The 49,935-nt window shown below is 51.3% G+C and carries 56 protein-coding genes and 1 pseudogene (1 of these 57 cut by a window edge); 24 read left to right on the top strand and 33 right to left on the bottom strand.

From position 1 onward, the window contains the following. Positions 1 to 489: 489 nt before the first annotated feature. The 6 genes from QWY20_RS14405 to vapC all read left to right on the top strand — a co-directional run bounded on the left by QWY20_RS14405 (position 490) and on the right by vapC (position 3,352). Entirely contained in the window at positions 490 to 660 is a 171-nt protein-coding gene (locus QWY20_RS14405; RefSeq protein WP_330129705.1) for a hypothetical protein, read from the top strand. 247 nt (positions 661 to 907) lie between these two features. Then, positions 908 to 1,600 (top strand): hypothetical protein, encoded by a 693-nt coding sequence (locus QWY20_RS14400; protein WP_330129704.1) that lies wholly within the window; start codon positions 908 to 910, stop codon positions 1,598 to 1,600. 451 nt (positions 1,601 to 2,051) lie between these two features. Beyond that, complete coding sequence (locus QWY20_RS14395) at positions 2,052 to 2,309, top strand: type II toxin-antitoxin system ParD family antitoxin (RefSeq protein WP_330129703.1); 258 nt, start codon at positions 2,052 to 2,054, stop codon at positions 2,307 to 2,309. Positions 2,310 to 2,314: 5 nt separating this feature from the next. Further along, complete coding sequence (locus tag QWY20_RS14390; protein WP_330129702.1) at positions 2,315 to 2,614, top strand: type II toxin-antitoxin system RelE/ParE family toxin; 300 nt, start codon at positions 2,315 to 2,317, stop codon at positions 2,612 to 2,614. A 94-nt stretch (positions 2,615 to 2,708) separates the two neighbouring features. Continuing rightward, entirely contained in the window at positions 2,709 to 2,942 is a 234-nt protein-coding gene (vapB, locus tag QWY20_RS14385; RefSeq protein WP_228612955.1) for a type II toxin-antitoxin system VapB family antitoxin, read from the top strand. Beyond that, a complete protein-coding gene (gene vapC, locus QWY20_RS14380) occupies positions 2,942 to 3,352 on the top strand; it encodes a type II toxin-antitoxin system tRNA(fMet)-specific endonuclease VapC (RefSeq protein WP_330129701.1) in 411 nt (136 codons plus the stop codon). Before vapB ends, vapC begins: the two co-directional genes overlap by 1 nt. A 54-nt stretch (positions 3,353 to 3,406) precedes the next feature. Here the strand turns inward: vapC and QWY20_RS14375 are convergent, their stop codons facing one another. The 3 genes from QWY20_RS14375 to QWY20_RS14365 form a co-directional block, all read right to left on the bottom strand. After that, on the bottom strand, positions 3,407 to 3,814 hold the full coding sequence (locus QWY20_RS14375; RefSeq protein ID WP_330129700.1) for a YccF domain-containing protein: 408 nt from the start codon (positions 3,812 to 3,814) through the stop codon (positions 3,407 to 3,409). 208 nt (positions 3,815 to 4,022) lie between these two features. Next, the gene (locus tag QWY20_RS14370; RefSeq protein ID WP_330129699.1) at positions 4,023 to 4,598 is read right to left on the bottom strand and encodes a hypothetical protein; all 576 of its coding nucleotides are present in this window, start codon (positions 4,596 to 4,598) and stop codon (positions 4,023 to 4,025) included. 130 nt (positions 4,599 to 4,728) lie between these two features. Next, entirely contained in the window at positions 4,729 to 5,619 is an 891-nt protein-coding gene (locus QWY20_RS14365; protein ID WP_330129698.1) for a MaoC/PaaZ C-terminal domain-containing protein, read from the bottom strand. An 84-nt stretch (positions 5,620 to 5,703) separates the two neighbouring features. Between QWY20_RS14365 and QWY20_RS14360 the strand changes: the two genes are divergently transcribed. Beyond that, positions 5,704 to 6,573, top strand: a complete 870-nt coding sequence (locus QWY20_RS14360) for an MBL fold metallo-hydrolase (protein WP_330129697.1) — start codon at positions 5,704 to 5,706, stop codon at positions 6,571 to 6,573. Between the two features lie 62 nt (positions 6,574 to 6,635). Here the strand turns inward: QWY20_RS14360 and rluF are convergent. Further along, a pseudogene (gene rluF / locus QWY20_RS14355) lies at positions 6,636 to 7,412 on the bottom strand (23S rRNA pseudouridine(2604) synthase RluF); the annotation flags it as partial. Positions 7,413 to 7,435: 23 nt separating this feature from the next. Beyond that, positions 7,436 to 9,376, bottom strand: a complete 1,941-nt coding sequence (locus tag QWY20_RS14350) for a bifunctional 2',3'-cyclic-nucleotide 2'-phosphodiesterase/3'-nucleotidase (RefSeq protein WP_330129695.1) — start codon at positions 9,374 to 9,376, stop codon at positions 7,436 to 7,438. Positions 9,377 to 9,555: 179 nt separating this feature from the next. Here QWY20_RS14350 and QWY20_RS14345 point away from each other — a divergent pair, with 179 nt between their 5' ends. The 3 genes from QWY20_RS14345 (at position 9,556) to QWY20_RS14335 (ending at position 11,342) form a co-directional block, all read left to right on the top strand. Further along, on the top strand, positions 9,556 to 9,831 hold the full coding sequence (locus QWY20_RS14345; protein WP_330129694.1) for a Rossmann-fold NAD(P)-binding domain-containing protein: 276 nt from the start codon (positions 9,556 to 9,558) through the stop codon (positions 9,829 to 9,831). A 90-nt stretch (positions 9,832 to 9,921) separates the two neighbouring features. Continuing rightward, entirely contained in the window at positions 9,922 to 10,317 is a 396-nt protein-coding gene (locus tag QWY20_RS14340; protein WP_330129693.1) for a cupin domain-containing protein, read from the top strand. Then, positions 10,317 to 11,342 (top strand): metal-dependent hydrolase, encoded by a 1,026-nt coding sequence (locus QWY20_RS14335; RefSeq protein ID WP_330129692.1) that lies wholly within the window; start codon positions 10,317 to 10,319, stop codon positions 11,340 to 11,342. Before QWY20_RS14340 ends, QWY20_RS14335 begins: the two co-directional genes overlap by 1 nt. 20 nt (positions 11,343 to 11,362) lie before the next feature. Here QWY20_RS14335 and QWY20_RS14330 read toward each other — a convergent pair whose 3' ends face one another. Continuing rightward, on the bottom strand, positions 11,363 to 13,006 hold the full coding sequence (locus QWY20_RS14330) for a diguanylate cyclase domain-containing protein (RefSeq protein WP_330129691.1): 1,644 nt from the start codon (positions 13,004 to 13,006) through the stop codon (positions 11,363 to 11,365). 554 nt (positions 13,007 to 13,560) lie between these two features. Between QWY20_RS14330 and QWY20_RS14325 the strand changes: the two genes are divergently transcribed. The 4 genes from QWY20_RS14325 to QWY20_RS14310 all read left to right on the top strand — a co-directional run bounded on the left by QWY20_RS14325 (position 13,561) and on the right by QWY20_RS14310 (position 17,348). Beyond that, positions 13,561 to 14,274, top strand: coding sequence for a hypothetical protein (locus QWY20_RS14325; protein ID WP_330129690.1), 714 nt, complete (start codon positions 13,561 to 13,563; stop codon positions 14,272 to 14,274). Between the two features lie 15 nt (positions 14,275 to 14,289). After that, the gene (gene mgtE / locus QWY20_RS14320) at positions 14,290 to 15,642 is read left to right on the top strand and encodes a magnesium transporter (RefSeq protein ID WP_330129689.1); all 1,353 of its coding nucleotides are present in this window, start codon (positions 14,290 to 14,292) and stop codon (positions 15,640 to 15,642) included. Between the two features lie 141 nt (positions 15,643 to 15,783). Continuing rightward, positions 15,784 to 16,500, top strand: coding sequence for an MgtC/SapB family protein (locus tag QWY20_RS14315; protein ID WP_330129688.1), 717 nt, complete (start codon positions 15,784 to 15,786; stop codon positions 16,498 to 16,500). A gap of 92 nt (positions 16,501 to 16,592) precedes the next feature. Then, positions 16,593 to 17,348, top strand: a complete 756-nt coding sequence (locus QWY20_RS14310; RefSeq protein WP_330129687.1) for a substrate-binding periplasmic protein — start codon at positions 16,593 to 16,595, stop codon at positions 17,346 to 17,348. Here QWY20_RS14310 and QWY20_RS14305 read toward each other — a convergent pair. Continuing rightward, on the bottom strand, positions 17,332 to 18,588 hold the full coding sequence (locus QWY20_RS14305) for an ABC transporter permease (protein WP_330129686.1): 1,257 nt from the start codon (positions 18,586 to 18,588) through the stop codon (positions 17,332 to 17,334). The two genes, QWY20_RS14310 and QWY20_RS14305, sit on opposite strands and share 17 nt — an antisense overlap. Then, positions 18,582 to 19,295, bottom strand: a complete 714-nt coding sequence (locus tag QWY20_RS14300) for an ABC transporter ATP-binding protein (RefSeq protein WP_330129685.1) — start codon at positions 19,293 to 19,295, stop codon at positions 18,582 to 18,584. Before QWY20_RS14300 ends, QWY20_RS14305 begins: the two co-directional genes overlap by 7 nt. A gap of 48 nt (positions 19,296 to 19,343) precedes the next feature. Here QWY20_RS14300 and QWY20_RS14295 point away from each other — a divergent pair, with 48 nt between their 5' ends. Then, a complete protein-coding gene (locus QWY20_RS14295; protein ID WP_330129684.1) occupies positions 19,344 to 19,883 on the top strand; it encodes a DUF3299 domain-containing protein in 540 nt (179 codons plus the stop codon). A 74-nt stretch (positions 19,884 to 19,957) separates the two neighbouring features. Here the strand turns inward: QWY20_RS14295 and QWY20_RS14290 are convergent, their stop codons facing one another. Then, complete coding sequence (locus QWY20_RS14290; protein ID WP_330129683.1) at positions 19,958 to 20,644, bottom strand: ZrgA family zinc uptake protein; 687 nt, start codon at positions 20,642 to 20,644, stop codon at positions 19,958 to 19,960. A 69-nt stretch (positions 20,645 to 20,713) separates the two neighbouring features. Continuing rightward, complete coding sequence (locus tag QWY20_RS14285) at positions 20,714 to 21,127, bottom strand: TraR/DksA family transcriptional regulator (protein ID WP_330087967.1); 414 nt, start codon at positions 21,125 to 21,127, stop codon at positions 20,714 to 20,716. 139 nt (positions 21,128 to 21,266) lie between these two features. On the opposite strand from QWY20_RS14285, the gene QWY20_RS14280 reads away from it, so the two are divergent. Together QWY20_RS14280 and QWY20_RS14275 are read left to right on the top strand one after the other, a co-directional pair. Further along, positions 21,267 to 22,799 (top strand): cryptochrome/photolyase family protein, encoded by a 1,533-nt coding sequence (locus QWY20_RS14280; protein ID WP_330129682.1) that lies wholly within the window; start codon positions 21,267 to 21,269, stop codon positions 22,797 to 22,799. After that, a complete protein-coding gene (locus tag QWY20_RS14275) occupies positions 22,796 to 24,310 on the top strand; it encodes an FAD-binding domain-containing protein (RefSeq protein WP_330129681.1) in 1,515 nt (504 codons plus the stop codon). Before QWY20_RS14280 ends, QWY20_RS14275 begins: the two co-directional genes overlap by 4 nt. A 2-nt stretch (positions 24,311 to 24,312) precedes the next feature. Here the strand turns inward: QWY20_RS14275 and glnB are convergent, their stop codons facing one another. Beyond that, the gene (gene glnB, locus QWY20_RS14270; RefSeq protein WP_330129680.1) at positions 24,313 to 24,651 is read right to left on the bottom strand and encodes a nitrogen regulatory protein P-II; all 339 of its coding nucleotides are present in this window, start codon (positions 24,649 to 24,651) and stop codon (positions 24,313 to 24,315) included. 85 nt (positions 24,652 to 24,736) lie between these two features. On the opposite strand from glnB, the gene nadE reads away from it, so the two are divergent. Together nadE and QWY20_RS14260 are read left to right on the top strand one after the other, a co-directional pair. Next, a complete protein-coding gene (nadE, locus tag QWY20_RS14265; protein WP_330129679.1) occupies positions 24,737 to 25,573 on the top strand; it encodes an ammonia-dependent NAD(+) synthetase in 837 nt (278 codons plus the stop codon). Between the two features lie 85 nt (positions 25,574 to 25,658). Beyond that, positions 25,659 to 26,150, top strand: a complete 492-nt coding sequence (locus QWY20_RS14260; protein ID WP_330129678.1) for a GspH/FimT family pseudopilin — start codon at positions 25,659 to 25,661, stop codon at positions 26,148 to 26,150. A 15-nt stretch (positions 26,151 to 26,165) separates the two neighbouring features. On the opposite strand, the gene QWY20_RS14255 is transcribed toward QWY20_RS14260, so the two are convergent. The 19 genes from QWY20_RS14255 to murJ all read right to left on the bottom strand — a co-directional run bounded on the left by QWY20_RS14255 (position 26,166) and on the right by murJ (position 44,964). Further along, entirely contained in the window at positions 26,166 to 26,582 is a 417-nt protein-coding gene (locus QWY20_RS14255) for a type IV pilin protein (RefSeq protein ID WP_330129677.1), read from the bottom strand. Then, complete coding sequence (locus QWY20_RS14250) at positions 26,582 to 27,418, bottom strand: hypothetical protein (protein ID WP_330129676.1); 837 nt, start codon at positions 27,416 to 27,418, stop codon at positions 26,582 to 26,584. The genes QWY20_RS14255 and QWY20_RS14250 overlap by 1 nt, the downstream gene beginning before the upstream one ends. Then, positions 27,411 to 27,773, bottom strand: a complete 363-nt coding sequence (locus QWY20_RS14245; protein ID WP_330129675.1) for a PilX N-terminal domain-containing pilus assembly protein — start codon at positions 27,771 to 27,773, stop codon at positions 27,411 to 27,413. Before QWY20_RS14245 ends, QWY20_RS14250 begins: the two co-directional genes overlap by 8 nt. Before the next feature lie 3 nt (positions 27,774 to 27,776). Continuing rightward, positions 27,777 to 28,742 (bottom strand): PilW family protein, encoded by a 966-nt coding sequence (locus tag QWY20_RS14240; protein ID WP_330129674.1) that lies wholly within the window; start codon positions 28,740 to 28,742, stop codon positions 27,777 to 27,779. Then, positions 28,739 to 29,200 carry a hypothetical protein gene (locus QWY20_RS14235; RefSeq protein WP_330129673.1) on the bottom strand — a complete coding sequence of 154 codons (462 nt, stop codon included), beginning with the start codon at positions 29,198 to 29,200 and terminating at the stop codon, positions 28,739 to 28,741. The genes QWY20_RS14240 and QWY20_RS14235 overlap by 4 nt, the downstream gene beginning before the upstream one ends. An 82-nt stretch (positions 29,201 to 29,282) precedes the next feature. Continuing rightward, positions 29,283 to 29,702, bottom strand: a complete 420-nt coding sequence (locus QWY20_RS14230) for a type IV pilin protein (RefSeq protein WP_330129672.1) — start codon at positions 29,700 to 29,702, stop codon at positions 29,283 to 29,285. Continuing rightward, the gene (locus QWY20_RS14225; protein ID WP_330129671.1) at positions 29,699 to 33,139 is read right to left on the bottom strand and encodes a pilus assembly protein; all 3,441 of its coding nucleotides are present in this window, start codon (positions 33,137 to 33,139) and stop codon (positions 29,699 to 29,701) included. The genes QWY20_RS14230 and QWY20_RS14225 overlap by 4 nt, the downstream gene beginning before the upstream one ends. A gap of 18 nt (positions 33,140 to 33,157) precedes the next feature. Beyond that, a complete protein-coding gene (locus QWY20_RS14220) occupies positions 33,158 to 33,661 on the bottom strand; it encodes a pilus assembly PilX family protein (protein WP_330129670.1) in 504 nt (167 codons plus the stop codon). Then, entirely contained in the window at positions 33,658 to 34,695 is a 1,038-nt protein-coding gene (locus QWY20_RS14215) for a prepilin-type N-terminal cleavage/methylation domain-containing protein (RefSeq protein ID WP_330129669.1), read from the bottom strand. Before QWY20_RS14215 ends, QWY20_RS14220 begins: the two co-directional genes overlap by 4 nt. Further along, entirely contained in the window at positions 34,692 to 35,111 is a 420-nt protein-coding gene (gene pilV, locus QWY20_RS14210) for a type IV pilus modification protein PilV (protein WP_330129668.1), read from the bottom strand. Before pilV ends, QWY20_RS14215 begins: the two co-directional genes overlap by 4 nt. Positions 35,112 to 35,124: 13 nt before the next feature. Continuing rightward, positions 35,125 to 35,688 carry a GspH/FimT family pseudopilin gene (locus QWY20_RS14205; RefSeq protein WP_330129667.1) on the bottom strand — a complete coding sequence of 188 codons (564 nt, stop codon included), beginning with the start codon at positions 35,686 to 35,688 and terminating at the stop codon, positions 35,125 to 35,127. A 114-nt stretch (positions 35,689 to 35,802) separates the two neighbouring features. Continuing rightward, positions 35,803 to 36,513 carry a LytR/AlgR family response regulator transcription factor gene (locus QWY20_RS14200; RefSeq protein WP_330129666.1) on the bottom strand — a complete coding sequence of 237 codons (711 nt, stop codon included), beginning with the start codon at positions 36,511 to 36,513 and terminating at the stop codon, positions 35,803 to 35,805. After that, positions 36,510 to 37,553, bottom strand: a complete 1,044-nt coding sequence (locus tag QWY20_RS14195; RefSeq protein WP_330129665.1) for a sensor histidine kinase — start codon at positions 37,551 to 37,553, stop codon at positions 36,510 to 36,512. The genes QWY20_RS14200 and QWY20_RS14195 overlap by 4 nt, the downstream gene beginning before the upstream one ends. A 99-nt stretch (positions 37,554 to 37,652) precedes the next feature. Next, positions 37,653 to 38,582: a 4-hydroxy-3-methylbut-2-enyl diphosphate reductase gene (gene ispH / locus QWY20_RS14190; protein ID WP_330129664.1), complete on the bottom strand. Its 930-nt coding sequence runs from the start codon at positions 38,580 to 38,582 to the stop codon at positions 37,653 to 37,655. Beyond that, positions 38,582 to 39,034 carry an FKBP-type peptidyl-prolyl cis-trans isomerase gene (fkpB, locus tag QWY20_RS14185; RefSeq protein ID WP_330129663.1) on the bottom strand — a complete coding sequence of 151 codons (453 nt, stop codon included), beginning with the start codon at positions 39,032 to 39,034 and terminating at the stop codon, positions 38,582 to 38,584. The genes ispH and fkpB overlap by 1 nt, the downstream gene beginning before the upstream one ends. Further along, a complete protein-coding gene (gene lspA, locus QWY20_RS14180) occupies positions 39,012 to 39,518 on the bottom strand; it encodes a signal peptidase II (protein WP_407935434.1) in 507 nt (168 codons plus the stop codon). The genes fkpB and lspA overlap by 23 nt, the downstream gene beginning before the upstream one ends. Beyond that, positions 39,518 to 42,349, bottom strand: coding sequence for an isoleucine--tRNA ligase (ileS, locus tag QWY20_RS14175; RefSeq protein ID WP_330129662.1), 2,832 nt, complete (start codon positions 42,347 to 42,349; stop codon positions 39,518 to 39,520). The genes lspA and ileS overlap by 1 nt, the downstream gene beginning before the upstream one ends. Before the next feature lie 20 nt (positions 42,350 to 42,369). Beyond that, entirely contained in the window at positions 42,370 to 43,323 is a 954-nt protein-coding gene (ribF, locus tag QWY20_RS14170) for a bifunctional riboflavin kinase/FAD synthetase (RefSeq protein ID WP_330129661.1), read from the bottom strand. Between the two features lie 72 nt (positions 43,324 to 43,395). Next, positions 43,396 to 44,964 carry a murein biosynthesis integral membrane protein MurJ gene (gene murJ / locus QWY20_RS14165; RefSeq protein WP_330129660.1) on the bottom strand — a complete coding sequence of 523 codons (1,569 nt, stop codon included), beginning with the start codon at positions 44,962 to 44,964 and terminating at the stop codon, positions 43,396 to 43,398. 212 nt (positions 44,965 to 45,176) lie between these two features. Here murJ and rpsT point away from each other — a divergent pair, with 212 nt between their 5' ends. Beyond that, positions 45,177 to 45,446, top strand: a complete 270-nt coding sequence (gene rpsT, locus QWY20_RS14160; protein ID WP_091344958.1) for a 30S ribosomal protein S20 — start codon at positions 45,177 to 45,179, stop codon at positions 45,444 to 45,446. Positions 45,447 to 45,540: 94 nt separating this feature from the next. Here rpsT and QWY20_RS14155 read toward each other — a convergent pair whose 3' ends face one another. Together QWY20_RS14155 and QWY20_RS14150 are read right to left on the bottom strand one after the other, a co-directional pair. Beyond that, on the bottom strand, positions 45,541 to 45,834 hold the full coding sequence (locus QWY20_RS14155; protein ID WP_330129659.1) for an ArsR/SmtB family transcription factor: 294 nt from the start codon (positions 45,832 to 45,834) through the stop codon (positions 45,541 to 45,543). A gap of 124 nt (positions 45,835 to 45,958) precedes the next feature. Beyond that, the gene (locus QWY20_RS14150; RefSeq protein WP_330129658.1) at positions 45,959 to 46,330 is read right to left on the bottom strand and encodes a response regulator; all 372 of its coding nucleotides are present in this window, start codon (positions 46,328 to 46,330) and stop codon (positions 45,959 to 45,961) included. 223 nt (positions 46,331 to 46,553) lie between these two features. Between QWY20_RS14150 and QWY20_RS14145 the strand changes: the two genes are divergently transcribed. Next, positions 46,554 to 46,889, top strand: coding sequence for a hypothetical protein (locus QWY20_RS14145; protein ID WP_330129657.1), 336 nt, complete (start codon positions 46,554 to 46,556; stop codon positions 46,887 to 46,889). 59 nt (positions 46,890 to 46,948) lie between these two features. Then, positions 46,949 to 47,530: a DNA endonuclease SmrA gene (smrA, locus tag QWY20_RS14140; RefSeq protein WP_330129656.1), complete on the top strand. Its 582-nt coding sequence runs from the start codon at positions 46,949 to 46,951 to the stop codon at positions 47,528 to 47,530. A 315-nt stretch (positions 47,531 to 47,845) separates the two neighbouring features. On the opposite strand, the gene QWY20_RS14135 is transcribed toward smrA, so the two are convergent. Continuing rightward, positions 47,846 to 48,766, bottom strand: a complete 921-nt coding sequence (locus QWY20_RS14135; protein WP_330129655.1) for a 2-hydroxyacid dehydrogenase — start codon at positions 48,764 to 48,766, stop codon at positions 47,846 to 47,848. 99 nt (positions 48,767 to 48,865) lie between these two features. Here QWY20_RS14135 and QWY20_RS14130 point away from each other — a divergent pair, with 99 nt between their 5' ends. Continuing rightward, the gene (locus tag QWY20_RS14130) at positions 48,866 to 49,666 is read left to right on the top strand and encodes a UDP-2,3-diacylglucosamine diphosphatase (RefSeq protein WP_330129654.1); all 801 of its coding nucleotides are present in this window, start codon (positions 48,866 to 48,868) and stop codon (positions 49,664 to 49,666) included. An 85-nt stretch (positions 49,667 to 49,751) separates the two neighbouring features. Continuing rightward, on the top strand, positions 49,752 to 49,935 hold the beginning of the coding sequence (locus tag QWY20_RS14125; protein ID WP_330129653.1) for a lysophospholipid acyltransferase family protein. 1,523 nt of this gene lie beyond the right edge of the window; the window shows 184 of its 1,707 coding nt (coding positions 1-184); the start codon lies at positions 49,752 to 49,754; its stop codon lies off the right edge, out of view.

The raw sequence follows: 49,935 nt of genomic DNA, 5'->3' as shown, positions 1-49,935 counted from the left end.
AATCAAGTAGGGGGTGTTACTAAGCATCCAGTACCAGAGGATCGGCGCTGTACTGGTACTTATCCTGATTCGACTCTAACAGGTAAGCTGGCTTGGTAAGCTAAGATGAAAGTACCTAGGCTATGAGTATAAGCAGCACCAGAACTTCAACCCTATTGGATTTGAAATCCAGAATGGCATCAAAGGCATCAAAGGCATCATTCCGCCTTAGCTTTAAGTACTGATGATATGCGTATTTGCACATCGACAATAAGCGACACCACCTAAGCAGGAATCACTGCTTAGCCTGGTACATGAACACCAAAGCCAGAATTATGGCTTAGCACTTCACACGCAGCGCAACACCAACTACACGCAACGCATGAGCATACCGCATGGGTAGCATTTGAAATGCGCCCCTTAGCACACAGCAAGCAGCGCATGTACATGCCGCAGAGCGCAACGTGTAACGCATCAGAACGTGACACAGCACGACACAGCTATAACCACATGACTGACGATTACAGCAACGCATACAGCGCATCAGAACTACATCAACACAGCATGTTAACTACCGGCATGACGGCAGCAATGAATGTTGCTGCGGCAGGATGGCAAAAGATGATTAAAGTTGATCGCTGTGAAGTTAAAAATATTTGCTTAGCGGTTTGTTTGACATGACGGCAGTGTGTAGCAGTAGTACACGACATAGCGTCAGGTACATGTCATAACACAACCTAACTAAACCTGACCAACCAGATTAAACCAGACTTTTTGATGAACGGTCATCGCCGCACAGATGCTTGCCTGGTTGTAGGTTGAGTAAAGTTGAGCGCCATAGGTTGAAAGTGTTTGCTATGCTGCTGGCTTGACATAACGGATCGCCTTGGTAAATATGGCATCACTTACATCAAAACAAGGACGGTTAATGAACATCATCATAGGGTTGTGGACTGCCTGGGCAGTAATGTCTTTAGTTGTCTTGTCAAATCAAGGGAAAGTGGCCGCTGCCAACTTTTCAGCGCCATCATTCATTGCAATGCTGATTGTTACTGGCATTTATTTCAGCATTCGCGCTATTACTAAAAAAACAAAGAGAAGTTTAAGCAAGACCCAGCAGAGTCAGTTTAATTCAGGTATCAATGACGCACAGCTTGATGAAATTTATGAGCAGGTTGCCTTGGAAATGAAGGAAGGCAGGATCAAAGATGGTGTAATGACTAGGGCAATTGCGGACTCTGATGGCGATAAAAACAAAGCTGAAGCCACCTATATTAAGTTGAGAGTGCAAGCGTTGCGAGCTGACTTAGAAGCAATGCTTAAAGCGAAGTCCGAAAATAGCCAGCCCCCCGTCAGCGATCAATTGCACCAGAAGCCAAAAGAAAAAGATCTTAAATCCGCAATTGCTTATCTGTTTAGAGGTGCACTAATTGCCATACTTGGTTTGATTGCTGCATCTGTGAGCCTTGGCATTGCATCTGCAATGTATTTATTCGCAAGTGGTAGCTTAGTGATTTTCAGTGAGCAAGACACAAATGGCTCTGTAATTATCACATTAGTAGTAATGGCTTCGATACTGTGGTTTTGCTGGAAGGGTATGGTCTATTTGTACAAAAAGTAGCTCATGATTTATATATGTTTAATTCTGTATGTGGCCTTTGCAATAGCATGCGACAAGGTAACTTCAGGCAATAAGTGGAATTGAACCAAAACCCTTCGGATTTCTGAAAACTGAAACAGGGTAGCGCCAACCTCAAGTTACACAAAAAGTAACACAGAATGGATTCAAGGCGAAAAACCAGCATCAAGCCAATGTTTTTATTATTAAATAATTTACTGTTCAGATGCCCCCAGCTCCACCAAACCAGAAGGCCAGCTCAATTGAGCTGGCTTTTTTTATGGCTATTCATCTACTAAGCCACTAAGAAAGCACTTGTTTTACCCACGCCTCCCCAGATTCGCAGCTCTGATTGAAGCTCTCACTCCGAAAGCACAACCAACAAAGATTGGCAATCTTTGTTGGTTGTGCTAGATTTTTTAGAGTAACTGTCTGTACCTTTTTAGAGGCCATTATGCATATCTCACTGACCCCGGAATTGGAATCACGCGTTAAAGCAAAGGTTGAAAGTGGTATGTACAATAATGCCAGTGAAGTCATTCGGGAAGCTCTGCGCTTTATGGACACTCATGAGGACTGGATCCACCAAGTTAAGTTAGCACAGTTACGTCAGCAACTTCATGTGGGAACCGAACAACTTGCACGAGGCGAAGGAATTGCCGTTGAATCCAGAGCGGTACTTGATGCCTTGTTTGATGACATTAAAAGCTGATTCTGATGACCACTCATCAGCTGGTTATTGCACCAGCAGCAAAAGATGATCTGAAAGACATTTACCAATATGGTCTTTCTCGCTGGGGACAGCTTCAATCCGACAATTATCTGGAAAATATTAAAAGTCAGCTGTGGCTGTTGACCGAGCAACCACTCTTAGGTGTTGAACGACCAGAGTTATTCCCCGGCATCAGAAGCCTGCCAATCGAAAGTCATATCTTATTTTACTCGGTGAATGGCAACAAGATTGAGGTCATTCGTGTATTGCATGGCCGTCAAGACCCGAAAAAGCAACTGAAGTAAATAAGCTGCGGGAACCCACTCACTTCCCCCTAACTTTGCAGCTTTAAAAAACAGGTATATACTCAAACTATCTACCTGCATATTGGAGCTTGTGATGAGTACTGGTACTGTGTTTAAAAACAACAACACCCAAGCGGTGCGCTTACCGGTTGATGCGCGTTTTCCTGATGACGTAAAAAAAGTCGCAGTTCGTGTTGTTGGTCAGGATCGTATTCTAACGCCGGTTGCCAATAGCTGGGATTCATTTTTCCTGCATGGTACTGCAGTTACCGACGATTTTATGACAGAGCGAGCATCACAAGAACAGCAAGAGCGGGAAGCCTTTTAATGCTGAAATACATGTTGGATACCAATATCTGTATCTACGTGATAAAACGCCGCCCTATCGAAGTTGCTGCAACCTTTAACAAATATGCCGGCCTGATGTGCATCAGCTCCATCACCTATGCAGAGCTTTGCCATGGCGTTGAAAAAAGCACGAAGCCAGAGCAAAACCGCCAGGCAGTGGAAGACTTTGTTTCCAGGTTAGTGATTTTACCCTATGGCGAGAAAGCTGCTCAGCATTATGGGGATATTCGCTCGGAGCTGGAGCAGTGCGGCACGCCAATAGGTGTGAATGATCTGCATATCAGCGGTCACGCCAGAAGCGAAGGCCAAATTCTGGTAACAAACAACCTGCGGGAATTCGAGCGCATTGGGGGTTTACGACTAGAAAACTGGATCCAAAGCAGCGCTTGATGACTTATTTGATGACATCAAGTGCTGATTTATTGGCTGCTTACCTGTTGGCATTTAAGCCTTACTCACAATCGTCTGGCCAATAGGCGCGACGGTTAATGCGGCCAGCTTCAGGTGCTGCAGACCAAATGGAATGCCGATGATGGTGATAAAGCAGACCAGCGCATGAAACAGGTGCCCTATCGCCAGCCAAATGCCGATAAAGATAAACCAGATGATATTGCCCAGGCTGCCTAAAGCGCCGGTACCAATGTCTTCTGCCCGGTTGATGTAACGGCGGTTGATGCTTTCTTTGCCAAAAGGCCAAAATGCCATCTGGCCAATCACAAAGCAGGAGCGGCCAAAAGGAATACCGATGATGGTGATAAAGCAAATCAAACCAGTCAGCCACCAGGCCAGACCCATAACAAAACCACCCAATACAAACCAGAGCACATTAAAAATAAAGCGAAACAATCCCATGTTTTATCCTTTCAAACTTATTTGCCAAACAACTTCCGTGTAGATAGCAGCTAACGTGCCAACTTTAATATTAATATTTATCAATAACTTAAAATAGCAATACCACTTAAAATGGCTTGTCCTGCCAAAAGATTCGTCAATATCACCTGAATTTAGCGTCTTTGCAATAGCTCCTGTCCGCTTCAACTTCCCCCTGGACCAACCGGTGTTACGGCATCCATTCTGCTTTGGCGGGAATGAGGCCACCCGGCATCCGACCGGCCAGTGCCAGCAAGCGTCCACGATGTTGCTGCAGAGCCACTTTATCCGCGTCGGTCAGGCAAGGGCCTATCGCCTGGGTCATGTGATCGGTTTGGTCCAGCACCTGCACAGTCTGCTGACGCTGAGGCTCCGGCAAGAATGGTAGCGCACGCCGCGATACCTGTAGCATGGGCCGCATCGAGTCCAGTACCGGCCAACTGCCCTTGGCGGTTAACTCCATAAAAAGCGGTGCAGTCAGTTCATGCTCTGCCAGAATCAAATCCACCTCATCCAGGTAGCCTTGCCCTTCCTGCTGCGCCCGCACCTCTGCCGCATGACGCGACCAATCGCAATGCGCTTGCAGCCTAACCTGATACAAAGAAGCAACATTGTCCTGCTCTACCCTGGCAAGTGCCGGCAAGGCCGCTTCCAGCTTGGTCAGGTTGGCATCGGTCAGCACCGTTCCAGCACATACCGTATTCACCAAGAGCAAGGGCGCCACACTACAGAAACCAAACGCGAGACAGAGGCTTTTATTCATCATTAGCTACCTTATAGAGGATCCAGGCTGCGCCATGGCAGCACCTGCCGCTTACAGCCCCAAAGCTCAATAAGACGTCATCCAGCCTGAACCTGCGCTGAAATCTAGCCTGCTGACCATGAACCGGAAAAGCTTAACGGCTGATGGTGGTCACTGCGCCCTGCAAATGACAGCGTACTCCGTCAGCCGAACAGAGCGCAAAATTAATGCTCTGCCCGCTTGACTGCCAATGCAGCTGAACCTGAGCTGGCAGCAAGATGGGTTTGGCAAAGCGTACCTCGACCTGATAGGGCGGCTCTGGCAGCAGCCCCTGTGCCGCCAGTTCGCTAAGGCAACGCGCTTTGCTCCACATGCCATGGGCAATGTTGGCTGTAAAGCCAAACAAGCGGGCAAGCAAGGGATGCAGATGAATCGGATTCAGATCGCCCGATACACGGCCATAACGCCACCCCAGACTGACCGGCAGCGGCCATTCTGCACTTTGAGAAGCATAGCGGATGGTAACCGCTGGTTGCTCCTGGCGGCTGGAGGGGGTACGCAGGCGCTGCAGATACACCGCCCTGCTGCGCCAAATGAGCCGCTCTGCTTGCCTTGCTTCGGTGATCAGCGCAACGGTACGGCCTTTTTCATGCGGCTGCGCGGCTTCGGTACAGCAATTAAAATCCACTGCTATAGCGGAATCCAACGGACAAAAGTACTCAATCCGGTTTTCAAGATGCACCAGCCCCATGGCGGGTAACGGAAAACGCGGGTGCGTTACAAGCTTTAACTGCAACGGAAAACTAACCAGCTGCAACCAGCAGGGCGGCGGGCTTAGCTGTGGACTTAGCTGCGGCCACTGGCATAGCTGTTGGTAGGCCTGAAGCTGCTGCAGCGGTAGCTGCTCAAGCAAAGCACAGGCGCGTAAAGGCCCGGCGTCTTTGCTGCCCTTGGCCCACAGCGCGCGCAGGTAGCTGGCAGCAAGGCCAGGTAAGGCTGGCCCGGAGCAAATGGTAACTGTTTCAAAGGTATTATTTTTTGGCAAAAACAGATCCAAACCGGCAGAAATTCACTAGGCTTTCATACTAACGACTCTTGTTTCCTGTTCGCAACCACTCTGGAGATCCTGATGCGCACCATTCAACTGCTACACCTTTTACTCTGCAGCGTTTTATTACTTGTAAGCAGCCGTGCACTGGCTGATCGCTTTGCCGATGTGCAGATCGAAGCAACCGAGCTGGCACCGGGCCTTTACATGCTAACCGGTGCTGGCGGCAATATGGCAGCCCTGACTGGGGACGATGGCATTTTGCTGATCGATGCCCAGTTTGCCGAAATGGCCGGCAAGATTGAAGCCAAGCTGAGTGAGCTGGCCGAAGGGCAAACGCTGCAAGTGCTGGTCAATACCCACTTTCACGGCGATCACGTCGGCGGCAATGCCAAACTGGCCGCAGATAGCCGCATTATTGCCCACGATAATGTCCGTAAACGCCTGCAAGCCGATAGCAATTTTCCGGCCGAAGGCTTGCCCAACCTGACCTTTACCGACCAATTAAGCCTGCATATGAACGGCCAGCATATCCTGCTGACCGCCATGCAACCAAGCCATACCGATGGCGATAGCATCGTGTGGTTTAAAGCGGCCAATGTGGTGCATATGGGCGATCTGATGTTTGAAGGCCGCTTCCCCTTTATCGACACCAACGCCGGCGGCAATCTGCAAGCTTATATGGACGTGACCCGTCACGTGTTCGCCAGCATTGATGCCAACACCCGGGTGATCCCAGGGCACGGCGAGTTAACCAACCGGGCTGGCTTAGAGCGGGAATTGCGGATGATGGAAGCCACACTGGCTCAGGTGCAGCAGTTCAAAGCCGAAGACCTGACACTGGAAGCGATGATAGCAAGGGGCCTGGGTGAGCAATGGCAGGATTGGCACTGGAATTTCATTACCGAAGAGCGCTGGATCCGCACTTTGTATCAGGCGCTGGCAGATTAGAGCAGCGCCTTGCTCCGTTAGCTGAAGCGGGCTGGTTTATCAGACTAGCCCGAACGGTACTGCCGCTTCGGCCGCTCAATGCGTGGTTGATGACCCCGCTTTTTGATACCGGCTCCGGCCCCTTGTGAGGCCTCTTCGGTTTTCACCGAATCTTTTAACAAATCACTCAGCAGAGCAAACTCTGCTGGGGTGACTTCGCGCCACTGGCCGGGTTTTAAATCGGCCAGCTGAATACTCATAATGCGAATGCGCTTGAGCCGGGTCACTTCAAAACCAAGGTACGCCGTCATACGACGGATTTGCCGGTTAAGTCCCTGGGTCAGGATAATGGAAAAACGATCCGGTCCAATTTGCGTGACCTTGCACGGCTTAGTCACAGTGCCAAGGATCGGTACGCCAGCTGCCATTCGCTGACAAAAATGACGGTTGATGGGTTTATCAACACTGACCAGATATTCCTTTTCATGGGCATTGCCAGCGCGCAAAATCTTATTGACGATGTCGCCATCATTGGTCAGCAAAATCAAACCGGACGACGGTTTATCCAACCGGCCGATTGGGAAAATGCGCTGCGGGTAGTTCACCGCATCAACAATATTGCCTTTAACCGCCGTATCGGTGGTACAGACCACGCCCACCGGCTTGTGATACACCAGATAGACGGCTTTAGGCTTGGCTTTGAGCGGCTTGCCTGCCACCACAATGCTGTCGGCATCGCTCACCTTCATGCCGGTTTCGGCCGGGCTGCCATTGACCAGTACCTGACCCTGTTCAATCAGCCGATCGGCTTCGCGCCGTGAACAGATACCGGTTTCACTGATGTATTTATTCAGGCGCATGCCTGCTGCTTCGCTCAAAACGCTTACTCCGGTAGATACTGATAACGGCCATAGCCGTCATCATCCAAGCCCAGAAACTGCAGGCGCGGATGCTGTTCTGCTTTGGCTTTGGCTGCTTCCAGGCTGCTGCTACGAAACTCCAGCCGGGCCTCAGCCGGGAGCTTGAGTTGCCAGTTCTGTTGCAGTTGCACCGGAATGGCTGCGCTATGCTGCTTAGCCTGTTCGCGGGTGTAGGCTGCGATGATTTGCCTTACTTCCATCTGGCCGGTGTAATGCACCGGAGCTGTGGTGGCATGCGGGAAAAAGCCACCACCGCTCACCCGGTAATTGTTGGTTGCCAGCAAGAAGCGCTGCTCGGCGCTGACCGGCTGTCCCTGATAGCTTAAATCAACAATACGATGGCTATCGCTCACTTGCTGGCCCTCACCATCAAAGCGGGCAGGCTGGCTTAAATCAATGCGGTAACTCAGTTCGTTCATCATGTCGAAGTTGTAACTTGGGATCCGTGGCGCCAGCAATGGCTGCCACTCGTCTTTGCCGGCTTCGATGGTATTGAAAGTCCGGGCCGACATTTCCAGCCAGTCGCGCAGCTCACTGCCGCTTAACTCAATTACCCGCAAGGTGTTGGGGTAAATGTACAGATCAGCGATATTGCCAAGCGTCAGCGGCCCGGCAGCCAAATGGGTATAGTCTTCCGGCCCGCCAAAACCACTGCGAAACGGCGCGGCAGCACTGATAATGGGTAAATCCGGCAACTCGCCCCGCTGCTGCAGGCTGGTTGCGTACCAGCTTTGCGCCTGATTGACCCAGGCCACGGCTGTGTTCGGGGTAACCCGGGCAAAAAAGTTCTCAATGGCACCCTCGGTGTCACCCAAAGGCTGATTTAACATCGCCAGGGTTTGAGCTTGTTCATCACTCAGTAAAGCCACCAACAGTTCATCACGCTCCGGACCAACCTGCCTCAGCTCACTGGTAGCCTGCACCACTTGCCAGGTACCATCGTTACGCTTTAGCGTTAGATCGATCACGCCCAGATGGCTGCCATACTGGCCGCCCATCACAGCGGGTACGCCATGAATAAAGCCACGCTCGGCATCTACTCCGGCCAGGTCCTGATAATCCGGCCCCGGCAGTTGCCGGTGCTGATGGCCCAGCAACAAGGCATCGACCCCTTCCACTTGCGCCAGATAGAGCCCGGTTTGCTCGGCAAACTCAGGATAATCGCCATAATCCCGCAGGCCGGTATGGGCAATCACCACTACCACATCCGCACCTTCGGCGCGCATTTTCGGTACAAAGTACTGAGCGGCTGCCAGCATATCCCGAGCCTGCACCCGGCCTTCCAGATGATGCCGATCCCAGCGCATAATATCCGGCGGCACCAGCCCAAGCACCCCCACCTGAATATCATGGCGCTGCAAATCGGTGCCGACAAAGCTATGACTTTGAATCACATAAGGCGTATAACGGCTGGCCTGCCAGTCATCGGCTGCAGCATCCGGCTCAAACACATTGGCCGATAAAAACGGAAAAGTCGCCCCTTCAATGGTGGCATCCAGGTACTCAAGGCCATAGTTAAACTCATGATTACCCAGCGCTGCTGCATTATAGCCCAGGTAGTTCATCGCCCGGATCACCGGGTGGCGTTGCTGCTTCAGATACTCCAGGCCCTGAGCATGGGCCCAGTCGCCCATGGCGCTGCCCTGAATGGTATCGCCGTTATCAAACAGCAGGCTGTTCGGCTGCTCCAATCTGGCCTGATGCACCAAAGCCGCCGTATGGGCCAAACCAAACCGGTCGGTCTCGCGCTGCTGGAAATAATCGTAGCCCAGCAGGTAGGCATGCAAATCATTGGTATGCAAAATGCGCAGCTCAACGTGCTGCTCCCGTTCCGGGGAGGGCGAACAACCTTGCAAAGATACCGCCAGCACTACCAGCAACGAAAAAAAGGTGGTTTTTCTCATGGAACTCTCTTCTTAAAAACGGCATTAAGATGCTGAATTCGCAGATTGTAGCATTTTTTTCGTGACAATTTTACGGCCTTTCTGCACAGGCTTTTGCAAATTACCGCTCAAGTTATCAGCGACAAAGACGATAACCTCTATGTACCGGATAACCCGCATACACTGTTGGAGGACGCACCATGAACGAACAAAGTCGCTTAGAAAAATTACGCAACCTTGGCGTTCGTCTGCATGAACTGCAGTTGGTTCAACCTGTCGCCGGCAAGTCCTATACCTCGGTTGCACTGAATTACTTGTTCAGCCGCCATGAGCTCACTCGCCCCTGTGGCCAGTCGCTGGATGTCACCTTGCGCTCTTTGGCAGACGCCATTGTGCAAAAGCATCATTTGAAGTTCAGCCGTTTTGATTCCGACTCCATTATCGACTATTTTTGCCGTTTGTACCGCGCCCACTAATAGCAAGCTGCTGTGCTGCAACACAGCAGTTACTGGACAGAATTCAGACCTTCTTTTAAGCTGGTTGCTTTGCATAAGAAGGTCTGGTCCATGAGTTTTTTCACTTCATTGCTCGCTTTACCAGCTATCCTTTGCTCGTCCACCCTGCTGCATTTACCAGAGCTGGTGGCCCCGGCAGATGCACCGGCTATTCACAACCAGCCGTTGGCAGCAACAGAGCATAGCAGCAGCTTCTTACTAACCATCCGTGGCGCTGTGCCCAACCATTACCATCAACGTCATACCGAGCAAATTTATGTGCTGCAGGGCAGTGCCCGCATGCGCTTGGCCGATGCTGAGGTGAGCATTCAGGCCGGGGATTATCTGTTGATCCCGCCTGGCACAGTGCATGGGCTGCTGGAAGTGACCTCCGATGAGCCTTTACAAGTACTGTCCATTCAATCACCCCGCTTTGACCCGACAGATCGCGTACTGGTAGATAACTGATGGACTCTGTTACTCAGGCCGCGCTGGGTGCTGCCGTCGCCGTTGCTGTAATGGGAAAGTCCACTCCGGTGAAAAAAGCCGCCCTCTGGGGAGCGGTGGCAGGTACCCTGCCCGATCTGGATGTATTTTGGAACTTCGGCGATGATTTAAGCAATATGCTGCGTCATCGAGGCGAAAGCCATGCCTTTTTTTACCAGACACTGTTCTCACCACTGCTGGCCTGGTTGATTTGCCGCTGGCACCAACAACAAGCCTTGTTTTTGCGCTGGTGGCTGGCCATCTGGCTGGTGCTGATCACCCACAGCTTGCTGGATACCTTCACCACCTATGGTACTCAACTGGCGCTGCCTTTTAGCGACTACCCCTTCGCGCTGGAAAGTATTTTTGTGATTGATCCGCTCTATACCCTGCCTCTGCTGATTGGGGTTGGCCTGGCCTGGCGTTTGCCGGGCCGGGGCCTTGGCTTTAATCAATTAGGCTTGCTACTTTCATCACTGTATTTAGGCTGGGGCTTAGCTGCTCAGCAGTGGGTGCTTTGGCAACTCGATAGCATGCATCCGGAGCTTGCACACTATGAACGGCTGGTACAGCCCACAGCCCTGAATACCCTGGTGTGGCGCATTGTGGTGATGGACCAGGCTGGTTATCGCGAAGGCTTTTATGCCTTGAATGATGGCACAACACCGATTGAATTTCGCCGGCATGTCTTTCCAAAACAGACGCAGGCACTAAGCCAACTACCGCAAGCAAAGGAGCTCACCCGTTTCAGTCATGGCTTTGTCGGTTATTTTCGGCGCGGCGAACTGCTCACCATGGCCGATCTCAGGATGGGCATGCAGGGCAATTATGCCTTTGAATTCAGCCTGGCCTGTCAGCAAGACAGCGAATTAGAACCGATAGCCGTGGTCCAACTGGATAAACCCTACCAGATGCTGGAAATGTGGACCTGGGCCTTTCGCCGGTTTTGGCTGGATACCCAGCCACTCTCTGCCATTACAGTGCGCAGTCAGCCAAACTGCATCTGACAGGCTTTTTCCATTGTTAATCAGGCAAGTTCAACCCGGTTGCGGCCATTGTGCTTGGCCTGATACAACGCCTGGTCGGCCCGGTCGATGTTTTCATCGGCTGACTGGCTGGTATCAACCCGGGCCAGGCCAGCACTAAAGGTACACTGGAACGGCTTATCCTGGGCACTGAATGGAATGGCCTGGAACGACTCACGAATACCATCGAGAATGGTTTTGGCTTTTTTTAGCGAACAATCCGGCAAAGCCAGTAAAAACTCTTCGCCACCATAACGACCGATCACATCGGTTTTGCGCAGTTTTTGCTGCAACAGGTTCGCCAGACTGCTGATCACCTGATCGCCCACTAAATGGCCGTATTGATCATTCACTCGTTTAAAATGATCCAAATCCAGCATCACCACAATCAACTCCTGCTTGCTGCGCTTGGCTTTAGCAATTTCATCGCCGAGCCGCTCTTTCACGGTAGCATGCTGCAACAAGCCGGTCAGGCTATCGCGGGTCATCATCTCTGCCAGTTGCCTGGCGCGCTGAGCGCGGGCAAAAACCGTGACCGCCAAGGCCTGGTCGGTGATGGGCTTGGAAATAAAGTCATCCCCGGCTTTCACCAACGCATCCAATTGCCGCTGGCTATCGGTTTCCGACGATAAATAGACAATCGGCACCCCAAGCCATTCATCTTTAAAGCGAATAATCTGTGCCAACTCCGGGCCGGTGCAATCCGGCATATTGACATCCAGCAGGATCACATCGGGTTGAAACCCCTGCAAACCTATCAGCATCTTGGTGGGATCGTTGACCACCTTGGCTTCCATACCCGCCTGCTCAATAATCAGCCGGTAATGCTCAGCCAGCATCACATCGTCATCCACAATCAGGATCCGAAAACGTGGTTGCTGACGCTGCGCCAGCAAACGCTGAATACGCAGTTCAATCGCAGCGGCATCTACAGGTTTCATAAAATAGCCAACCGCCCCCAGCCGCACGGCCGCCAGATAATGGGTAAAGCTTTCTTTTTCACCGACAGTAAACAGCACCGTCGGTTGTTGCTCATCAGCCAAGAGCTGTGACAACACTTTTTTCAATGCATCTGGCAAACGGTTATGAGGCATATCCAGCACCAGGATATCCGGCTTTTGCACTGCGACCGTCTTCTGAAGTTCTTCCAGCTGCTGACAACTGACCACCTGATGACCAAAGGGATCCATCGCTTTGGTCAATTGCTTACCGAGTTCACCATCTTTACTGAACACCAGGATCTGTGCTTTGCGGGTAAACTCATCATCAAGCGATTGAAACAATGGTGTCGGTGTGGTTTGAGGCTCGCTGATACTGTAGTTACTCAGCTCCTGCACCATATTCAAAAAATGTTGCTTACGTTCAATATCTGGGCCCTGTTTAAGGTCGAGCCAGGCATCGAGTTCCATTTCCAGTGCTTTGGCTTGCTGGCCAAGCTCTGGCATACCAAAGGTACCCGCTGAACCAGCCAGGGTATGAAAACGAAACTTTAATCCTTTTACAATGTCTTGCCAGTTTTGTGCGTTGGTATCGAGCAGTTGGCTTGCCATAGCGGTAATTTCTGGCCAGTCTTGTTGTAGCCGCTTCAGGTAACGATGTTGCAAAGCTTCCAATTGCTGCTGAATGTGCTGTGGGGATGCTGGCATGGCCTGCTCTTGATAAAAAACAACTGAGTAAAAAATAGCGAACTTCCTGCCTAAAAGCCATTAAAAATAGGTTTTTCAAGGTTTTTTCTTTAGGTCCTAAGCCAATAATACTGCGCACTATTTTTGATCATTGTTCAATCAAAGGTTGCAAAAGACGGTGCAATCCTTATAATGCGCCGCAACTTTAACCACTGCGGAGACCCATCGTGGGCGAACAACCTGGTAGTAGGCGTTGGTCTGTCGATTGTCAGTCAACACGAGGAATGTTTTAACGCTTCGCAGCATGGTCTTTAGCACTATTCTGCCAGGCGCAGAATAGTGATGTCAGTAGTCTGTTTTTTGTCATACTCCTTTCATTTCTATTCAATACCATTGGTTTTATCACTTGAGCTTGTCGCAAGTGCTGTACAGCTATTCGTTGGGCATGATGTCGTCTGCCTGATAGCTGCTGATGCAACCAATACTTTCCTTTTGCTGAACTGGCGGTCAAAGACTGCCTGACACAATCTGTTTTCTCATGCTGGCAACCGCTTCAACCGAAGAGGATAAGGCGCATGTACACTAAAAATCATGTAGCTTTGCGTGATGCAACCGTAGCCCCAACCAAATCGTTGTCTATGACAGCACTGGCCGTTTTTTTTATGGGCCTGAGCAGCCTGGCAAATGCCGGTCGGCCGCTGATCACCGATGATGCGACCCTTGTTGACGACTGCCAGCTGGAAAGCTGGTGGCAGCGTAATCGTGGCCCCAATGAGTTCTGGCTCGTTCCGGCTTGTCAGGTTGCCGGTGTTGAATGGGGGTTTGGCTACGCCAGCCAAACCGCCGGCGAGCCCGACTTGTATGAACTTTCCGCTAAAACCGAACTGCGAGCGTTGGAAACCAATGGCTGGGGCGCCACCATCGGCTTTAGCCATGGCTTTGAGCAGGGTAGCTTTCGCGGTGATCAGCATCTGAATCTGGCTGTCACCCACAGCTTTGCCGACGATGCCTGGTTACTGCACAGCAACCTTGGCTACGCCAATAACCGTGATGCCGGCAATGAAGTGACCGCAGGTATCGCGCTGGAGCGGGAAGTGATGGCCAATCACTGGGCCTTTGCCGAAGTATTCCGCGAAGCAGCCGGCCGGCCTTTTTATCAGCTTGGCTATCGTTTTGAGCCCAAAGCAGACCGTTTGCAACTGGACATCAGCTATGGCAACCGTCTGAGCGGCAGTGCGAATGAGCACTGGATCAGCGCCGGTTTCGTTGTTTACTTCAGCGCCTTTTAAGCAGGGAGAACTACCATGAATGCACAAGATTTGATTTTTAACCTGCGCACCGTGTTGCTCAGCAAAGACAAAGAGGACATGTCACAACTGGTCAGCCGTTGCCACCCGGCCGATATAGGCGCGGTGCTAAGCAGCTTCACCGTCGAGCAAATTGCTCAGCTGATGAGTCTGACCCCGGTCGAAGAACGTGCACTGCTGTTTGGCTACCTGCCAAAAGAGCTGGAAGCCGAGATTGTTCCCTGCCTGGAGTCTAAAGCTCTGGGGGAGCTGTTCCTGCATATGGCCTCGGATGAACGCGCTGACTTGTTCAATCTGCTGCCTGAAGACCAACAAGGGCGTTTGCTGCCGGTGCTGGCCAAAGCCGAGCGTGAAGATATTCGGAAGCTGGCGGCTTACGAGGAAGACAAAGTAGGCTCGGTAATGAGCTCGGAATACGCCCTGGTCGATGCCAAACGCACCGCCAAAGAAGGCATTGCTCAGTTGCGTAAAGCAGCACCGGATACCGAGACCATTTACCAGGCTTATGTGGTGGACTCTGAGCGTCGGCTGGTTGGCACCGTGTCACTGAAAGATCTGATTATGGCGGATGAGAATGCCATCATCGGTGACTTTATGACCCGGGATCCGGTCTATGTGAAGGCGGATGCGCCGCGGGAAGTGGCTTCGCAACTGATCGCCAAATACGATTTAATTGCACTGCCGGTCACCAATGGTGGCGATAAGCTGGTGGGCATTGTGACCTACGACGATGCGATGGACGTAGCCGCCGAAGAAGCCACCACCGATTTTCGTAAAGTCGGTGCGGTCAGTGAAATTGTTGGCAACATCAAGGATGCCTCCATCAACTTGTTGTACCGCAAGCGGGTGTTCTGGTTGGTACTACTGGTATTTGGCAACATCTTTTCGGGTGCTGGTATTGCTTATTTTGAAGATACCATCGAAGCCTATATTGCGCTGGTGTTCTTCCTGCCCTTGCTGGTAGACAGTGGTGGTAATGCGGGCTCTCAGGCTGCTACCCTGATGGTACGCGCCATGGCAACCGGCGAAGTGATGATCAAAGACTGGGCAAAAATGCTGGGGAAAGAGTTTGTGGTCGCTGGTTTGCTCGGCTTAACCATGGCACTGGCCGTTTCCACCCTCGGCTTCTGGCGTGGTGGCCCTGAGATTGCGCTGGTGGTTGCTCTGACCATGCAAATTGTGGTGGTGGTAGGTAGCGTGATTGGTATGTCGTTGCCGTTTTTGCTTAGCCGCTTTAAGCTGGATCCGGCAGCGGCCAGTGCCCCCTTGATTACCTCCATTGCCGATGCTTGTGGTGTGATCATTTACTTTGCCATGGCGACCTGGCTGCTGGATATTCCGGTCGGCTAAACGTCATCGAACGGCAACAACCTTGTTGTACACTGCCAGGCCGGCTCCCAACCCCGGCCTGGCAGTGGTTCTCCGGCATCCTGTCATTGGATGCCCCTAACCTTACTCAGCCGCGGATGGCTCAGCTTTAAGGAGAACCCCATGCTTGCAATGCAAAACATCCAACTCATTCCATTGCTGGATAGCCTGATCAGCCTGGTAGTGGCCTTTGTACTCGGCTCTTTAATCGGGCTAGAGCGCCAGTACCGGCAGCGGACTGCTGGCCTGCGCACCAATGCCCTGGTGGCCGTTGGTGCAGCGATTTTTGTCGACATTGCCTTTAACTTAAACGGCGCGCAAAGTGCTGCACACGTGATTGCTTATGTGGTGTCGGGCGTTGGCTTTTTAGGTGCCGGTGTCATTATGCGGGAACAAGGCAATATTCGTGGCATCAATACTGCGGCGACCCTGTGGGGCTCCGCAGCCATTGGTGCCAGTGCCGGGGCCAGCCTGTTGCCGCAGGCCGTACTGGGGACGCTCTTTGTGCTCGCGGCCAATACCCTGCTGCGCCCTATTGTCAACCAGATCAACCGCCAGCCGATGGATGTGGAGTCCACCGAAGTCACCTACATCCTGCATGTGATTGCCGATAAACAGCAGCAAAAACATGCGGTGGATGTAGTGGAGCTGGTGCTGGAAGCGGCCAGACTGCCGGCAAGGGGCATGGAAGTTTCCCCTTTTGGCAATGAGGATATCGAAATCGAAGCCATGCTGGCTACCATTTCGATGGATGGTGATGAACTCGACCGTATCAGTAAAAAACTACTGAGCAAACCTTTTATCACTCAGGCGTACTGGAGCACCAGTACGTCGGAGTAAGCAAAGGCAACAAATATCAGTTTTTTATCAAACCACCGGCTTACTCCGAACGTTATACTCAGGTCTGAGCTGTATCCGGTAAAGGATGATTGATGAAACTGCTGCTATCTTGTTTGCTGCTGTGTTTAGGCTTTTTGTTCAGCGCTTCACTTCAGGCTGAGCGCATTGTGCTGGCCAGCAGCAACTACCATCCCCACTATGGAGCAGACTTGCCGCAGCAAGGCGTCGTCACTGAAATCATCCGCCAGGCCTTTGCACTGCAAGGCATTCAGATCGAAGTAGAGTTCATGCCCTTTGGCCGCGCTCTGCATGAAGCGAAAGTTGCGAATTACGTGGGTCTCATCGCTGCCTGGTACTCTGAAGACAGAGTGGAAAACTTTTTGTATTCGCAGCCGATGTACGCCAACCAAATCGTCTTGTTTAAGCGCCGTAGCATGCCGCTGGAGTTTCGTAACTTCCAGCAACTGGCTGATGCGCGCTTTCGTTTAGGGGTGGTGCAAGGCTATGCGCAGCCGGAAGGGTTACTACTCGCACGGCTTAATACCATTGCGGTTGCCAGTGATGAGCAGGCATTTCGCATGCTGGCACTGGAGCGGGTCGACTTGGTACCAGCCGATAAGCTGAACGGCCTTTACCTGCTGCAAACCTTGCTGCCAGAGCATGCCGCAAACATCGAATATATTGAACCCGTGCTGGATCAACGGCCGATGTACCTGATCCTCTCCAAGCAGGATCCTCGCTCAGAGGAATTAATGGAGCGGTTTAATCGCGGCCTGCAGCAATTGCAGGCCAGCAATCAATACCGTACTATTTTACAGAGTTTACTGCCTGCTACAGACGCACACTAAGGCCATCAGTCAGTGCTTTGCGGTACGCCAGCCAGGATGGGATACAACCCAGCAGTAACGCCAGCCCAAGCACCAGCCCCATCAGCTGCAAACTGCTCTGACGAATTGGATTTAACCCAATAAATAAGCCATAGCGACCAGCCAGCAGATCCTGGCCAAACCACAAGCCAACCATCAGCACGGCCATCGCCAGCAGCATCGATACCAGCGTAATCAACAACACTTCCAACTGCACCAGCCAAAATAAGGTGCGGGGATGAGCACCTACCGCCCGTAAAATAGCAATCTCCCGCTGCCGCTCTTTCATTGAAGCCAACAAGGTGGTGGTCATACCCACCAGGCCGGCTAATAACACCAACACCGTGATCACCAACAGCAAGCGCTCGACCATGCTGAGCATCTGCCAGAGCTCGGCCAGCGCCACACCGGGTAAAATAGCCGTTAACGGCTCACCGCGAAACTCATTGATTTGCCGCTGCACTAAAAAGGTGGCCGCCCGGGAGTTCAAACCTACCAGAAAAGCTGTAATGGCTTTTGGCGTTAAATCCATCTCCAGCGCCTGCTCGGCACTCACCCGTCGCCCTGGCATAGGGGCGCCCTGCTGCCAGTCAATATGAATGGCCTCGATGCCTTCCAGGCTGACATGCACACTTTGATCCACCGGCGTGCCGGTTGGCGCTAAAATACCCACTACGGTGAAAGGTTTGTCTTTATGCTCGCTAAAACTGACCTGACCAATGCCATGGGCCAGGACAATTTCCTGTCCTAACTGATAGCCAAGCCGTGCCGCCACCTCTGAACCCAATACCGTGTCGTACACATCATCAAAAATAACCCCTTGCGCCAGTTGCAACTGCTGCTGACCAGCGTAACGGTAAAATTCAAAATAATCCTGGTTGGTACCCACCACCCGATAGCCCCGGTGCGAGTCGCCCAGCGAGATGGGGATGGTCCAGGCTATCTGCGGGTGGTTTTGAATGCGCTGGTAGGTCTCCCAACTGATGTTGGCGGTGGCATTACCAATGCGAAAAATTGAGTACAGCAATAAGTTCAGCTGGCCGGAACGTGCCCCGACAATCAAATCGGTGCCAGACACGGTACTGGTAAAGCTGTTCTTTGCTTCATGCCGCAGGTGGTCAATACCAAGCAGCAAACTGATGCTGATGACCAGAGACAACACCGTCATCAGCACAGTGCCACGGCGATTCCATAAACTCAAACGCGCCAGTTTCATCAGCATGGCTGTACCCCCTGCTCCAGTTGATCCATCGGCAAATGCCAGCTGAAGTAGCCTTGCAGCGCCTGATCATGGCTGACAAAAATCACAGTGGTGCCACTTTCATTGGCTTCTGCCAGCATCAGTTTCATAAAAGCATCGCGGTTGTCGGCATCGAGCGCTGAAGTTGGCTCATCGGCAATCAGTAAGGCCGGGCGAAGTAGTAAAGCCCGGGCAATGGCCACCCGTTGTTGCTGACCCACGCTTAGCTCCGTGGCTTTTTTGTGATGCAGTTCATCGTTAAGCCCCAGATGCTGCAACAGCATAATGGCTCGCTCGGTCAGTTCAGCAGCCGACTGATTGGCAAAACCTGCCACCAACAGTACATTATCCAACACAGACAGATAAGGGATTAGGTTCAGCTGCTGAAACACCACCCCGATTTGTTGTGCCCGCAACGTATCCCGCTTGGCCGCCGATAACTGATGCATCGCGGTTTGCTGCAACCACAACTCCCCTTCATTGGGAGTGGTGATGCCGCTGAGCAAATTGAGTAAGGTCGTTTTACCAGAGCCCGATGCACCGCGAATAAACAAATGCTGACCAGCTTCCAGCTGCAAGCTATCCAGCGCCAGCTGCCAGCCTTGCTTGCCAGGCCAGCGAAAACGCAGGTTTTTGAGTTCAATTACATATTTTTTCGGCTTGTCAGTCACCGGTTGTTCTACCTTCATGGTAAGATGATGGGAATGATTTATACCAAAGTTCAGGAGTAAGCTCCAATGCTGCGTGTACTGTCTATAGCAATCCTGTTGCTGTCTGTCGCATTTACTTCCGCCCAGTTGCAGGCTGATGAGGTGCGTACCCTGGAATGGACCGATCTGATGCCGGAAGAGGATCTGGCGTTGCTGGAAACGCTGCCGGATATTGAGCACGACTACAGCCAACCATCGCCGTTTGATGATGCCTCCAACGATCCTTATGCCAGCTTATGGCAACAGGTTCTTAGCTCAGCCAAGGTACGTGAAGAGTTCAATAACCAGCGTGTTCGGCTGCCTGGTTTTATCGTGCCGCTGGAGTTTGATCAAAACCAGAACGTGACCAGTTTCTTCCTGGTACCCTACTTTGGTGCCTGCATCCATGTACCACCACCGCCACCGAACCAGATTGTCTATGTGACGGATGCAAAAGGCTTGACCGCCGATATGATGTACACACCGTTTTGGATCACCGGCGTTCTCACCACTGATTCAATGACGCACGATCTGGCCTTTGCCGCTTACAGCTTAAAAGCCGATCACATCGAAGAATACAGCTGGTAAAACAACTTTAATTTCAAAAAAACCACTAAAAAAGCGCCCTCGAGCGCTTTTTTAGTGGTTGCTGAGGATGGGCATTAAAAACGAATACGCCCTTCGCGTAAGGTCGCAGTATTCATGCCTTGGCGTTCATTCACCACCCACTGCACCTGAACCCGCTCCAGTGCCGGCATCAACTGAATCAGCGATAAATCCAGATACTGCAGCCGGGCCGGGTTGTGACAGAGCAAGGTGAAGTTGGCATAAAAGTCACCATGATTCTGATGGCCTGGCCGGGTTAAATCCGTGCTGGCATCCGCTTGCTCTATCTGACAACCGGTATCACGGTTTAATTCAAACCAACTGCCTTTGGATAACATAGACAAAGCGGCTTGAACTTCGCGCTGCTGCTCATCCGTCGATGGTGCATGCTCAAAGCCAACGATGTTGTAAGCGGCCGTTTGCAATGCAAGAATGGCTTCGTTGCCTTCCAGCACAAAAGTGAGTAAGGCCTCACCGTGCACATGAGCGCCAAGCTGAGTAAATTCATCATCGTGATGATGATCATGGTCGTGGCTGTGCTCATGACTGTGATCATGACTCTGGCTATGATTGTGTTCTGTCGTATGATGATGCTGCTCTGCAGGTTCACTATCGGCATGCTGATGTTCATGGCTGTGTTGATGCCGCTGTTCATGAGCATGCACCTCGGCTCCAACCAAGCCCCCCCCCAGCACCAAACTGCTGGCCAACGTAGTCACTACCAATGCATTTGCTTTTATCATGATTTATTTCCGCTTTTTACACCGAGTATGGTTCTCATCATACGCTTTGCCTTGCCACTTGCAAAGTGGCTAACCCCGCCGCTTACTAAAGTGCTTTTCCTGCATTTCCTGCCGCTCTTTCGCATCCAGGCTCAGCTCTGCCGTTGGCCGTGCCAACAGTCGTTTCAAACCGATCGGCTGACCGCTCTCCTTGCAATAGCCATAGTCTCTGCTGGCGATCCGATCCAGAGCTTGTTCAATTTTACGCAGTAAAAAATACTCTCGCTCCACCAAGCGCAAGCTCTGACGGTTTTCCTCTTCAATCAAAGCTCTGTCCAGCTCATCAGGCTCGACCTCGCGGCTGCCAAGCGATTGCTTACTTTGTTCAATCCGCCGCTGAAGATCCTGTTTTTGCTGGCGCAGCAGCTGCTCGAAATAAGCCAATTGGCTGGTATTCATGTAATCATCTGCCGGCATTTGCAGCAACTCTTGTTCTGTCAACATGTGAGCCCTCCAGAAAAGTTACAATATAACATAACAGCTTCATTCCGCCAGCGAACTGACCGGCTTTCATTCAGCATTCTTTTGATCGTGCCTTGCCAGAACGACGTAACTTAAAAACAAAACCGAATTGGACAACAGCATGCCACGATTAGTCGTAATCTTGGGCGATCAGCTCAGCCCCGCCCTCGCAAGCTTAGAAGCGATAGCAACAGACGATGTGATTTTGATGGCCGAAGTCATGGCTGAAGCCAGCTATACCAAACACCACAGCCATAAGCTGGTACTGATATTCAGTGCCATGCGGCATTTTGCCGATACATTACAGCAACTGGGCCATCAGGTCCTTTATCTGAAGTTTGCGGAGTACCCATCCGTGCTTAGTATGACTGACGCGGTAGCCTATGCCCTGACAAAGCATCCCGAGCTCAGCAGTATTTTACTGACCGAGTGCGGTGAGTATCGCTTAGAGCAAGAAATTGCCCGTTGGCAGGAACAATTCAACCTGCCACTTGAGCAACTGAGCGATGATCGCTTTTTGTGTTCGCGCCAGCAATTCGCCAACTGGGCGAAAGATCGGCAGCAATTTCGCATGGAGTATTTTTACCGGGAGATGCGCCGCTACAGCCGCTTGTTAATGAATGACAAAAACCAGCCCGAAGGTGGCAAGTGGAATTACGATAAAGCCAATCGCAAAGCCTGCCCACCCGATCTGGCCCAGATCCCCCCGCTTCAGTTTGAGCCTGATGCCATTACCCGGGATGTGATGGTGCTAGTAGAGCAGCATTTCACGGATAATATGGGCGATGCGACTACTTTCCGCTTAGCCGTCACGGGCAAACAGGCCCGGCAGGCATTTTTGCATTTTGTTGAGCAGCAGTTGGCTCAGTTTGGTGATTATCAGGATGCGATGCTGCTGGACCAGCCTTTCTTGTTTCACAGCATCTGCTCGATGTACCTCAACATAGGCTTGCTGGATGTACGCTGGATGTGCCTGAAAGTCGAACAAGCCTACAAAGATGGCAAGGTACCACTCAATGCCGCGGAAGGTTTTATCCGTCAGTTGATCGGCTGGCGGGAGTTTGTGCGCGGCTTGTACTGGTTACTGATGCCGGAATACAAAACACGGAACACCCTGGCGGCACAGCGGCCACTGCCTGCCTTTTACTGGACTGCAAAGACGCAAATGCGCTGCATGCAACAGGCGATTCAAAGCACCATCGATTATGCGTATTCCCACCATATTCATCGTTTGATGGTGACAGGCAACTTTGCGCTCTTGACTGCTTTAAACCCGGATGAGGTCACCGATTGGTACCTGGCCGTTTATGCTGACGCCTTTGAGTGGGTTGAACTGCCCAACACCCTGGGCATGGCGTTGTTTGCTGATGATGCAGTACTTGCTTCCAAACCCTATGCCGCCAGTGGCAAGTACATTCAGCGGATGAGTAATTACTGCCAGCACTGCCCATACGATGTAAAGAAAATCTATGGCGAAGGTGCTTGTCCGTTCAATGCTTTGTATTGGGGATTTCTGGATCGCAATAGTGAGCAATTAGGTGGCAATGCCCGCTTGCAGCTGGCTTACCAGCAGTGGCATAAAAAGCCGGAACAGGAACAACAAGCTATCCGCCAACACGCCGACCTTATACTCAATAGCCTGGAAAAATTATGAGGCAACTGGTTTGGTTTAAGCGTGATCTTCGCATTGATGATCATGCACCACTTTATGAGGCAGCCAGGCAAGGCGCTGTGCTGCCAGTCTACATCATAGAGCCTGACTATTGGCAGCAACCTGACACCTCGCTCAGACAGTGGCATTTTATCAAAGCCAGCCTGCAGCGCCTGGACCAAGAGTTAACAAAATTAGGGCAACCGTTAATCATTGAAGTAGGACCTGCCAGTCATGTTTTGCTTGCGCTATGCCAAAAGTTTCAAATTTGCCAGGTGCATAGCCATGAGGAAACAGGCAACCTCTGGACCTATCAACGCGACCTTGCTGTTGCGCGCGCTTTGAAACGTCAATCGATCCCATGGCGGCAGTATCGGCAGTTTGCGGTACTTAGGGGCTCTGTCAACAGAGATCATTGGCAACGGCAGACGGACACCTGGCTCAAAGAACCTTTGGTCCCTCGTCCGGTCCGACTGCCTTTGTTGCATGAGCCCGATCCCAAGCCATTACCAGAACTAACACGTAGCCGTGATATCGGCGCCTGCATTCAACGCTTTGATGCCTTACTGACAACCACCTACGATTCTTTTTTCCGCAACCGGCACCAGCATTATTTGCGCAGCATAGGTAAGCCAGCTGCGTCGGCTGAGCACAGCTCACGTTTAAGTCCTTTTCTGGCCTATGGCGAACTCAGTTTGCGTCAACTGTTTCAAGACACACAGCTGAAATTACAGCATTCAGGGGCTAATCGAGTGAATTTATCCGCGTTTTTATCCCGGTTGCGGTGGCATTGCCATTTTATTCAAAAGTTTGAAACGGAGCCTGCCATAGAGTTTCTCCCCATGCATTCTGGTTTTATTGGTTTTCGGGAAGATAGCTTTGAGCCGCACCGCTATTCAAGTTGGTGTACCGGCCATACCGGTTACCCATTGATTGATGCCTGCATGCGCGCCTTACTGGCTACTGGTTGGCTGCATTTCAGAGGCAGAGCCATGCTGGCATCTTTTGCCAGTTATTACCTTGGACTGCCATGGCGCCCAATTGCACTGCATCTGGCAAAGTGTTTTATTGATTACGAACCGGGCATTCATTATCCACAGATACAAATGCAATGCGGTGTGACCGGTATTAACGTCAACCGGATGTACAACCCGGTGAAGCAGAGTAAAGAGCGGGATCCTAGCGGAAGCTATATCCGTTATTGGGTACCAGAGCTGGCAACCGTGCCAACCAGTTGGATCCATACTCCCTGGCTGATGCCTGGCTCTGTGCGCCAGCGTTTTGCATCTTTGGTGTCATCCAACTATCCGGCCCCCATTGTTGATCCTGACGCAGCGATAAAGAGTGCCCGTCATGCCTTGCTGCAGTGGAAAGAAAAGCTGGATCCCATCGATTGGCAGGTGCGGAAGCAACAAGTCATTCAAAAACATGCCAGCCGCCGCAGGCCCCACAGGCACGTGACAACCAAAGTGAGCACCCGGCAAATAGGACTACCGGGCTTTGAAGATCTTTAACCTTAAATGGCTTCTTCATCTTCCTCGCCGGTCCGGATCCGGATAACCCGCCCGACATCCAGCACGAAGATCTTACCATCGCCAATCCGGCCGGTATGCGCTGTTTTAGTGATTGCATCAATGCAGCGCTCGACCTGATCGTCTGTTACCACAATTTCCAGTTTCACTTTTGGCAGAAAGTCCACCATGTACTCGGCGCCACGATAAAGCTCGGTATGGCCTTTTTGCCGGCCAAAGCCTTTGACTTCAGTAACCGTCATACCGGTGATATTAATTTCGGCTAATGCCTCACGCACATCATCCAGTTTAAAAGGTTTGATAATCGCTTCAATTTTTTTCATGCACATAACCACCTGAACCCAGACTAACTCTATGATAGCATTATCTGAAAGCGATTGGGTATAAGCCTCTAAGCAGGAAACCAGGATGACACCAGAACAAATTATTGCTGAAATGCAGGTACAAGCTTCCATCGATCCGGCTGCAGAGGTGCGCCGCAGGGTCGATTTTATTAAACGCCAGTTGCAACAAGCAGGCCTGAGTAATCTGGTACTGGGCATAAGTGGTGGTGTCGACTCCACCACCTGTGGCAGGCTGGCCCAGTTGGCTGTTGATGAGTTAAATGCAGCAGGCTCTGACAAGTATCAATTTATCGCTGTACGATTGCCTTACGCTACACAAGCTGATGAGTCTGAAGCACAACTGGCGATTGATTTTATCAAGCCAAGCAAGGCGCTCAGCATCAATGTGCAGCCCGGCGCCGATGCCATCCATCAGGCAACCTCCAGCGCGATGGCTGCTATGGGCATTGCAGTGAGCGACCAACACCGGGTTGATTTTAGCAAAGGCAATGTTAAAGCCCGCACCCGCATGGTGATCCAATACCATCTGGCCGGTTTATTGGGTGGCTTGGTGCTCGGAACCGACCACTCAGCCGAAAATATTACCGGCTTTTACACCAAATGGGGCGATGGTGCCTGCGACTTAGCTCCCTTGTTTGGCCTTAGTAAACGTCAGGTTCGTGCCCTGGCAGCTTGGCTAGGAGCCCCTGCCCAGCTGGTGCAAAAAGTGCCAACTGCTGATTTGGAATGCTTGCAGCCACAAAAAGCTGATGAGGTGGCACTTGGCCTGAGCTACGATGATATTGATGATTTTCTCGAAGGGAAGCCCGTTTCTTCTCAGGTACAACAACGACTGGTTCACATCTATCGGAGTACCCAGCATAAACGGCGGCCCATTCCCACCATTTATGATGAATCATAATTTAGATTTTATATAAACATAAAATTGACAATTTAAACTCGGCAGATCATAATTTCACCATTATGGGGGATTTTATGATAACGGCATGAAACGCAACGGCTGGACGTTAATCGAAATGATGGTGGCACTGCTGATCATCATCATTTTCAGTACCGTTGGAATACCTTCCTGGCATAATTTTATCAGCAAACAACGTGCCGAAGCCTATATGAAACAATTGAGCCAGCAGCTGGCCTATGCCAGAGCTTTGGCCAGTGGCCAGGCAACCAGTGTCCGGATTTGTCCTTTGACCGGAAGTGACTGCAGCGAAAATTGGTCCGTGCACCCGTTACAAATCAGTCAATGGCAATTCAATGAATGGAAGCCGGTACGGGAACTCCCTGCAGTTCATCCTACACATCAACTCAGTTATCACCGACAGCAATTAAGTTTTCGCCGGGATGGTAGCCTGGGGCCACTTGAGAATGGTAGTTTTCGTTATTGCCCGGAACAAGGCATGAACTGGCACTACACCCTGACACTCAATCAGGCAGGCCGTAGCCGCCTGCAACATCACTCCTTCCCCTGCCCTGACTAAATAGCTGTTACTTCATCAGCGCCAACAGCTTTCAGCATAGGGGACTGCACTATTCCGTTGTCCCAGCTGGTTGACACTAAAAGCGGCACAGTCTGTATCCTGGCTTTGTACGCCCACTGCCTGGGCCCGCAATACAAAGCTCATGCCATCGTCAAACAACTGCACACTCAGTTGATAACGACCAGACAGAGTGAGCGGCTCACTGGTTCCCAGCTCTGTAAGGGAGTCGCTATAACGACGAAACTCGCTAAAGTACAACTCTTGCTTCGCAGCCAGTGCTAATAGTGCCTCGGTGGCTTCTACCCGATGGCTTTTAAGCACAAACTGCAGGTAGGATGGATAAGCAATGGTTGCTACTATCGCCATAATAACCACCACCAAACAAAGCTCTATCAAGGTGATGCCATTGGCCTTCGCGACACCTTGGGTCATCAGTAGGCTCCTTCTTCCAGCCAGAAGTGTGCCACAGGCAGCATTTTCGGCCAGCTGCTGTGCTCAATGACACTGCTACATTGCAGGCAATCCGGTAAAATTTGCAGCAACTGAGGTTGCAGCAACCAGTTGTCGTCTTTATGCTGCAACCAAAGGCCGAGGTAGTCCCCCTCCACTTTCAGTTGCCATTGCAGCGGGCCTGGTTCAGACAGCTGCACCGTTTCTGGTGGTGAGACGGTGTGGCCTGAATGCATATGAATAATATGGACACTTACATCCAGTGGGTAAAGCGGGCAGTCCCCATCAACCACCTGAGCAACCGGTAGATACAAGATCCCGGCATACAAGGTGGGCAACTGTGTCGCTTTGCCCGGGATAGGCCGCCACCAACCGGCGGCTTGTTGTTGCTGCTGCCACAAGGCAGCAACGACAGTATCCCCTGCAGCCATCACCGCATCATCCAGATGAGGCAGCAGCTGATCAAATTGCCAGCTTTCAGACTGCTGCGGAAACACCCGAACCACAACCAGTTGTTCAGACTGCAAGCCCGGATGAAAAGCAAGCAACAACAACTGTTCAAAACGCTGCTGTCCAACCAGTGCAGTTTGCGGTAAGTAACTGCCGACCACTCGGTGTTGTGTGCTAAACAGCCACCCCGAGGCACTGAGGTCGGCTACCATCTTTGGCTCGGACAGTGGCGCACCATGGTAAGCATTGCGGTAAATAACGCCCTGGCTGGTGACTTCAAAATCAGTGAATTCTGGCTGTTGTTCAAAACAACTCAATGGCACCGGACTGCTCACCAATACAAAGAGTAACGGCAGTAGGTTAATCATCGTTTACATCCTGCACTGTTAGGTTCAGCTGAAGCTGGATACTGCCCACCTGGCTGCTGTGCCAGAGCCCCTGCTCGGGAGTGCTGAGCAGTAAATAGCGTTGGCAATAAAGGCTATCAGCATGCCAGGCGGCATACTGGTCAGGGCAACGAACCTCGGACAGAGCTGTCCCTGCGCTGAGCGGTTGTTGCAGATGCATCCGCCAGGCTTCTTGTCGTAGCTGCAAAGATTGCTGGCCTGAGTCTGCGATACGCATGCTGAGCATACTGCTTTGCAGCAACGCCAATACCAACATCAGCATCACAGTTGCCAATAAGAGTGTGGTGATCAGGGCAAACCCCCGCTCTGATTGCATGTTTCATCCTCCGTGATTTTGCAAAGCCGTATTATGAAAGTACTGAGTACCCTGCAATGGCAGCCGGCGATAATTGTCCCCGGGAGCCTGGAATCCGGACTGCCCCATCGGATACCATTGGTCGTTCAGGTAGTGGCGATCAAGGTCCAGCGATCGAAGTAGCACATAGTAACTCACTGCAACAATCCGGCTGCTTTGCTGATACCAGTGCTCAGGCTGCATCTGCTGCAAGGGTAGAAAGTAATTGGCCCGGCCATCGAGCGTACTGTCGATACCGAATTCAAAATAGAGCATTTCCACACCATCCATCACCGAGTCTGTATGGATCCTCGGGCTCCCCGCCTGATTTCGGATTAAACGTTTTCGCATCAGCACCGGGATGCCTTGTTGCCACTGCACATAAAATAGTTGATGGAGATAAGGCCAAAACTCGGCAGGTCCAGAGCTACTGGCTGTATCACTATCCACCAGTCGGAGACTCCCAGCCTCAACTTGCAGATAGTAACGGTTTGGTTTCAACTCAGCATGCTCCAGCGGCTGTGCCAGCAAGCGCTTGAACTGAAGGATGGAAGAATGTTCCGCCGCTTGCCCAAGACAACTCATGCTCTGACCGGAGCCAAGTTCAGCATAAAGAGGGATCAACAATTTAGATGGAGCAGGAAAACTACCGCTATCAAGCGGTAATTTCAGACAATCCCCAATCACAGGTTCCGACGGAGCTTGCAGCTGGCGCATCTGATCCAAACTAAAGCCAGCCCAAAAACCCAGATGCTGCAACTCCGTTTGCAGTAAATTCAGCAGGATCTGCCCTTGTTGCTGCAACATCGCCAGTTGCATGGTTTCCCGGCTCATTTGTGCTTGCTTACTGGTGGTGGTTAACAGCACCGCCAGTAAGCTTAAGGCCAGCGTTGCTGCGATCATCAACTCTACCAGGCTTAAACCATATTGTCGCTGAACTACGGCTCTCATAAAGCGCCCTGCAATCGAAGTGACATGGCACCACTCACTGAGCCACAAGCAGTGTCATTGCTGGTTTGTCCCAGCAACTGCCGGCCATACCAGTACACCACAAACTCTGTAGTTGCATCCAACTGTTGACTGCAATAACCGCCTTGAGCCAAGGCAGCTGAACCATGCCACCACTGTTGCTGCCACTGCTGATGCAGCCAACTGGCTAAAGACTCCGGAGGGCAAGGGGTACTGGCATTGCATTCAGGGGAAGGTGCAATCTGGCTGAAACTATGACCGGAAGCCTGCATCCGGTTGAGCCAGTCAGCAGCCATCGCAGCTGCCTGGGTACGTTGTGTCGCCTCAACGACCATTTGGCGGGCGTGTAGCTGGCCGGCTAAAGCTCCTAATACAGAAACTTTCAGCAATAAAACAGCCAGCAATACCTCGAGTAAACTGATCCCTTGTTGTAATCGCATATCCTTATGCTCAATAGTTAATCAACATTAACTATAAAATTACAACATAAAATCAAAAGATCAATATATTTAGGTTATTTTTTTACCAACATTGCTGTACTACCGCTGGATCTGTCCCTCCGGCAGCACCACGTTGACCCGCCTGGTTCAATGTCAAGGTACCACAGTTATCACTTGACTGCGGTCCCTGTGGGATGGCGGACAAACGATAGGTTCGTGCGGCAAGCTCTGTTAAGGTATAAGTGTATCGCGCCGCAGTATCCGTTTGACATTGAGCATTCGGCAAAACAGCACCGGCATAGGTCATGTTGGTGGTATAGTGCCGTTCTAAAAAATGAGATAGCTCATACAGGCAGCCTGAGGCTGCCGTCCGATTCGAGCGCTCAATATGCGTCTGGTATGCCGGGTACGCAATGGCACCCAGGATGCCTATAATGGCGACTGCAATCATCAGCTCTACCAGGGTAATGCCCCGCTGCCGCTTCACAATACAACTATTCAATTTGTCATCTCCCGCCAGGATACCCGGCCTCTTCGCACACCTGAGCTGGTCAACATAGACTCAATACTGGTATCGGTTAAACCGACCACCATTTCATCTCCCATAAACAATGGCTCACCCGGCATACTACTAAAACCAACACCACTGACTGGCACATCACCACTCATCATATCGCCATCATCCACACTGCCATCCTGATTCACATCAAAGAAGTTACGTGCCAGCCGTCCACCTTTGAATGGGTCAATCGCCATCACAAAACCAGAGCCACCCGGGTTACAAATATCGGTATCAGGGATAATGGAGTTCACCACCAAAGCCCGGCCAATGATACGTGGCTGATTCACTATACGTTCGCCTTCTTTTTGGCCATTGACCATTAAATCAATGTACCACCCTTTATTGGTGACGGTATCACCGGACTCGATAGCCCGCACCTGACGGCCACTGGCAAGGCTTTGCTCGGTGATTTTGCGCTCCGTTAGCTGAGCCCGGCTGGTAATACGGCCATCATCAATCAAGCCATACCAGCTTTGCACATCGGTACTGGCAGGGTCATCATTGCTTAAATAACTTCCGGTGCCAAAAAAGACCCACCGCTTGCCGGTATCAGGATCGGCGGCAACAGAAACACCACCTAAGATGTTTTGCCGCATCCCTTCATCGTTCTCCGCAGTAAAAAGTGGCAGTGGTGTACTGCCCTGACGGTAATAAGAACGCCATTGCCCTTCATTGCTGTGACTCAAATCAAACTTCCAAACATTGCCCTGATAATCGCCGGCAAACACATAATTGACGTTGCCATCGTTATCGTCATCCCAGGTTTCCACTTGACTGAGACCATTGGATAAAGTGCGGCCGCTGCTATCCAAACTATTCTGGCCAACCCCGGTATCAATGTACTTGATTAAGGAGCCATTCTGGATATTGATTAAGAATAAACCAGCCTTATGATTGTTGCTGTTGTAGCCATTACCTGTAATAACAGCCCAATTGCCATCATTTAGACGCCCAACAACTGGCTTACCCACCATAGTCCCTAAGCGCGCATCTGAAAACTCCCACATGACCTGAGGATCTGCCGGGTTCGTGACATCCAATGCAAACAGCATATTACCACCACGGCCCAGACTGCCTACCAAGACTGAGCGCCACTCACCACCAATAAATACGTCCGTCACACTGGCATTTCCATCGACATAGTATTCATGCAGATACTCAGGATCTGCCAGCGCAGCAAGTTTTGGCAGCAGTTGTGAAGGAATATAAGCAAACAATTCCTCACCATTTATGGCTGAGAATGCGTGCAACATACCGCTATTTGAGCCAACAAAGACCACAGGATGACGATCCTTTTTATCCCGGATAAAGTTCCGGTAGGAGTTGAGTTCATCCCATTGGAAACGATCGTAAAACCGATTCTCTGGCTCTGCAACATAGACGGGCGAGGAATGAGCAATATCACCTAAAATGGAGCTGCGATTACGGAATTGATAGTTGGCATCATTTTCACGGGCTTCTTTCGAGCGATCGCCGCGAATAAAGTTCACCAAAGCTTCAGATTGCAACCATCCTCTCTGGGTTGGGTTCAAATTACCCCAATTGAAAAGCTTTTGACTACCAGCATCGAAAAATTGAATATTACGGCCCGTCCAGTTCCTGCTATTTAATGGCTCTGAAACCTTCCATTTAGGCTCTGAGCCGATATCATCGGCATCAAAACCCCATAAGTCACCAGACCAATCACCAGAGCGAAACCGGCCCTGAAACACCATTTGATCGGTTTCCAGTGAGGTAGTGGTACCAGCTAAATTCGAGGCGGAGCCTACCCGGTCAACAATATTATTCAAGGTACGTGTCAACTCACGGGCAAAAGTCTCTGGATCGTTGGCACTGAAAAAACCTCCCCGGCTGTTCACAGCGGCATGGAGCATATCATCAATCTTTGCATTTAAGGCACCATCTGCTGCAGGATTGGGCCAAATAACGCTGGTACCGGTTGCGATAGCATCGAAGGCTGTTTTGGGGTCGATATCACCCTGCACACCAAGACCTACCGTGTAGGTCACCATGTGCTGCCAAAATGCAGGATTAATCGTATCGTTCGGGGTAGGTACCCGGTTATCTAAATCTGGACGTAAATCATTTTTCCAGTACTTCATAGCAACATCTGCCAGCGTATTAGAAAAACCGTCACTAAAAGGTGCCCCCGCTTTGTACTGATAAGTAGTACCATCAGGGCGGCTGTGGATAGGGCCATCAGTATTATCCTGATTGCCGATATTAGAGGGTGTTGCTCCATTCCAATACCCATCCGACATTAATATACTGAAGCTTTGCCGGCAGGTGAGATGTTCTATGGTTGGTTCAGTACCAAAACCCGGATTTAACCCCCATGGGCCACGACTATCGGTTCTGGAAAAATACTGACCAGCTCCATCCAACGCTAAACGAAGTGGAGTGCCCTGTGCTGGAACGGGACGAGTGTACAGCTCATGAAAAAACGCATCTCTATCCGCGCCGGCAAAGCGCCTTACGCCCCGAACCACTGTACGGGTGGCTACTCCATCGATGGTTGAACTGCCTTTATTGATAGTCCCATAACCAACACGCAAATTCTCTCCCTGAGCTGCAAAAGCCCGGCCTATACCACCTCGTGAGGCAAACAAGCGGTTTCGATGGTAGGTATACCAGTTGGCAAAGTTCTGAATTTCTTCTTCATAGGTACAAGCATTGGCAACGGCACAATCGGTGCGATTACGGGTACCATCGGCATGCACTACCTCACGGCCATGGCCGGAAAAAGGAGCATTCGCGGGACGAATTTCAACCCGCTCATAACTGCTCTCCAGCCATAAATTACCACTGCCATTGTAGTGGTAATAGACCGCAGGAAAAAAAGTCTGGCTTTGATTGGTGTGAGTCCCATTTTCATTGATCCAATTTGCAGACTGAGTGTTGTTTGCGGTCAAGTTTCGGGTGCCAAAGCCCCCCAGAGGATGGTTGGGGGCTGCAGAGGCTGTGGAGTTTGCCATCAAAGTGCCATCTGAATTTGACCAGGGCTGATAAGTAAAGGCTGGGTTGTAATACATGGTGTTGTTGTGCGGCGAGCGAAAGTGCGCCGCTGTATTTCCGGTAAAGCGCACCACCCGGGTGTTGTTGTAATCCCCGGAACCAAACAGCCCGGCTACACGGGGAAACATCCACATTGCATAGCGATTATTCAGATCTGTGCCGAAGTGGGTCGTCAACTGATCTGGCATGGTCTCCCACATCATGGAGCCTGAGTCATCAATGATAAACAAGATGTTTGGTTCTACCGCGCTCCCTGTTTGTAACGGCATATTGGAAATCGCTACTGAAGCTTCAGCAACCGATAGCCCTAATCCAAGGCTTGCAATAAGGCAGTACAACTGACTGGATTTTAACATGGCCATTTCTAGCTCCTGTGTTCGTTAGCGACGAAACAATACTTGCAACATAATACCAGCGCGATCAGCTCCGGCACTGCGGGCTGTGATGCGGTACGTTTGTGATAAGCAGCCGGGTGGAATGGTAGAGCCACGGGCACAATCTGGCGGATCTGGCCAACGCCCCATATCTTCAATAATAAATTCGGCATCCTGCTGCAGGCCTCCTAAAGCGAGATCCGCCGCTTGCCAAAGCGTAGCAGGATCACGCCAACGGGGCGGGTCATTTGGGTCTGGTTGTGGATAACGGCCCTGCACCCCGGTAAAATCATCATGGTTGGGATTATTCATCAGCCACTGCTCGGCTATCCGGATTGCACTTTCAGTTGCCTGGAAGGCAAGCTCTCTATCGTACAAATTGGCGCTCATACGCTCCTGCTGGCCGGTGCCACGGCTCGCAGCCAACACAATGATGGTAATCGCCAGCAACAACAACAAGCTGACAATCAGCGCCATACCTTGCTGTGATTTGATGTATTTGCTGTTCATAATACCGGGTTCCTCAAAGCAACTTCATGCACTAACGTACGACTCAAACGTTCCCCTCCCTGGGGGTTCTGATGTGGTGCTTCTACCGTCAAATGTACCCGGGTTGATACCACATCCAGCCATCGGTTGGCAGGAACAGTACCAGTGTCGATAAAGTTTGCGGAACCTAACAACAGGAACTCAAACTGTAAATCTTGAACGCCTTCAATCACTTCTTCAGTGATCAAAGCGCCACGTTCAACCCAGCTGCGATACAAAGAGCGGCCCCCGGTTTCTGACCTACCATTGTTACCAACAAACCAGGTAACGCTTTCAAAACGTGATAAGGTTGCATTGGCGGAAAACTTGTAAAGCGTGCCTTGGGTAGCCCCCCCGCAGCTCGTTAAATCTGTTGGCCCAGGAAAGCCAAGCCTAATCGTGCAGTTTCCCGGTACTGAAGCACCCGTATTGTGAATGACATTGTCATGTCCGGGATTACTGTTGAGGTTGGTGACTTGGAAAATGGTTGACTGGGTCTGGTCACATACCATGATAATGTCATTCTCTCGTATCCCTGAGCCTGATCTTACCCGAAAGCTTGCACCATTTGGCTGATGGTCAATATTTATTTCTTCATTGCCATCACTTAGCGAATACATCATTTGAATCGCTGAAGTTCCTTCTACTCGCTGGCCAGTTGCGGCACCAAAAGGAATACCGGGATGAACAGAGCCTCCGTCGTATGCAATAAAATTACTGTTGGCCCAGTCGGCCCACCAGATGTTGCCAGCCAACACATTGACGACCCGACCATTGTTGGTACAACCGGAACTACCAGCATTTCGCAAATCTCTGGTGAGTAACTGAAAACCAACACGAAAACCATCCTGCATCCGGTTCAGACTATCATTGACGCGATAGGTCTGCTGGGCGGTAAGAAATACGCCTGTGACGCCACCGACCAAAATCAGCCCCAATACCATGGCAATCATCAGCTCAACCAAAGTCAGGCCACGCTGGCTTTTTACAGCATTCAATGAGCTCACTTTTTTCATAGCACCACCGCCGTTCGGATCAAGGTTTCTGTCATTTCAGACTGACGCTCATCTTTCCAGTTAACTTCCACCACATAACGATCATTATTAAACACAATAGAGCACTTCACGGAATCACCAAGTTCCTGCTGCAGCCGGGTCACCCAGTGGGTCAGTTGTTCACCAATTAAACCGCCACCTGCCGGTGTGCAATCACTCATGGCATAGGCACCAGCCGCCGCATTTGGATTCGCGCGAATACTTTCAATAACCGAGTCGACCATCACGATCGCTATGGTGCGCTCATACGAATTTTGCGTGTTCCGGACTGAACTGGCCTGTAAAGCCGCTACGCCCAACAAGCCAATACCCAGTACCAACATAGCAATCATCACCTCCAGCAAACTGACGCCATGTTGAAATTTTCTGCATTGCATGACAATAGATCCTTCAGTTGTCCGGAGTGGCACAGGCTGCACTACTGGCAGAGGATACAGTGGCTCGGCCACCAGAAATAAATCGAACATCACGGACATTTTGTTCCGGAGTACCGGATGGATGACACATCCGAATAGTACCGCTAAGCAAGTTCGTATTGCCGGCCTGTCGAATAAAGCCCTGAGCGTTGTAGCGCAAGCTAAAAGCAGCATTACTCAGGTTGGAACTGGACAAAACTCGCAACTGATTGTGCAAGCGCCCTGTCGCCAGAATGGTCGATGGATCGGCATTGGCAAACACAATCCAACCTTGCCAGTTTCCTCCTGCCGGAGCGCTACAACTGCTACCATCCTGACTGTGACAAAAAATAACATCCGCATTACGCCGTATCGCTTCACTGCGCGCAAAGCTAAGGGTGCTAAGGAGTTCATTGGCTTGGCTGGTCAAGCGATTGCTATTAATTACATTGGTAAAAGCTGGTACAGCAACCGTGAGTACAATGGCCATTACAGCCACAGTCACCATCAACTCAATCAGGGTAAACCCAGTTTCTTTGCCAGATTTAACAGCGTGCATAGGCAGTTTAATTTCTAAAATAACGGATGCTAATAGCTTAATAAGTCACGGCCAAATTACCAGTATTAACAGATAAGCGGCGTGACCTACCGATAAGCGGTGCAGATTTGGTTGTTACAAGGCACTGTGTTGCAGTAGTTGCTTAAGGCGTGCGGCTTCACGACGGCTAACATTCAGGCGCTGCTTGCAGCCGGCCAACTCAACCTGATAGCCCTGGGTACTTTGGTGCAAAGCCACAAAATGCTGGCGATTGATCAGAACTTTGCGGTGTATGCGGAGCAGTTGAGGATAGCGTTGTTCCAGTTGCCGCAGACTTTGCTCCAGCAGCGCTTCCCCTTGCCCGAAGATCAGCCGGACGTATTTATCCTCTGCCTGCAGATAGAGTACGGACGACAAAGCCACCTGACGCAAGCAGCCCGCCAGTTGATAGCTAATCACAGGTTCTTTTTGCGCTTCCAGCTGGGCCCGGGTTGGTTTACCAATACGCTTGAGGACCTCGGCCAATGCTGCAGCCTCTACCGGCTTGACCAGATAGCCGGCCGCAGCGACTTGCAAGGCATCCAGAGCATGCTGCGGGTGTGCAGTAACGAACACCAGAGCCGGTGGTACTGGCTGCTGTGACAAGGCCTTCGCAACCTCAAGGCCGGTAAGGTTTGGCATTTCTATGTCCAGTAGCACCAGATCCGGTTGGTAGTTTGCCGCCAGCTGCAATGCCTCTGCCCCATCCTTCGCCTCGCCGACCAGCTCGAAGTCAGGGTGCGCAAGCAGCAAACGTTTTAAGCGAGCCCGCGCCAGCGGTTCATCATCCACCAGCAGAACTTTCATGTGATCCTCTCAGGCTGATTTTTTGGCAGCACTAACTTGACCCGGAAATGCGTCTCTGTTTTGCTGCAATGCAGCTTCGCCTGATCCTGATACAACAAAGCCAAACGCTGGCGAATATTATCCAGCGCAATGCCATTGCCTTTGTTGGAACGATTTTGCTGTGACAGCGTATTGGTAATCAATACCGTGATCGACTGATTGCCTGGCACCAGCTCAATACAGATCTCACCGCCCTTACTGTTTGGTTCAATGCCATGGTAAATTGCATTTTCCAGCAAAGGTTGTAATGTCAGCACCGGCATCATCAGCTCTGGTACGTCATCACCCAGACACCACTGCACCTGCAAACGATGACCCAGCCGCCACTGCTCCAGCGATAAATATTGACGTGTTAAAGCCAATTCATGTACCAGTGTCGTTTGCCCACCGGCCTGCATCGCGGCCCGGAATAAAGCCGATAAATCCAGCAAGGCTTGCTCCGCAGCCTTGGGATCCTGGTGGATCAATTCAGCGGTGGTATTCAGGCTGTTAAACAAAAAGTGTGGCCGGATCCGCGCCTGCAAAGCATCAAGCTCGGCCCGCGACTGGGCTGCAATCCGCATACTACGCTCGGCATGCATCACACTAAACTGAATGGCCAGAAGACCAACAATAAAAGCGATCAAGGCGTTGGTCAGCATAAAATACAGCACGGTTGTATAGGGTTGCCAGCCTTTCCCAGTCAAAAACCAGAATGCCAGAAAACTAACCAACAAGGTAAAAGCCAACAGAATGGCTAAGACGCAGATCCCCTGCCACAGTGCCCTGAATTGAGCCAACCATGGACGCAAGCGGCAAATCAGCGCCATGCTCAGCAAGCCGACCCATTGCACAAACAGGCTGATGACACCCAGGCGCAACCAGGGATCCCCCACAGTGCCTGGAGCAAAAGCCAATACAATGGCGACAGCCTGTGCCAGCACAACCACTGCCAGAATCCCTCGATTCTGGCAGAACGCCGGTAATAGCATCGGACTGGATACAGATGGACTTGGATTCATTGCCACACAGCAGCTTGATGGTTTACAACAAACTATAGCGCTGTCAATGCGTTAACACCAGCTTTGTTGTGCAGCGAATCGATTTGTGCAGCGAGTTTATTAACGCAACTCTGCCGGAATGGCAAAGACAATATTTTCCTCACGGCCTGGATGCTCTGCCACGGTGCGACCACCCCAGCTTTGCAGTTTGGCGACTACTTGCTGCACCAGTACCTCAGGGGCAGAAGCTCCGGCAGTTACAGCCACCCGCTCCATGCCATCCAGCCAACTTTGCTGGATATCATCGGCGGTATCAATCAGGAAGGCCTTGGCCCCCATTTTCTCAGCCAGCTCACGTAAACGATTGGAGTTACTGCTGTTTTTAGCACCGACCACCAGTAACAACTCAGCTTTACCCGCCAGTTCACGCACCGCATCCTGTCGGTTCTGAGTGGCATAGCAGATGTCGTCTTTGCGCGGCCCTTCGATATCCGGAAAACGCTGACGCAATGCTTCAATCACATCGGCAGTATCATCCACCGATAGCGTGGTCTGGCTACTAAAGCACAGCTGCTGTGGATTTTTTACCTGAAGCTTTTGTACATCCTCCACCGACTCGACCAGATAGATGCCACCTTGCGGATTGTCGTACTGGCCCATGGTGCCTTCTACTTCCGGGTGGCCGGCATGACCAATCAGAACGCATTCGATGCCTTTGCGGCTGGCCCGGGTGACTTCCATATGCACTTTGGTCACCAGCGGACAAGTGGCATCAAAGACTTTCAGCCCACGATCTTTGGCTTGTTGACGCACGGCCTGCGACACACCATGGGCACTGAAGATCACAATCTGGCCATCCGGCACTTCATGCAACTCATCAACAAAAACAGCACCGCGCCGGCGCAAGCCATCGACCACAAACTTGTTGTGCACGACTTCGTGACGCACATAAATCGGATGCTCGTACAATTCCAGTGCCCGTTCGACGATGCTGATGGCACGGTCGACCCCGGCACAAAAACCACGCGGGTTGGCCAGTAAAATATCCATTACTGCACCTCCAGAACTTCCAGCTGAAAGGTCAGAGTTTGCCCTGCCAGCGGATGGTTAAAATCGACCGTCACCGACTGCCCGGCCACTTCGCGGATTAACCCCGGCAACTCGGAGCCATCCGGCATGGTAAAGCCAATAATCATACCCACTTCGGCCGGGCTGTCGCTGCTAAACTTGCTGCGATCCAGGTAATAAATATTATCCGGGTTCGGTTGGCCATAGGCATCTTCCGGTGCCAGTGTGAAGGTCAGCGTATCACCGGCATGTTTGCCCAGCAACTGGGCTTCAAACGCAGGCGAAACACTGCCATCACCGATACGGATGCGGGCCGGTTTGTTATGCACCCGGGTACTTTCCGCAGCGCTGCCATCGGACAGTTTGATATCCACATGAAAAATCACCGTACTGTCGGCATTGACTGGCTGCTTAACGGGGTTTGGCGTGGTCATGGCTCTGCTCCTGATGGCTGAAACTGTCCCAAATTAATAACCCAGCGCCTAGAACAATGGCCGAGTCTGCAATGTTAAACGCCGGGTAGTGCCAGTTCTGATAGTACAGATGAAAAAAGTCGATCACATAACCATGCCACAAGCGGTCAATCAAGTTGCCGATAGCGCCACCAATGATCAGATTCAGACCAATGGTCAGTTTACTGGGTTTGGCAGTTAACCGGCTGAGCCAGACACTCAGCACGGTAATAATCACCACGGCAACCACGGTGAAAAACCAACGCTGCCAGCCGCCGGCATCGCTTAAGAACGAGAAAGCAGCGCCGGGGTTGCGCACATAGGTCAGGTTAAAAAATGGCAACAGCTGAATGGAGTCGTACAACGCCATGCTGTGGTGCACCCACTGCTTGGTCACTTGATCCAACACCAGCACCAAGAGTGCCAGCCACCAGAAAGCCCAGCCGGTTTGCTGAAACAACCGCATCAGGCAAACTCCCTCTGCTCACCGGCTCCGCTGACGTTATCAACACAACGCAAACAGATGGTGGGGTGGGCAGAATCCGCGCCGACATCATGCCGATAATGCCAGCAACGCTCGCATTTGACCGCACTGCTCGCTTGCACCAATACTTTCAAACCAGCGATCTCTGTGGCTTCAGCCTCGGCTGGTGCCGCTTCGCTGCTGACGGTTGCCGTACTGGTGATCAAGACAAAACGCAGCTCATCCTGCAGTTGCTGCAACTGTACGGCTAAGTCAGCAGGTGCGTACAAGGTCACTTCTGCTTGCAACGAGGCGCCGATCAGCTCCTGCTTACGGGCCTTTTCCAGCACCCGGTTCACTTCATCCCGCACCAACAACAGTTGCTGCCAGAAATCATCATCAAAACGACCTGCCGGAACTTGTGCCAAGCCTGAGTACCAGACATCCATAAACACATAAGGCTGTGGCTGGCCCGGCAATTGCTGCCAGATTTCCTGTGCCGTGAAGCTCATAATAGGCGCCATCCAGCGCACCAGTGCTTGCACCATATGGTACATCGCTGTTTGACAGGAGCGTCTGGCCTGGCTATCCGCTTTGGCGGTGTACTGCCGATCTTTGATGACATCCAGATAAAAACTGCCCAGCTCAATGGTACAGAAGTTCATCAGCTTCTGGCTGACCTGATGGAACTGGTAATTGTCGTAAGCCTCAATGATTTCCGTCTGCAGTTGCGCTGCCCGGTTCACCATCCAAAGGTCCAGCTCAACCAGTTCATTGAACGGCAACTGATCGGTAGCAGGATCAAACCCATTCAGGTTGGCCAGTAAGAAACGTGCGGTATTACGGATCCGGCGGTACTTATCGGCGGCCCGGTTTAAGATTTCATCCGACACCGTCATTTCCGAGGTGTAATCGGCGGTGGCGACCCACAAGCGCAGAATATCTGCCCCCAGCTTGTTCATCACCTGCTGTGGTGACACCACATTGCCAAGTGACTTGGACATTTTCCGGCCCTGACCATCCACAGTAAAACCATGTGTCAGTACCTGCTTGTAGGGCGCATGGTTTTTAATACCAACGCCGGTCATCAAGGACGACATAAACCAGCCACGATGCTGATCGGAACCTTCCAGATACAAATCAGCCTGGGTAGCCCCATGAAACTCGGCTCTGGCATCGACCACACAAGCATGGGTCACGCCCGAGTCGAACCAGACATCCAGCGTATCTTTAACTTTAACATAGCGGCTGGCATCTTCGGCGCTTAACAGCTCTTGCGGCTCTAAATCGAACCAGGCCTGAATGCCCTGCTGCTCAACTTTTTGCGCCACCTGCTCCATCAGTGCTGGGGTATCCGGATGCAAGGCCCCAGTGTCTTTATCGACAAAAAGCGCAATCGGCACGCCCCAGGTACGCTGGCGGGAAATACACCAGTCTGGCCGCCCGGCGACCATTTTCTCAATCCGGCTTTGGCCCCAGTCGGGTACCCAACGGGTATTGGCAATTTGCTGCAACGAGGTTGCCCGCAGCCCTTGCTGCTCCATGCTGATAAACCACTGCGGGGTGGCACGGAAAATAATCGGTGTTTTATGACGCCAGCAGTGCGGGTAACTGTGCTGATAGGCTTTGTGTACCAATAAGGCCTGACGCTCTTTGAGCGCTTCGACCACCGATTCGTTGGCTTTAAAGACATGCTGACCGGCAAAGAGCGGCGTATCCGGTAAATAGACACCATTGGCACCGACAGGGTTGGCCACTTCCAAACCATATTGCTGGCCGACTACGAAATCTTCCTGGCCGTGACCTGGAGCGGTATGCACGCAACCGGTGCCTGAGTCGGTCGTGACGTGCTCCCCCAGAATCACCGGCACTTCAAAGTCATACAGTGGGTGTTTTAGCGCCACCAGCTCCAGCTGCTTGCCTTTGCAAAAACCAAGCGCATGGTAATGCTCAATGCCAGCACGGGCCATTACATCCGTCACCAGATCGGTCGCAACGATTAAGCGCTCCGGTCCATGTTCACCCTGCTCCACCTGGATCAGGCTGTAATCCAAATCCGCATGCACCGCAACAGCCCGGTTGGCCGGAATGGTCCAGGGTGTGGTGGTCCAGATCACCACAGAAACCGGCCCCTGACCACGGTGCTCCTCGGGGTGATCAAAGCGATCTACCACCGCCTCATCGACCAGCTTAAAGCGCACATCAATCGCCGGGGAGGTTTTGTCCTGATACTCGACCTCCGCTTCAGCCAATGCCGAGCCACAATCGGTGCACCAGTGCACCGGTTTAAAGCCTTGCTGCAAATGGCCATTACCGATGATTTTACTGAGCGAGCGAATGATATTGGCTTCGAAGTCATAATCCATGGTGCGGTAGGGGTTATCCCAGTCACCTAATACCCCCAAGCGGACAAAATCGACTTTCTGTGCTTCGATTTGCGACGCCGCATACTCACGGCATTTTTGCCGGAACTCGGCATCGCTTAATTTCACGCCTGGTTTGCCGTATTTCTTTTCCACCACCAATTCAATCGGCAGGCCATGACAGTCCCAGCCGGGAATATAGGGCGCGTCAAAGTCGGACAAGGTTTTGGCCTTGATGATCATGTCTTTCAGGATTTTGTTGACCGCATGGCCAATATGAATGCTGCCATTAGCATAGGGCGGGCCATCATGTAAAATAAACTGCGGCTTGCCCTTTTTAGCGGCACGGATTTGCTGGTAAAGCCCGTCTTGTTGCCACTCGGCCAGCATGGCTGGCTCTCGCTGCGCCAGATTACCGCGCATAGCAAACTCAGTTTCCGGCAGGTTCAGGGTATGCTTGTAGTCACTCATCCGTTATTCGTCCGTCATCGTTATTGATTGGCTTCAACCTGCTCTGAGGCTGACGACTGAAAATAAGTGCGGGCCGCTTCGGCGTCCCGCTGAATTTGTTGCTGCAGGGCTTCGACACTGGCAAAGCTCTGCTCGTTACGCAGTTTCTGCCGTAACAAAACCTCAATTTGGCTACCGTATAAATTACCTTTGAAGTCAAACAAATGGGCTTCAAGCTGTTCAGTTTTACCCGACACTGTTGGCCGCGAGCCAATATTGGCCACACCCTGATATCGCCCAAAATCGGTGATCGCTTCAATCGCATAGACGCCATGCACCGGCAGCTTTTTGCGGTACAACCAGACATTGGCGGTAGGGAACCCCAACTGCCGCCCGAGTTGCCGGCCATGACGTACCTTGCCGTTCAGTGAAAATGGCCGCCCCAGCATCGCTTCGGCCAACGCCAAATCATCTGCTGCCAACGCCTGCCGTATAGCGGTGCTACTGATACGCTGCATCTGCTGCTTTAAACTGGCGGTTGGCGTGAGGCCAAAATTAAAACGCTCAGCTTCCTGTTGCAACAACGCAAAGTTACCGGCTCGATTCTTGCCAAAGCAAAAGTCATCACCCACGATCAGATGCTGCACCCCCAACTGTTGCAGCAGCAACTGCTCGACAAAGTAATCGGGTGCAAGATCAGCAAAACGCCGGTTAAAATTAACACAGAGTAAGCGGTCAATCCCCAGCCTGGCCAGGCCAAGGTATTTTTCCCGCAACCGGCTTAATCTGGCGGGTGCTTTGTCGGGTGCAAACAGCTCCAAGGGCTGTGGCTCAAACACCATGACGCACGCAGGCAATTGACGCTGCTTCGCAACCTGTATCAATTGTGCCAACACCGCTTGATGCCCCAGGTGCACCCCATCAAAATTGCCAATGGTCAGCACGCAGCCACGATGTTCCGCTTTAATGTTGTGTAAACCGCGAATAAACTCCATGCCTGCCTTAACCGCTGTTACGCACACCCCAGTGCAACAAGCAGGCGATTATACCTGCTAATGCATGGCTTTTCATCCTGAATGACGCTGCCGGCGGATATGAGCTGGCCGGCCTCCGAACAAAGCCAGGATCGCAAAGTAGCTGGCACCGCCCAGCAGGCAGATAAACAGCAATTGCTGCAGTTGCCAGCCCACACTTTGCTGATACCAATAGCTCATTTCCGGCAGCCACCACCATAAAAATGCCGCCATGGCGAAGCTTGCTGCCAGCACTCGGGCCACAAACCACAGACTGTACACGGAAATCTGATAGACACCGCTGGCTTTCAGGCCGCGATAGAGCAAGAACGCATTCAGGCTGGCTGATAAGGCCGTGGCCAGTGCCAGGCCAACATAACTCAGAAAGGGTGCCAGCAGCAGGTTCAGTCCCATGTTGGCAACCATGGCAATGATGCCAATACGCACCGGTGTTTTCATATCCTGGCGGGCATAATAAGCAGGCGCCAGGATTTTAATCAGCATAAAGCTGAACAAACCGCAGGCATAGGCAAACAAACTGTACGATACTTTATCCACATCCAACGCCGTGAATTCTCCACGCATAAACAACACCGCGATAATAGGTTTGCCCAGCACCATCAACGCCGCCATCGCCGGCAAACCAAATAAGGCAATAAAGCGCAGTGCCCAGTCCAGGGTGGCGCGAAATTCATCCATGCTGGCATTGGCGTGCATGCGGGACAAAGTGGGCAAAATCACCGTAGCAATGGCAATACCGAACAGACCAAGCGGAAACTCCAGCAAGCGATCCGAATAATACAACCAGCTGACCGCGCCCGTTAGCAAAAAGGAAGCGATCACAGTATCCAGCAGCAGATTGATTTGGCTCACCGAAACACCGAAGATCGCAGGCAGCATCAGGGTACGGATTTTCACCACGCCCGGATCGCGCCAGCCCCAGCGAGGCCGCACCAACACCCCTGCCCTGGCCAGAAACGGCAATTGAAACAGCAGTTGAACCAACCCGCCGAAAAATACCCCCCAGGCCAGCGCCAGCGCTGGCTCACTGAACCAGTCTGCGGTGTAAACCGCTGCAATGATGATGGCGATATTTAAAAACACCGGGGTAAAAGCCGCCACCGCGAATTTGTTGTAGGTATTCAGTACCGCACCAGACAGCGCCACCAGACTAACAAAGAACAGATAGGGAAAGGTGATTTTCAGCATCAGGCTGGCAAGTTCAAAGCGCTCGGCATCCGGGCCGCCCTGCAGCCACTCAATAAACCAGCCCATGCCAAACAGCATGGCGACCAAAGGCGATGCCAGTACACCAAATAACGTGACCAGCAGCACAATCACCCCCAGAGTACCAGCCACTTTAGCCACCAGCTCACGCACCGCATCATCGCCATGCTGCGCCTTTACCTCACTTAATACCGGCACAAACGCCTGGGCAAAAGCGCCTTCGGCAAACAAGCGGCGTAAAAAGTTAGGAATACGATTGGCAAAGAAAAAGGCATCGGCGGCAGCACCGGCCCCGACAAAAGCAGCAATCACCACATCGCGCAGCAAGCCAAGTACCCGGGAAATCAGCGTCATGCTGCTGACAATAATGCCTGATTTTAATAACCTTTCAGCCACCGGCCATCCTCTGTTTCAGTGGTTCAAATTCGCTACTGGCTATTTTCACCCGTAGCTGCCTACAAATACCAGTACTAAATTCAGCAACTGGTTTGAATAAAGGTGTAACAAGCCAGCACAAGCCCTGAGAAACCATTTGACAAGCGATGGTAAAGTAGGCATATTATGCGGCCTTTAAAGAGTCCGGTTTATCTAGTTTTAGGAGTGTTACCTTGGCTAACATCAAGTCTGCTAAGAAGCGCGCAATTCAGTCTGAAAAACGCCGTAAGCATAATGCCAGCCAGCGTTCAATGATGCGTACTTTTATCAAAAAAACCTATGCGGCTGTACTGGTAAGTGATGCCACTGCTGCTCAGGATGCGTTTAAGAAAATGGTGCCAGTTTTGGATCGTATGGCAGACAAAGGTCTGATCCATAAGAACAAAGCAGCTCGCCACAAGTCGCGCCTGAATGCCCATATCAAGGGTTTGTCTGCTGCTTAATTGCGCCAGACACAAGAAACCGGCTCTACAGCCGGTTTTTTTGTATCTGTAAACCGGCTATGCCGGTTTCGTTATTGCGTAAACGCTCTGACTATCAGGCACAATAAAGATCGTGCATCACCTTCATCACCGCTTTCACTTCATCACTTTCAATGCGATAAAACACGGTTTGGGCTTCTTTGCGGGTTTTGACCAGTTGATTCCGACGAAGCAACGCCAAATGCTGTGATAAAGCAGACTGGCTTAACTCTAATCGATCGTTCATCTCACCCACCGACATTTCGCCTTCAAGCAAGTAACATAAGATGAGCAAGCGACGCTCATTGGAGATAGCTTTTAGTAACTTCGCAGCTTTCGCGGAGTTTTTTCGCATTTCTTGTAGGTTCATATTCTTTTGCACTTAAATGTCTAGACGGCTTATTATCACCTGTCGACAGAAAATTCACAAGTAATTCGCCTGCCACTTTACAAAAAGCAGCAGATTATGCATTTAAAATGCGATAAATGTAAAATTAATTGAGGTAAGGCTGTACCAAATGGCTGATGCGTTTCACCGAAAACGGCTTTACCACAAAAGCATTGGCGCCAGCCGCAATGCTATCCCGTAAGTTTTCTACGCTGGAAAATGCCGATACCATCACAATCTGACTGGCGCTGTTGATGGCTTTAAACTGGCGCAACAACTCTTTGCCATTCATATCCGGTAGCTGGATATCCAAAAATACCAGCTGCGGTTGCAGCCGATGATAGAGTGAGGCCGCCTCAGCACCATCGGCAGCTTCCAGGATGTCCGGAACGCCTAAGCTTAACAGAATTTGTTTCAGATAACTGCGCACTGCAGCCACGTCATCTACAATCAAGACACGCAGTGTCGATGTGGTCATGTACTACTCTTCCTTGTTTCAACCAGGCGCAACGCCTGTGTCTTGTATCCATTCCTGCGCAAGATTGTATCAAAAACAAACAGCAGCGACAACCTGACATTCCCTCAACTGAGCATCAAGTCATTAGTTTTACTAATTGAAATCAAGCAAAATTACTCAGTTGAGTAAAGACTCAATTGCTCAGATAATGCGCGCATTCGCAAAGCCTTTTAAGGAGGGACTAATGGAAGCCATGGTGTACGATGTAATTAGCTGGATTGGTCTGGCCATCTGTATTGGTGCCTTCTTTATCAAAGATGTGTTCTGGCTTCGGCTGGCCACGCTAATAGGCTGTGCATTAATGTTTGTGTATTACCTTTTTATTGCTATCCCTCAGGGCGTGATCTCCAACCTGCTGGTACTGCTGATCAATGCCTATTACTTAGGCTTATTTGCCTGGCAGCGCCATAAAACCAACCAACTGCTGGCAGCTGAGCCCGATGTTGAGACCACAGCAGCAGCCGAGCCTGCCCCTGTCGCTACAACAAGGGCCGGCACCGATGCGGTGACTGTAGCATGACGTCAGCTGCTGAACCGCGTATAATCCATGCATCGGAAACTGAATAATCGGGCTGAGCAGTGTCAACAGATGAGTTGGATGACTTCCTGAAAGAAATGGCCGGTGTCCGGCCTTTGCAGCATGATGAAATCGTACCGGAAACTGGAGAGTTCCAGCCGTCATTGGCGCAACTGGCCAGGCGCGAGGCTGCCGAACAAGAGATGGAGTTTGATCCCAACTACCTGAGCATGGAGTACGTGGATCTGATCAAGCCAGACGATCTGATTGCCTACAAAAAAGATGGGGTACAAGAAGGTGTCTACCGTAACCTGCGTCTTGGCAAGTACCAGCTGGATGCGACCTTGAACTTACTGGGTAAAAATCTTCAGGTCGCACGCAAACAACTGTTCGATTTTATTCAGGATTGTCATCAACGCGGTATTCGCACCTTACTGATCCATCATGGCATGGGACGTCAGAGTAAACCGCACCCCGCCATTTTAAAAAGTTATTGCGCCAAATGGCTCAGTCAGATCCCGGAAGTATTGGCTTGCCACACCGCACAGCGCCATCATGGCGGCTACGCCGCCAGTTATGTGCTGCTACAAAAGAACCAACAGCAAAAGCGTGACAACAGAGAACGCCACAGCAAACGAATTTAATGACTTGATTAAAAAGGAAAACCCCGAAATTCGGGGTTTTTTCGATCATCCTTAACCATCCATTCCTGGCTTCAACAAAGGAAGCAGCAGGCTTCAGCTTTTGTCAAAAATGCTGATAGTGCCATCAGGCATACAACAATGACAATTGCGGTAAAGCCAAAACCACGACTGGACGCTTTACTCATAAAAATTACCTCAGCGCTTAATTTTTTATTGTTGTGAGCAAGTTAGCTTAACTTTTTAAGCTGTGGCTTAGTGTAGACAACTTGTAGTTTATTTACAACAGGTGTGTTTTTATACAGTTGCCAGATAAATTCAATATTGCTGGCCTACATCGACCGGATGCAACAAAGCCTGGCCGTGCTGGCTTCGCCGATAGTTCTCAGCAATCTGCCGGGCCGCGGTGTCGATATTGGTCACAGCAGAAATATGTGGTGTGACCGTCACTTTGGGGTGCGCCCAAAAAGGATGGGCCGCTGGCAAAGGTTCCTGGCTAAAGACATCCAGGCAGGCAGCGGCTAATTGCTCACTATCCAATGCGGCCAGTAAGGCGCGATCATCAACAATAGCCCCTCGGGCCACATTGATCAAAATGGCGCCTGTTTTAAAAAGAGCCAACTGCTGCTCATTCAGTAACCCTTCGGTTGCTGAAGTCAAAGGCAATAAGCAGATCACCAGATCCGCCTCAGCCACTGCTGCCGAAAAGCCATCTATCCCGGCAAAACACTGCACGCCAGGCAATTGCTTCAAGGTTCTGGACCAGCCCGTTACGCTGAACCCTTCGCCAACAAAATGGGCAGCCGCAGCCTGACCGAGTTCGCCCAAACCAAGCACAGCAATGCTATTCAGCTTACGAGGTCCTTTTGGCCGCCACTGCGCCAATTGCTGTTGGCGCGCAAATTGATCCAACCGAAGCTGATACATACGTACCACGGTATCCAGATAACGCACCATCGCGGTAGCAAGCATCGGATCAACAATCCGACTGATCGGTAAAGCTGGTAACTGCGGATCGCGTAAAATGGAGTCCACTCCGGCACCATAGCTTTGAATCGCTTTAAGCGCCGAGAAATGCCGCAAACTGCCGGCAGGTTGTTTCCATACCACGGCAAACTCGACCTGCTCAGGCTGCTTTATATCCGGCCATTGCTCAATGACGGCCTCAGGCAAGTGTTGCTGAAGGGCAGCAACCAAACGGCTCAGATCCCGGTCTGGGATCACCAAAGCTATCGACATAAAAAGCTCACTGTCATAAAAGTTTCAGGACACTGTCACCCGACTGACGCAATGCATCGGCAAGCTGACCGCATCGTTAAGATACCATGGTGCCTACCGATGCTGAACTGCCGAACCTTGTTTTTATCCGATATTCATTTGGGCTGTAAAAACTGTCAGGCAGGCTATCTGCTGAATTTCCTGAAACATTGTCAGGTCGATAAAATTTATCTGCTGGGGGATATTGTCGACTTATGGGCCATGCAGCGCCAGGTGTTCTGGAAAGTTCAACAAAACCAGGTAGTACGGCAACTGCTGAAAATGGCAGAACAAGGCACTGAAATCATTTATGTGCCTGGCAATCACGACGAAGCTTTTCGGCTCTACGCCGGTAAGAATTTCGGTGCCATTCAAGTGCAATTACGCAGCCAGCATATTACCCACTCGGGTCAGCGTTTATTGCTGCTGCACGGCGATGAATTTGACAAGCATGTGCAACTGGCGCACTGGCACCGCCGGCTGGGCGATCATCTGTACGATTTATTGCTGTTCCTAAACCGCTGGAATCAACGCTTTCGCCGCACCTTAGGCCAGCCCTATTTCAGCTTGTCGGCTTATATTAAGAGCAAAGTCCCCGGCGCTCGTCAGGCCATAGCCCGCTACCGGGATGCTGCCGTGCAGCGTGCCAAGCGCGGTGGTTACGATGGCATCGTCTGCGGCCATATTCATCACCCGGAAATTACCCTGCAAGATGGGATCCTCTACTGCAACGATGGCGACTGGATTGACAGTTGTACGGCTTTGGTGGAAACCAGAGATGGCAGCCTGGCGCTCTATCATTGCGCTGAAACTTACCAACAGTTGTCCGTCTGGCCAGAGCCAACCAAAACAAATGTCACCAGCTTGTCCAAAGTCGCCTGAGGTCACAGAAAGGTCATAAAATCGCCATCAAACTGCCATACCGCTGCGTTAGCCTGAAACAGCCAAACCGGTAGGGAGCAGTTCCATGTTGAATGTTGAGCTCATGCTGCAACAACAAGCCCCGCAGCTTGAAAATAAGCCACAGTTAAAAAAATTCATGACCTGGCTGCTACGCCAACTGCTGCATGAAAAAGATTTCATGCAGTTTGCAAAGACCTACCCCCATCTGCAAGGGCTGGATTTTGTCGAACAAGTGCTGGAGTATTTTC

It is taken from the genome of Alkalimonas cellulosilytica, assembly GCF_036325985.1.
Taxonomy (GTDB): domain Bacteria; phylum Pseudomonadota; class Gammaproteobacteria; order Enterobacterales; family Alteromonadaceae; genus Alkalimonas; species Alkalimonas cellulosilytica.
Note: the sequence above shows the minus strand (reverse complement) of the source record. Positions and strands in the feature narration are given on the sequence as shown.

Coding starts and splice junctions, on each gene's coding strand:
- QWY20_RS14250 (WP_330129676.1), bottom strand. CDS start 27,418: ATGATTAACCTACTGCCGTTACTCTTTGTATTGGTGAGCAGTCCGGTG.
- pilV (WP_330129668.1), bottom strand. CDS start 35,111: ATGCAATGCAGAAAATTTCAACATGGCGTCAGTTTGCTGGAGGTGATG.
- vapB (WP_228612955.1), top strand. CDS start 2,709: ATGAGTACTGGTACTGTGTTTAAAAACAACAACACCCAAGCGGTGCGC.
- QWY20_RS14405 (WP_330129705.1), top strand. CDS start 490: ATGACTGACGATTACAGCAACGCATACAGCGCATCAGAACTACATCAA.
- QWY20_RS14360 (WP_330129697.1), top strand. CDS start 5,704: ATGCGCACCATTCAACTGCTACACCTTTTACTCTGCAGCGTTTTATTA.
- QWY20_RS14305 (WP_330129686.1), bottom strand. CDS start 18,588: ATGCTGATGAAACTGGCGCGTTTGAGTTTATGGAATCGCCGTGGCACT.
- fkpB (WP_330129663.1), bottom strand. CDS start 39,034: ATGACCACGCCAAACCCCGTTAAGCAGCCAGTCAATGCCGACAGTACG.
- QWY20_RS14310 (WP_330129687.1), top strand. CDS start 16,593: ATGAAACTGCTGCTATCTTGTTTGCTGCTGTGTTTAGGCTTTTTGTTC.
- QWY20_RS14375 (WP_330129700.1), bottom strand. CDS start 3,814: ATGGGATTGTTTCGCTTTATTTTTAATGTGCTCTGGTTTGTATTGGGT.
- QWY20_RS14390 (WP_330129702.1), top strand. CDS start 2,315: ATGACCACTCATCAGCTGGTTATTGCACCAGCAGCAAAAGATGATCTG.
- QWY20_RS14295 (WP_330129684.1), top strand. CDS start 19,344: ATGCTGCGTGTACTGTCTATAGCAATCCTGTTGCTGTCTGTCGCATTT.
- mgtE (WP_330129689.1), top strand. CDS start 14,290: ATGAATGCACAAGATTTGATTTTTAACCTGCGCACCGTGTTGCTCAGC.
- QWY20_RS14345 (WP_330129694.1), top strand. CDS start 9,556: ATGAACGAACAAAGTCGCTTAGAAAAATTACGCAACCTTGGCGTTCGT.
- QWY20_RS14370 (WP_330129699.1), bottom strand. CDS start 4,598: ATGATGAATAAAAGCCTCTGTCTCGCGTTTGGTTTCTGTAGTGTGGCG.
- QWY20_RS14145 (WP_330129657.1), top strand. CDS start 46,554: ATGGAAGCCATGGTGTACGATGTAATTAGCTGGATTGGTCTGGCCATC.
- QWY20_RS14205 (WP_330129667.1), bottom strand. CDS start 35,688: ATGCACGCTGTTAAATCTGGCAAAGAAACTGGGTTTACCCTGATTGAG.
- QWY20_RS14275 (WP_330129681.1), top strand. CDS start 22,796: ATGAGGCAACTGGTTTGGTTTAAGCGTGATCTTCGCATTGATGATCAT.
- QWY20_RS14200 (WP_330129666.1), bottom strand. CDS start 36,513: ATGAAAGTTCTGCTGGTGGATGATGAACCGCTGGCGCGGGCTCGCTTA.
- QWY20_RS14260 (WP_330129678.1), top strand. CDS start 25,659: ATGAAACGCAACGGCTGGACGTTAATCGAAATGATGGTGGCACTGCTG.
- QWY20_RS14315 (WP_330129688.1), top strand. CDS start 15,784: ATGCTTGCAATGCAAAACATCCAACTCATTCCATTGCTGGATAGCCTG.
- QWY20_RS14155 (WP_330129659.1), bottom strand. CDS start 45,834: ATGAACCTACAAGAAATGCGAAAAAACTCCGCGAAAGCTGCGAAGTTA.
- QWY20_RS14245 (WP_330129675.1), bottom strand. CDS start 27,773: ATGCAATCAGAGCGGGGGTTTGCCCTGATCACCACACTCTTATTGGCA.
- QWY20_RS14195 (WP_330129665.1), bottom strand. CDS start 37,553: ATGAATCCAAGTCCATCTGTATCCAGTCCGATGCTATTACCGGCGTTC.
- QWY20_RS14280 (WP_330129682.1), top strand. CDS start 21,267: ATGCCACGATTAGTCGTAATCTTGGGCGATCAGCTCAGCCCCGCCCTC.
- QWY20_RS14335 (WP_330129692.1), top strand. CDS start 10,317: ATGGACTCTGTTACTCAGGCCGCGCTGGGTGCTGCCGTCGCCGTTGCT.
- QWY20_RS14350 (WP_330129695.1), bottom strand. CDS start 9,376: ATGAGAAAAACCACCTTTTTTTCGTTGCTGGTAGTGCTGGCGGTATCT.
- QWY20_RS14255 (WP_330129677.1), bottom strand. CDS start 26,582: ATGACCCAAGGTGTCGCGAAGGCCAATGGCATCACCTTGATAGAGCTT.
- QWY20_RS14300 (WP_330129685.1), bottom strand. CDS start 19,295: ATGAAGGTAGAACAACCGGTGACTGACAAGCCGAAAAAATATGTAATT.
- nadE (WP_330129679.1), top strand. CDS start 24,737: ATGACACCAGAACAAATTATTGCTGAAATGCAGGTACAAGCTTCCATC.
- QWY20_RS14215 (WP_330129669.1), bottom strand. CDS start 34,695: ATGAAAAAAGTGAGCTCATTGAATGCTGTAAAAAGCCAGCGTGGCCTG.
- QWY20_RS14290 (WP_330129683.1), bottom strand. CDS start 20,644: ATGATAAAAGCAAATGCATTGGTAGTGACTACGTTGGCCAGCAGTTTG.
- QWY20_RS14225 (WP_330129671.1), bottom strand. CDS start 33,139: ATGGCCATGTTAAAATCCAGTCAGTTGTACTGCCTTATTGCAAGCCTT.
- QWY20_RS14285 (WP_330087967.1), bottom strand. CDS start 21,127: ATGTTGACAGAACAAGAGTTGCTGCAAATGCCGGCAGATGATTACATG.
- QWY20_RS14220 (WP_330129670.1), bottom strand. CDS start 33,661: ATGAACAGCAAATACATCAAATCACAGCAAGGTATGGCGCTGATTGTC.
- ileS (WP_330129662.1), bottom strand. CDS start 42,349: ATGAGTGACTACAAGCATACCCTGAACCTGCCGGAAACTGAGTTTGCT.
- QWY20_RS14150 (WP_330129658.1), bottom strand. CDS start 46,330: ATGACCACATCGACACTGCGTGTCTTGATTGTAGATGACGTGGCTGCA.
- ispH (WP_330129664.1), bottom strand. CDS start 38,582: ATGGATATTTTACTGGCCAACCCGCGTGGTTTTTGTGCCGGGGTCGAC.
- glnB (WP_330129680.1), bottom strand. CDS start 24,651: ATGAAAAAAATTGAAGCGATTATCAAACCTTTTAAACTGGATGATGTG.
- QWY20_RS14240 (WP_330129674.1), bottom strand. CDS start 28,742: ATGAGAGCCGTAGTTCAGCGACAATATGGTTTAAGCCTGGTAGAGTTG.
- QWY20_RS14395 (WP_330129703.1), top strand. CDS start 2,052: ATGCATATCTCACTGACCCCGGAATTGGAATCACGCGTTAAAGCAAAG.
- ribF (WP_330129661.1), bottom strand. CDS start 43,323: ATGGAGTTTATTCGCGGTTTACACAACATTAAAGCGGAACATCGTGGC.
- QWY20_RS14340 (WP_330129693.1), top strand. CDS start 9,922: ATGAGTTTTTTCACTTCATTGCTCGCTTTACCAGCTATCCTTTGCTCG.
- vapC (WP_330129701.1), top strand. CDS start 2,942: ATGCTGAAATACATGTTGGATACCAATATCTGTATCTACGTGATAAAA.
- QWY20_RS14325 (WP_330129690.1), top strand. CDS start 13,561: ATGTACACTAAAAATCATGTAGCTTTGCGTGATGCAACCGTAGCCCCA.
- QWY20_RS14235 (WP_330129673.1), bottom strand. CDS start 29,200: ATGCGATTACAACAAGGGATCAGTTTACTCGAGGTATTGCTGGCTGTT.
- QWY20_RS14400 (WP_330129704.1), top strand. CDS start 908: ATGAACATCATCATAGGGTTGTGGACTGCCTGGGCAGTAATGTCTTTA.
- lspA (WP_407935434.1), bottom strand. CDS start 39,518: ATGCGGTTGTTTCAGCAAACCGGCTGGGCTTTCTGGTGGCTGGCACTC.
- QWY20_RS14330 (WP_330129691.1), bottom strand. CDS start 13,006: ATGCCAGCATCCCCACAGCACATTCAGCAGCAATTGGAAGCTTTGCAA.
- QWY20_RS14135 (WP_330129655.1), bottom strand. CDS start 48,766: ATGTCGATAGCTTTGGTGATCCCAGACCGGGATCTGAGCCGTTTGGTT.
- QWY20_RS14130 (WP_330129654.1), top strand. CDS start 48,866: ATGCTGAACTGCCGAACCTTGTTTTTATCCGATATTCATTTGGGCTGT.